Below are 57,671 nucleotides of genomic sequence, written 5' to 3'. Positions count from 1 at the left end.
AAAGGTAGTATTGCAGTAAACGATTTTCCTTTTTTGAGTTTTAATTTGCTAAATGATGCTACATGTGTTCAGATGTATTCCTGTTTTTTGAGCAAAAAACAATATCATTTCTTAAGATCTTGTCGGGTAGTTATTTATGAATGAAATTGCTTTATTTTGATTTCTTAGTCATGTTTCCACCTGGATTTAATCTTGAGCAGCGTATGGTTGTGTGTTTTGGTAAGCTCGAAAAAACAGAACAATCCTATACTTCTATTAGTTCATTATTTAGAAAATTTAAAATTTTTAAATGCGATATCCTCTAGAATAAATTTGTGTTAAATAGGGCTCAATTATAAATATTTCTACTTATATCAATACTAAAAAAGCACAGCTTAAAACTGTGCTTTGCTGGATTTTCCTCAGAAATTAAGATTGATGGCCATACATTTCGTTATACAGTTTTAGGTATCTTTCTTTTACTGCTTTTCTTTTCAGTTTTAAAGTAGGAGTGAGCAGACCCAATTCGATCGACCAAACTTCTGGGGTGAGTTCGAATTTTTTAATCTGTTCCCAATTTCCTAATTTGGTGTTGAGGTAGGCGATTTCTTTTCCGATTCTTTCTTTTAATTCCGGACTTTTTACCATTTCCGCTGGCGTTTCTCCGATTTTTAATTCTTTTCTTTCGGCCCAATTTTTAATGAAATTGAAATCGGGTTGAACGAAGGCGCATGGCATTTTTTCACCGTCACCGACCACCATAATTTGTTCAATAAACTTGGAGGCTTTCGCTAGATTTTCAATAACCTGCGGTGCAATGTATTTACCACCCGAGGTTTTAAACATTTCTTTTTTGCGATCGGTGATGTGCAAATATCCTTCTTCATCAAAATGTCCGATATCTCCTGTTTTAAAAAATCCATCAGCAGTAAAGGCTTCTTTGGTCATTTCTTCATTTTTGAAATACCCTTTAAAAACAGAAGGGCCTTTTACCGTAATCTCGCCATCTTCCTGAATTTTTACTTCCAGATTATCCAAAGGATGACCTACGGTTCCTACTTTAATTTTACCAAAACTATTTACCGAAATCACCGGTGAAGTTTCCGTCAAACCATAACCTTCCAAAATTGGGATCCCTGCATTTTGGAACATTTTATTCAGTCGTGCTGACAAAGCCGCCGACCCAGAAACCAAGGTGATGATATTTCCGCCTAAACCTTCTCTCCATTTCGAAAAGACCAGTTTATCAGCAATAATTTCCTGTAAACCAGATGGTTTTCCTAATTTTTCTTTGGCTTTATTTACGCCTAGAGCCCACAAGAATATTTTGCTTTTCAATCCACCAGCGCTTGTTCCTTTGTCATAAATTTTATCATAAACTTTTTCAATGAGTCTTGGGACAACCGACATAATATGGGGTTGTACTTCCTTGATATTGTCGCCCATTTTTTCAATGCTTTCTGCAAAATATATCGCGTACCCATTATATTGATAAAGATAGAAAAGCATGCGTTCGAAAATATGGCAAATAGGCAAGAAACTCAGAATTTTAATATCACTGAAATCCATTCCTTTGATTTCAGGAATTCTTGGATTAGAACCCAATACATTCGATACAATATTCTGGTGCGTAAGCATCACCCCTTTTGGTCTACCAGTGGTCCCCGATGTATAAATAATCGTAGCTAAATCTTCGGTATTGATCGATTTAGAAATATCTTCAACTTCACCTTGCGTTGCATCATCTGCACCCAAATCAAGCACTTCTCGCCAGTTTGGTGCTCCATTTATTTCGTCAAAACTGAAAACACCCTGCAAAGTGGCAACATTATCTCTGATTTTCATGACTTTATCATATAAATCAACATCCGATACAAAACAGTACTTTACATCTGCATTATTAAAGATGAAATCATAATCTTCGGGTGAAATGCTTGGATAAACAGGTACGGAAATTGCTCCAATTTGCGAGATTCCCAATTCCATTACAGCCCATTCCGTGCGGGTTGCAGTGGTAATCAGTACAATTTTATCGCCGGGTTTTATTCCTAACTTTAGTAAACCACGTGACACTTTATTCCCTAAGGCAATAAATTCACTGGTCGATGTTTTTTCCCAATGACCATCGTATTTGGTGACGAACATATCCGCTCTCGAATATTTTTCTAACGCATTATGCGCAAAATCAAAAGTCCTTTTTATTGACATATCATAGTTTTATTTAATGAATAACATAACTTAATTCATATTTAATTCTGAATTAATGTAAAAATATCATTTTTATTTAAACCCGCAATAACTATTTTAAACTATGTTTTAAATAAATTTTTTAAGTTTTAGAATTATTGTATTTTTACCACCAAACAATTTTTAAACTTTATGAATTTTAATTTATCTGAAGAACAGTTGATGATTCAGCAGGCAGCAAGAGATTTTGCACAAGCTGAACTTTTACCAGGAGTTATAGAAAGAGACAACGCACAGAAGTTTCCGCACGAACAGGTAAAAAAGATGGGAGAATTAGGATTGCTCGGAATGATGGTGGATCCTAAATATGGCGGAGCCGGTATGGACAGTATTTCCTATGTTCTTGCTATGGAAGAAATCGCAAAAGTAGATGCCTCTGCTGCCGTAGTAATGTCGGTTAACAACTCATTGGTTTGCGCTGGATTAGAAAAATATTGCAACGAAGAGCAAAAGATGAAATACCTAAAACCGCTAGCAAGTGGCGAAGTAATTGGTGCATTCGCTTTATCTGAACCAGAAGCTGGGTCAGATGCAACTTCACAACAAACCACAGCCGTTGACAAAGGTGATCATTATATCTTAAATGGTACAAAAAACTGGATTACCAACGGAGGGAATGCAACATACTATATCGTGATTGCTCAAACGGATCCAGAAAAAAAGCACAAAGGGATCAACGCTTTTATTGTTGAAAAAGGATGGGCAGGTTTTCAAATCGGACCTAAAGAAGATAAATTAGGAATTCGCGGATCCGACACGCATTCTTTACTGTTCACAGATGTAAAAGTGCCTAAAGAAAACCGAATCGGAGAAGATGGTTTTGGATTTAATTTCGCGATGGCCGTTTTAAACGGGGGTAGAATTGGAATCGCTTCGCAAGCCTTAGGAATTGCCTCTGGTGCCTATGAATTGGCCTTGAAATATGCAAAAACCAGAAAAGCTTTCCGAACAGAAATCATCAATCACCAAGCGATTGCATTTAAATTAGCCGATATGGCAACCTCGATTATGGCGGCTAGAATGTTATGTTATAAAGCAGCGGTAGAAAAAGACGAAGGAAAAGATATTTCTGAAATAGGAGCGATGGCCAAATTGTATTCCTCACAGGTAGCGATGGATACGACCATTGAAGCAGTGCAAATTCACGGAGGTTACGGTTATGTGAAAGAATATCACGTAGAAAGAATGATGCGTGATGCCAAAATTACGCAGATTTATGAGGGAACCTCAGAAATTCAGAGAATTGTAATTTCGAGAAGTATCGCTAAAAATAGTTAATAAAATAAATAAACCATGAAAAAAGTTGGGATCATTGTACTCGCTGTATTGCTCGTATTGGGCGTTTTTGTCTGGTATAAATATTTTTTTGTTTTTGCGGAAGGAGTAAAGTCTGGTTATCTTAACTACGCAAACAAGAAAGGATATATTTTTAAAACCTACGAAGGAAAACTCATTCAAGAAGGTTTTGGACGCGGTAAAACCGGTGGACTTACCAGCTATGAATTTGAATTTTCAGTTGAAAATGAAGCAGTCTTTAAACAACTAGAAGAAAACAGTGGTAAGCAATTCGATTTGCATTATAAAGAATACAATGGAGCCATCCCATGGCGTGGTAATACAAAATATGTAGTTGATAAAGTAGTCAACATGAAATAAATAAGAAATCCTTTCAGCAATCTGAAAGGATTTCTTATTTTTAGAACATGAAAGAATATATATTACAAAAGGAAAGAATTTTTCACTTTTTATCACTCGCCTTAATTGCTGGGTCAATGTTTATTGAAGAACCCATGCACAAACTCATTGTTTTAGTCACGGGAATTTTAGGACTATTGGTTTTATCTGCCTTAAAAAAGCAAAGAATATTGGTGATTATATATTTGGTGTTGTTTTTCGGTGCCGGAATTTTCTACTATTTATTAACGACTGGAAAATTGAATTATTAAGAACATCAAAATGAAGAAACTTTTTTCAATTGCAGTCTTTGTTGGTTTTGCTGTAAACGCTCAACTCGTTCCAAAATTCACAGATGATATGGCTGCTAAATTGGCCGAGAAACCACTAAAATGCATTCATCAAGAATATCCCAATAAAACAGCTCATATCATTAATAATGAAAAAGAAGCTACCTTAACTCCCGTAGAATTGCATCCAAGTTTTTATGGTTGTTTTGATTGGCATTCTTCTGTGCATGGCCATTGGATGTTGGTTCGACTATTAAAATCGAAACCAAAATTGGCCAATGAAAAGGAAGTTTTAGACTTATTAGAAGCGTCTTTCAACCCGGAAAAAATAAAAGAAGAAGCCGCTTATTTTACAAAATATGCAATCTCTGCCAACTTTGAGCGAACCTACGGTTGGGCGTGGTTATTGAAATTAGATGAGGAACTCATGACTTGGAATCATCCGAAAGCGAAAATCTGGCATCAGAACTTAAAACCTTTAACCGGTGAAATCCTGAGGCTTTGGAAAACTTATTTACCCAAACAAACCTATCCTAACCGAACCGGAGTTCACCCAAATTCTGCTTTTGCCATGGCATTTGCGATTGATTGGGCCCGAAAATCGAATGATCATATTTTCGAAAATCAATTGGTAGAAAAAGCAAAATACTTTTATTTAAAAGATCAAAAAACGCCCGCCTATCTTGAACCAGATGGAAGTGATTTCTTTTCTCCAAGTCTTGAAATTGCAGATTTAATGCGTAGAATTTTGCCGCAAAAAGAATTTGCAAAATGGTTTAATCAATTTTACGAGAAACGAAGTATTGCGAATATTTCGCAAATTCCGATCATCAGCGATATTAATGATTTCCAAACCGTTCATTTGGTCGGACTATCGTTTAGCAGAGCATGGACGATGAAAGGGATTTCGAAATCTTTACCCGAAAATCACCCGCTTAAAAAGCAGCTTTCCACGACCGCAGATCAATTTCTAGCCAATGCCTTGCCTTTGCTTTTTCAAGGGAATTATGGCGGTGATCATTGGCTCGCAAGCTTTGCTGTGTATGCTTTAAGTGAAGAGTAATTTGCTAGCTAAAAATGAATTAATCTAAAAATAAGAACGGGCTTTGGCCCGTTTTTTTGTGTTAAAACCAAAACGCTTTAGCTAAAACGAAGGCAAAATTTCCTATTTTTTTGGTAAATATTTTGAATAATCTGGTTCTCCCGAATCTTCATCATTTTCTTCTGGACTTCTAATTTCTGTTTGTTGAGCTGAATTTGTAAATTGATTTTCCAGAGCTTTCAACTCTTTATTTTTCTTGCTTTTGCGTACAAAATAGAAAACCAATCCAGCGATAATAAAGACCGGCCAAAAGGGTAGGATTACAAGCATAAAATCACCCAATATTTTAAATCCACTCATAAAAGCCGATGAAAATTTTGCGCTAAACGAATCAGATTCTCCAATTGTATCATCGGTAACTAATTGATTTGATGTAAGGTTTTCTTTTTTAACTAAAGTAATTTCGAGGTCACACATTTGGCCGGAAACATAATCTATTCCTTCACTTTCTGTGCTTTTAGATTTCACTGCTCCAAGTTCATTGGCAAGGCTAGAAACCAATTGATCAAAATTATAGAGCGGAACTTTCGCCGTCAAATATTCACGTTCAAATCCTTCTTTTTGGCTGAAATTTTCAGAAACCAAATCGGCATTATTTTCCCTAATTTTTTGTTTTAAAATCGCTTTTGCTTGGTTGATATCTGCAACTTCAATTTCTAATACCGCTGTTTTGACAATGGGACTCTTCTCGATAACTGGTAGTGCAATTACCGGATTGTTTTGCATTTTTGGGTTAGATTCTTCTTTGGGAATATTTTGAGGCTGTGTTTTGGCACGTGTTTGATTTAGAATTTTATCAGCAGTTTTACTTAAAACTGAAATCACATTTTCGCCTTTTTGTAAAGCTTGATTAGCAGAGTCTAATGTTGACGCAACCTCTGTTCCGACTTTTATGTTCTTCGTAATTTCTGCAATATCTTTATTAATGGAATCTATTTTCCAACTACCTGATTTCAAGGTGCTGTCGATTTTTTTGCTTTGTTTTTCGATTTCCGGAAGGACTACTTTTCTCGCAATTCCATTGGAATCATTCACTCGTTTAGAAATAGAATCCAAGGTTTTTAAACCATCATTGGCTTTCATAAAAAGACTGTCGGCTTTTTTTATAGAATTCGTTGCCTCGGAAAATTCCTGTTTGCTGCAAGAATTTAAAACAGAGATCAGCATGAGCGTGGCAAATATTTTTTTCATTTTGATTTTTAAATTTTAATCGGTGCAAGATAATCAAATAGCATTCCCTTAAAAATAAAAAAAGACCTTTACAATATGTAAAAGTCTCTTTATCTGTATTTTGCAAATCAATTTACAAAAACTTTACAAATTAATCTTGCTTAAATTCACTGATGAAATGCAATTTTACATTTGGAAACTTCTCTTGTGTCATGTGGATTGTAAATGAAGAATCAGCCAAAAATACCAGCTGTCCGTATTTATCTCTCGCCATAAATCGCTGTTTTAAACGGGCAAATTCTTTGAATTCTTCGGACTTTTCATCGGCTTCAATCCAACAAGCTTTATGTATGGAAAGTGGTTCATAGGTACATTTTGCACCATATTCATGTTCCAAACGGTATTGAATAACTTCGTATTGAAGCGCTCCAACTGTTCCAATAATTTTTCTATTGTTCATTTCCAGCGTAAATAATTGCGCCACACCTTCATCCATTAATTGATCGATTCCTTTGGCTAATTGTTTCGCTTTTAGCGGATCATCATTATTAATGTATCTGAAATGTTCCGGTGAGAAATTCGGAATTCCTTTGAAACTCAATTTTTCACCACCCGTTAATGTATCACCAATTCTGAAATTTCCTGTATCGTGGAGTCCAACGATATCACCTGGAAAACTTTCATCAACCACTTCTTTTTTATCGGCAAAGAAAGCGTTTGGTGATGAAAATTTCATTTTCTTATTTTCTCTAACCAATAAATAGTTTTCATTTCTTTTGAAAGTTCCCGAAACGATTTTCACGAAAGCCAATCGGTCGCGGTGTTTCGGATCCATATTGGCATGGATTTTAAAAACAAATCCTGTAAAATCTTTTTCTTCTGGATAGACCATTCGCGTATCACTTTCCTTTGGTTGTGGATTTGGCGCGATTTCGATGAATGCATCAAGCAACTCGCGCACCCCGAAATTATTTAAGGCAGAACCGAAGAAAACCGGTTGTAAATCGCCGTTCATATAATCTTCCCGATTAAATTTAGGATACACTTCCTGAATCAACTCCAGTTCCTCACGCAAGGTAGCTGCAGCTTTTTCACCGATTGCTTCATCAATTTTGGGATCCTTGATATCATCAAACTTAATTGCCTCGCCAACCCTTTGTTTTTTCTCTTCTAAAAATAACTGAATATTATCTTCCCAAATATTATAAATTCCTTGAAAATCTCCGCCCATACCAATCGGTAGGGAAAGTGGCACAACGGTTAATCCTAGTTTTTGCTCCACTTCATCCAATAAATCGAAAGCGTCTTTTCCTTCACGGTCTAATTTATTGATGAAAACAATCATCGGAATATTTCGCATTCTACATACCTGAACCAATTTTTCAGTTTGTTCCTCAACTCCTTTTGCAACATCTACAACCACGATTACTGAATCTACCGCCGTTAGAGTTCGATAGGTATCTTCGGCAAAATCTTTGTGACCTGGCGTATCTAAAATATTGATTTTATGACCTTTGTATTCAAACGCCAAAACAGAAGTTGCCACAGAAATTCCACGCTGTCTTTCAATTTCCATGAAATCGGAAGTCGCTCCTTTCTTAATTTTATTCGATTTTACGGCACCAGCTTCTTGAATTGCACCTCCAAAAAGCAAAAGCTTTTCTGTAAGCGTCGTTTTTCCAGCATCAGGGTGGGCGATAATTCCGAAGGTTTTTCTTTTTCCTATTTCTTTGAGTAGATCTGACATAATTAAATTTGAGACTGCAAAAATCGTTTTTTTTTACCGAAAATGAAAACGGTTGTTTGGTGGGCTAAATTAATCGCTTTTTTTAATCCATTTTAAAATAAGCAAAGAAAAAAAATTTAATTAAAAATAAATTATAAATTTACTTCTGAAAAATTCATTCTCTTTAAAATTAAATAACCTTTACAAATGAAAAAATTTATAATTCTATCCGTCTTAATGTTTTCCAATTTATTGTTATTTTCTCAAATTGCTTATAAAATGCAAGTTGGTGATCAACTCGTGTATCAAGTTGAAGCGGGCAATATGGAATATGATTTCATCGTAATGCCTACAAAATTAAGTGCCACAGGAGTTACATTTGAGTATAAAATGACAGAACCGATCAACAAAACAGGTACTATTGCCATTACTGCTGATGCGCTGAAAAATTCTTTTGCAATGTACAATCGATTTTCTGGTGGAAAAATAGATTTAACGAACCAAACTTCTGTTTTCGCCAGTAAAAAAATGATGGATGCTGCGGAAAAAGGAAGTGCTGATTTTTTATTGAAAGGCGTAAATTCTCCGGCAGAAAATTTTACAACTTTGGAAGGTGATACCAGTCCGAAAAATAATTCAACGTATATAAGATGGATTAAAAATATCAACGGAACTGCTTATTTCTTAGATGGTTCAATAATGGAAAATAGTGATGGTTCTAAAGCAATTCGTTTTACTGATGGAGGAGGTTTCCCTTTTATTACCTACATGCAACTTGATTTTAAAATTTATCTGAAAGAAATTCTTCGTAAATAATACTTTTTAGGTGGAAATGAACTTTGCATTTTTACTTACGCCAAATTTCGAGTTGTTTCATCAAAACTATCTTCAATTTTAATTTATCTTTGTTGAAATTTATTTCGAATGGAGAAAAAAAACCAATTTAAATTGGATGGCAAAGGCATATCAGTTTTAGTATTTTCATTTTTATTTATTGCACTTTTATTGGGATTGGTTGTAGATTTTTCATTAAAATATTTTAATGAAGATTTAACAGCCAATATGTTTTTTAATTTATTGTCTTATCCTGTCATCTTTGTTTTTCCTATATTTTGTTTTGAGTTTTTCAAACTAAAACCCGAGAATAAAAAACTATTTTTTAATCTCTCCCCAAAAGATTTTCAAACCTATGTTTTGATTTTTCCCATGATGTTTGGGATGATGTTGGTTTCCGAGTTTTTCACAAGTTTAGTTCCAATAGAGGGAAAGTATTTGGGGGATCTTTATCAGAAATTTAGTCTACAAATGAATTTTCTGATTTCAGATCAATTTGCAACCATCGTTTTAACAGTTTTATTTGCACCCATCATTGAAGAAATTATATTCCGTGGAATTATTCAAAAAGGGTTGCTTAATAAAGGCGTAAAACCTTGGAAAGCAATCTTAATTTCTGCTTTCTTTTTTGGACTCGTTCATGGAAATCCTTGGCAATTTATAGGTGCGGTTTTACTGGGTTCAGTTTTGGGGTTGGTTTATTACAAAACGAAATCCTTGCTTTTGCCAATTCTACTGCATGCTTTTAACAATCTGGTCTCTTCTCTTTTAATTTTCTATGTGAGTACCGATAGTTTCGGTACTACCTTTAAAATTTCTGAAATTCAAATATTAGGAGTGGGAGTTGTGCTTTTTGCTGTTTTTTTTATCTTGTTTTTAAAGAAATATCCGGAAAGGTTAACTCAAATTTAACTTCTCTTTGTTCAATTTTCAGACTTTAATAAAGTTTAATTTAATCTGAATAAAAAATGAAATTATTATCTGAACTCTTATTTGCAGAATTCTTTGCCAGTCGTTTAGTTCATAAAGTTGCTGGATTAAAAATTGCGAAAATTGAGGGTTTAGAAATTCAAACAGAATATGATGTAAATTCAGATTTCAAGCATTTTTTGGATAATGCTTATAAAGAATATTTAGGTGAACCAGAAGAATTAGAAGAAATCATCACACGATATTTAAATACTTCAAATTCCCTCTACTTTAAATCAGATGAGAACATCAATATTAATGATATTTTGCCTGTTATAAAAGATTATAGATTTGTAGCGCATTTAAAAGAAATAAATCCAGATTTTGAACAGCATATTATATTTGAAAAATACAACGAAGAACTTTTTATTTTCTATGTTGAAGATTCAGAAACCAATATTAGTTATTTAAATAAAGAAGATTTAGCCACTTTAAACATTAGTTTCACCGATTTAAAATCAAAAGCGATTGAAAATTTAGAAAATTCAATCAATATAGAAAGACATGGTGAGGAAGATTATTTTATGTTGACCATTGATGGGAATTACGAAACGAGTTTGATTTTATTGGATATATGGTCGAAAGATAATTTTCCTGTAAAAGGAAATTTAATCATCGGAATTCCCGCCCGCGATGTTATTTTAATTACCGGAAGTGAAGATGAAGAAAATCTACTACTAATAAGAGAAAGAATTAACCATATTTTCCAAACGGGAGATCATTTGGTTTCAGATAAAATTTTCGAATTTGTAAATCGTAAATTTGAAATATTGTAAAAATAGAATTTAAATACACAACTCAATTACTCCATACTGCTTACCCATTACTTATGAAAAAGGAAATTCTTATCGCTACGCATAACGCACATAAAAAAGAAGAAATTCAGCAAATTTTAGGGGAGAAATTCAAGGTTACTTCTCTCACAGACTATGATATTCATGATGAAATTGTAGAAGATGGCCATACTTTTCACGCCAACGCCTTGATCAAAGCACAATATTGTTTTAATAAAACGGGTAAGCCAAGTTTGGGCGATGATTCTGGTTTGGTCGTTGACGCACTAGACGGACGACCGGGAATTTATTCTGCTCGCTACGCTGGAAATCATGATTTTAGCAAAAATATGGCGAAAGTTTTAGCGGAATTGAAAGATCAGCAAAACCGAAAGGCCTATTTCGTGACGGTAATGTGTTTGGTTGACGAATCCGGCGAAAATTATTTTGAAGGCCGCGTTTATGGTGATTTAACCCAAGAAATTCGGGGAGAACAAGGATTTGGATATGACCCCATCTTTGTTCCCGATCATTACCAAATGACCTTTGCCGAAATGAAAGCCGAAGACAAAAATAAAATCAGCCATCGGAAAAAAGCCATCGAAAAATTTTTAGATTTTATGAAATAATTTTTCGCAACAAATACCTGAATTTACTGGCAAAGACTTTACAAAGTTCTTTAAAACTTCGTAGTTATGTTTCAAATTTTAGAATAAATCGGTGTGCTTTTTCTAGCACAAATTTTGCAATTTAATCATTATACGTTCATCCGCGGTTTCTTCATTTTCCACAACAAAATTTTAGTCATAGCGTGTTAAAAATATTTCATTGAAAAATCGTATTTTTGCATCCAATTATATTTAAAGAAATGTTAGAAAAGATTGAGGAATTATTGATTGAAGTAGGAAATTTCAGTTCGACAAGTAAAGAAGAGATTGAACAATTCCGCATTAAATTCAGTGGTAAAAAAGGGTTGATTAATGATGTTTTGGCGCAGTTTAAAGAAGTTCCAAACGAGCAGAAAAAAGAATTCGGACAAAAAATTAATACACTGAAACAAGCGGTAGAAGCGAAATTAGAGGTTTTAAAAAACGCCAACATTGCTACGATCTTCGTTGAAAAAGATGATTTGACCAAACCAGGTTTTCCCTCAGAATTAGGAACCCGCCATCCCATTAATTTGGTAAAAAACAGAATTATCGAAATCTTTAAATCCATTGGTTTTGCAGTGGCAGACGGACCAGAGATTGAAGATGATTGGCATAATTTTACCGCCTTAAATCTTCCAGAATATCATCCCGCACGTGATATGCAGGATACTTTTTTCATTGAAACGAATCCTGATTTGTTATTGCGAACACATACCTCTTCCGTTCAGATTCGATATATGGAAGAAAATCAACCGCCAATGAGAATTTTATCGCCCGGAAGAGTCTTCAGAAATGAAGCGATTTCTTCACGTTCGCACTGTATTTTTCATCAAATTGAAGGGTTATATATTGATCAAAATGTGAGTTTTGCCGATTTAAAGCAAACCATTCAGTTTTTTACAACTGAACTTTTCGGAAAGTCTAAAATTAGATTAAGACCTTCATATTTCCCTTTTACAGAACCAAGTGCAGAAGTCGACGTGTATTGGGGTTTAAATTCAGAAACCGATTACAGAATTACCAAAGGAACGGGATGGTTAGAAATTATGGGTTGTGGTATGGTAGATCCTGCTGTTTTAACCAATGTTAATATTGATCCAGACAAATACTCCGGGTATGCCTTCGGAATGGGAATCGAAAGAATCGCTATGCTGATGTACCAAATGAGCGACATCAGAATGTTTTTTGAAAATGATAAAAGAATGTTGGACCAGTTTAAATCGCTGTAAACATTGATGTAAATTATAAAAAGACCGTTTCAATTTTATTTGAAGCGGTTTTTTTGCTTTAATCTAACCTTCTTAATTCTTTTTTTTAAACCAATGTTTCGCCTGATTATAATCGATGTAATAGGTTAGTTTTAGAGAAATATTATTCACCATCGGCTCTTGAAAAAGACGGTCAAAATTATTTTTAAGACCAATTTTCGACTCATTGAGATAGTTGCCTACTGCATTTCGATAGAGTAGTGTCAACTGACTTCCCGGCGCAAACCACCAAGAATAACGCAAATCAACATTCCAGGAATTGAAAGTTCCATCTCTGTTTTCGCTGAAAAGGTGAGTGTCAGTCGTGCCGCCATCCCTATTTAAAGTTGAGAAATCTTTGTAAGTAACTTCCGAGAAATAATGTCGGAAAGATAAATTCAAAGCCATTTTATTGTTAAAAGTATATTGTGATGTGATGGCGTTTTCTACCGTAAAACGGTTTCGCTTGCCCATAAAAATATCACCTTCTATTTTCCCAACAAAGCCTTTATCATTGTTTTCATAATTGATATTTGCATTATAATAAAACCGAAGATGATCAGAAAATTTGTAACTGGGATTAAAATTATAATCCAACTCGTATCGTCCTTTTTCATCAAAAGCGTAATAGTCGATATAGGTGTTTATTCGAAATTTCTTGCGACTGTCGGTATTAATAAAAATCCATGAATTTATCATGGCAGGAACTTTTAAGAATCTACCATCTGTTCGAGGTTCAAAAATGTCATTTTTTCCGATCGGCCAAATCATCAAGCCTCCACCGAAATTAAAATATTTTTTCGTTTGCATTTCAATACTGTTATGAAGTATCAGCTCGGTAAACAGATCGTTATCTAATCTTCTGGTATGTGTGATCGTTAAATTATAATTCAAAATATTTAAATCTCCTTTTGGCTGTAAAAATCGGTAAGAATACTTCGCATTCAGACGATGAAAATTAGTTTGATTCAGATATCCTAAATCATTGATGTCAAACTCTTTAGTGCGTATAAAATAGTTGGCGCCAAACCGATTTTCGCCCGAAACCTTGTTAAAACCCAGTGCGCTTTCGTTCCCTGATTTTGTGCCATCTTGCAGCACAAAACTCGCTTTTGAGGATCCATAATAATTGTAGGTGTTTTTCTTGTTATTAATATCAAAAAGTAATGCTGTAACATTAGCATCGCGGAACTCCCCATTTCTGGTCACATTTGTATTAACAAATGATACCGAAGAATTTCCGCTAAATCTTTGATCCAAAACAAAGACATTATAATTCGCCCACGGCTCGGTGGTTTCTTTTCTTATTTCACCCGTAATCCCATTTTTAATCACCGCTTCTGTTTTTTCTGTAACGGCATTAAAGAAACCAACTCCAAGTCCTTTATTGGTTCTTCCGGAGATTTTTAGTGCATTGAATAATTTTACTTTATCGGGATTTTCTAAAATAGTTTCGTCCGCATTTACCTCGGGATCTCTGGATGGATTTCCACCAACCCGTCTAGAATAGAACAAATCGCCCTTGCTAAACAGTTCTGTTCCTTCGGTAAAGAACGAGCGTTGTTCCTCAAATTGCTGCTCGAAGGGGGAAAGATTCAGTTCAGATCGGTCGAAAGATGCCTGTCCGAAATCTGGAATTAAAGTGAGATCCAATGTAAAAGCATCATTAATTCCATATTTCACATCCATTCCACCATTTAAATTGGCGGTTGTTTTCCCCTCATAATTATTCAAATAAGTAGAGAAATAGGGTAAAAAGGAAAGTCTTGTTGGAGGATTAATATTTTCAATTCCTTCTAAAACGCCGTCATACAGCATGTAAGATCCTTTTTTATTGTCCACAAAATTCCAATCATACATGGTGCTTGTCCTGTTGACATGTCTTAAGAAGTTAATTCCCCATTGCTGAATGTTTTTATTGGGGAATCGCAATTCTGAATAGGGGATTTTCATCTCTACAATCCAGCCATTATCGGTGATTTTGGCTGCGGAATACCAAACCGCGTTCCAGCTCATATCTTCACCCACATCGTTGGTGATTTTAGCATCGATTTGAACGCCATTCGGTAAGACCAAAAACTCTAAACTTTGTTGATGGTCGTTATAGCCATTAATGGTTACTCCAAAAATATCGTCCATTTCAATTTGGTCTCTTTCCGTTAATTCATGAGCAATCTTTGCTGGATTTTCATCAAATAAGATGGCACCGAAATAAACGCCCGTATCGTCATACAACACCTTCACTTCGGTTCTGAAAGAATTTGAAATAGGAACTCCGTTTTGAGGTCGTCGCTCAATAAAATTAGTGGCAATCATTGCATTTTGCCAAACCTCTTCATCTAAAATACCATCAATTTTCGGAGCTTGTGTAATTTTAACAGCCGCTATTTTTTTACGGGTAATGCTGTCATTTTCTGTGACCTGAGTGTAGAAAAGTTGATTGGTAATCATCAATATCAAAATAACAGCGTAAAATTTCATGGAATATTTTTAAATAAGACAAAGCTTTGTATGGTTTTGTTACATTTTTATATTTTTTTTATAAAAAAAAACGAACCGTAGTCCGTTTTATAGTGAATTTATCTTTTGATTTTTTACATTTTATTTTGAAAACGCTAGAGGATATTTTACGTTCGAATACGAATCAATATCAGCTTTCAAGGAACCAACAGCCAACTCCGCTTTGATGGCAATTGGAACGTGGTTTTTATCATTACTTACCCACAGGGTAACCCCTTCTTTATCTTTAAAAACTCTTCCGCTCAATACCTGAGGAACAATTTTAAGGGTATTGATGTAACCAAATCTCGTTTTCACATTCTCAATTCCCACCACTTTTAATTGAAAAGGAAACATTTCATCATCGATCCAAATATTTAATTTTTTTATGCTTCCAACTTTCAACTCGCTGTTATCCAAACTTCTTAAGTAATAAAAAGCAGACAACATGTCCTGAATTCCTGCGACTGAATTAACGGATTTCGTAGTGTTCTTTTCTTTATCTGTCAATAAAAGCGTTTGATTACCATGGTTAAAAACGGTTTCGAAATGTTGTGTGTACGATCCTTCTCGTACATTTCTCACATAAAAACTAGGTAATCCCGTGTTATAATTTATAAAACTTTCATAATGATCTTCTACTTTAAAAAATGCACGAACCGCTCCGGTGGTCTTACCATAGCCTTTTACATAATAATGGGGTTGTCCCTTATACGTGGTTTTTAACGTTGTCAAATTGGCGATACCTGCATTTAAAAGTCCATAATGAATGCGGTAACTTAGTTTCTCACCTGATTGGATGTTTTGGAGTTTCTGGGCTTTTCCAAAAGTTACCGATAATAGGATAAGTAATAATAAAATCTTTTTCATGCGTATGCTTTTGCAAATAATTTGCCACAAATATAAAACATTCGTTTAAACTGTTAATCTTATGATATAAATCACAAAACTGCTCTGCTCGATTCTTTTAATTTTTGTAAATTTGTAAGATTATTTCCAAAAATTTAGATTAATGATTACGACAGATATATTGATTATTGGAGCCGGCCCAACCGGACTTTTTGCTGTTTTTGAAGCAGGTTTATTAAAATTAAAATGTCATCTCATCGATGCTCTTCCGCAACCAGGCGGTCAATTAACAGAGCTGTATCCAAAGAAACCTATTTTTGATATTCCAGGATTTCCCTCCATCAATGCGGGGGATTTGGTTGATAATTTAATGGAGCAAATTAAACAGTTTCAACCGGGATTTACCTTGGGAGAAACGGCCCAAACTTTAACCAAATTAGAAGACGGAACATTTGAAGTAATTACGAATAAAGGAACAATCCACCGTGCCAAAGCAGTTGCAATTGCGGGAGGATTGGGAACTTTTGAACCAAGAAAACCCCTGCTGGAAAACCTGGCAGATTATGAAGAAAAAGGGGTGGAATATTTCATTAAAGAACCAGAACATTTTAGAAATAAAAAAGTGGTAATCGCTGGAGGTGGTGATTCTGCTTTGGATTGGAGTATTTTTCTCGCAGAAATTGCAAGCGAAGTTACTTTAATTCACCGTCGAAATGAATTCCGAGGTGCACTTGATTCTGTAGAAAAAGTTCAGGCTTTAAAAGATCATGGAAAAATTCAGATGATGACGCCTGCCGAAGTAATTGGCTTAAAAGGCGACGGGAAATTGAATGCCATTACCGTTGTAAAAGAAGGAGAAACTTTTGATATTGAAACCGACTACTTTATTCCACTTTTTGGTTTAACGCCAAAATTAGGAGATTTAGGAAATTGGGGATTGCAAATCGAGAAAAACGCCATCGTTGTGAATAATGCCCTAGACTATCAAACCAATATTCCGGGGGTCTATGCGATTGGTGATATTAATACCTATCCTGGAAAATTAAAATTGATTTTATGTGGCTTCCACGAAGCTACATTGATGTGTCAAAGTATTTACAACATGCTGAATCCTGGTAAAAAATTCGTCTTGAAATATACGACTGTTAGCGGAATTGACGGTTTCGATGGAAGCCGTAAAGAAGCCGAGAAAGCAGTGGTAATGAAAATCGATTAAATAAAACCCTTAAAAAAAGTACTTAGAATAAGACCATGCAGGATATTAATCTTAAAATTACAGCTCGAAACGGTGATGTGCACGAAGTGGTTGCACCCACTGATATGTCGATGAATTTGATGGAAGTAATTCGTTCGTACGAGTTAGCAGAAGAAGGAACCATCGGGGTTTGTGGTGGAATGGCGATGTGTGCATCGTGTCAAGTTTATGTGCTGAAAGGTTCAGATAAGCTCACCGAAATGGGTGCAGAAGAAGATGCAATGTTAAGCGAAGCTTTTCATGTTTTAGAAAATAGCCGACTTGGCTGCCAGATTCACATCACCTCCGAAATTGATGGCTTGGAAGTGGTTATAGCGCCTTACCCTTAATACCTCTTATATTTTTACCCAATCTAAAAAACCAAAACTACAAATATGAAAAAAGTAATTAGCGCAGTAATTGTTATCGGTTCATGGTGGACCGTTCACGGACAAATTAATCTTGGTAAAATGACAAAAGCTGCCTCAAAAGGGATTACAGCCTTATCATTTTCAAATGCAGATGCTCAAAAATTAGCAAAAGAAGGAGTCGATTGGATGGATGCGAATAATAAAGTTGCAAGCACCAAAGATCCGTATACCGTTCGGTTGAACAAATTATTTGCAAAACACAAAAATGAAGACGGGTTACCCTTAAATTACAAAGTTTATTTAGTTACCGACATCAATGCCTTTGCCGCGGCAGATGGTAGTGTACGCGTCTTTTCTTCATTAATGGATATTATGAATGATGATGAACTATTAGCAATTATCGGCCATGAAATTGGTCATGTAAAGAATGAGGATTCCAAAGATGCGGTAAAAAATGCTTACCTCCGCGCAGCAGCTGTTGACGCTGCTTCTGCTTCTTCTAATACGGTTCAGACCTTAAATGAGAGTCAATTAGGAGAATTTGCGAATGATTTGTTGAATGCAAAACACAGCAAAAAACAGGAAAGCCAAGCTGATGATTATTCCTATGATTTTATGAAAAAACACGGCTATAATGTTGTAGGCGCCTATACCGCTTTTAAAAAACTAGCTTTACTAGGAAGTGGTGAAAAAGCAAGTTCCTATCAAAAAATGATGAGTTCCCATCCAGATAGTGAACAACGTGCAAAAATAATTATGAAAAGAGCAGAAAAAGATGGGGTTTGGGTTGATCCAGGCGAGGTTACCTTACCAAAAACAAAGTTAACAAAGTAATTTTTTTAAAAAGAAATAATTCCTTCATTCAATTTGAAGGATTTTTTTTTTCAATACTCTTAGGTCAAAATAGTTTTTGAATCTCTTCTACCAGGTAGGTTTTTCGTTTTATTTTAGGAGCCACGTATTCCACGATTTCAAGCCCATTCCATTCTTTTTTCTGATAGACGGAGGCAGATGATTTCCATATTTTTTGTTCAATTAATTCCACCGATGCTTTAGAAAATTCTTTAATCAATTGAAGCAAGTCTTTTATTTTTGCTAAAGGGATATTCTTGACCTCATTTTCTGGGTGAATTTTACTTAAAAACAAAACTTCATTCCGAATTATATTTCCCAAACCTGGAAAAGCATCTTGATTTAAGAGAACATCGCCAATTTTTTTATCAGCATATTTTTCGAGTAAAATTCTTTGTGTTTTATCCAATTGATACTGTTCGGAGAATACATTTAATCCCTGATCAAATTCATGGTCTTTGTCGAGTTTTTTAATCCTAACCACATAGAAATTAATAAATTCATCATCGAAAAAAAGAGCAAAACTAGCATTGACTTTCTTTGTGTCATTAATCAAAAAACGACCGAATAAACCAAAATGAACGGTGATCAAAAAATCTTCGAAATAGAGGAGAAGATACTTTCCATAGGAATCGACTTCGAGTAATTTTTTGCCGGTTATTTCTTCTGCAAACGGATTATTATAGCCGCTACTTTCAGTAACTATTTTTCCTTGAAATGAATCTATTTTTTTTTTAAATACTACGAGTGTTGGTCCTTCTGGCATCTTTACTGTTTTTCATTTTTTAATATTTTCATCACGACCAGTTCTTCTTTTGTTAAACCTGATTTACCGTCATCTACCTCAATTTCATCTAACTCGCTTAAATATTTTTTGATAGAATCATTTTCATAAAGATTTATAACAAGCGGATGAATATAGTATTTGCGACAAACGGTACTGGTGTTTCCCAATTCACAAGCGACCAATTCTATGGCATTTTTTATTTTAGTTTTTTTATTCTCTTGCGTCTTTTGGGTTTCGATTTCTTTAAAAGCGATTAAAGCATTTACAGTTCCTGACCATGTTCTGAAATCCTTAGCCGTAAAATTCTCACCACTTATTTCTTTAATATAGTCATTGACCATCCCACTTTCTATCGGATGGCGCTTTCCGTACGCATCATAATATTGAAAGAGCTCTTTCCCTGGAATATCACGACAGTTTTTTACCGCTTTTGCTAGCTTTTTATGCTTTATATCAATGTCATGATAAATCCCTTTTTTACCTTTAAAAGAAAATTTTATCTTTTGACCTTTGATGTCTACATGACGATCCTTCAAAGTGGTTAAACCAAAAGAACCATATAATTTTTCATAAATCGAGTTGCCAATTCTAATGTTGGTTCGTTCCATTAAACTCACTACCAACGCCAGAACCTTACGTTTATCCAAGTTGTCATGGGATAAATCTTGTTCTAATTGCATGCGGATCTTGGGCAATATTTCACCAAACTGCAACATGCGGTAAAATTTAATGTGCTTTCTCAAAGCGGTCCACAGCGGATGATAGCGGATGATAGCGGTATTGCTTGCGCTTTTTGGCATCTAAACCTGTGGCTTGTAAATGGCCGTTTTGCAATGCACAAATCCAGACCTTTTCCCAAGCGGGAGGAATTGCCAATTCGTTTATTCGCTTAATTTCGTTTTTGTCTATAACTCTTTGCTGACCCGAGAAATAGGAAAATGATTTCCCGCTTTTTTTACGGATAATTCCTTCAGTATCGTTATCATTGGTATATACCAAATTGACCGCAGATGCAGATTTTTCTGGATCCTTCATTATTTTTAAAATTTTAGAAGGACTTATTTTGGTGATTATATCTAAAGAAGAGCTTTCCGATTTCATACAGTCTCTGTTATTTTTTTCCGCGGGTCAACAACCATAAAATTACGGCGATTACGGCACCAACCAAAAAGAACGCCCACCACATTCCTGCTTTAAATATCGTTCCGATGGCATCGCAACCAGTTAAACTCAATAAAGCAAAAACTGCTAGGGTAAGAATTGCATACTTTTTCATAATTTTTATTTTTAAAGTTATTAAATGTTTCATGTTATTTTTTATATTCGATGATGATCCGGTTTCCACCGGGAAATCGACTTTTTAATTTCGTCGCCAGATATTTTTTGTTCGAGAGCTTTGGTCAGTAAAGTTTTGAACTCGTCGTCATAAGCAAAACGCAAAGCCGCCAATTGTCCGAAAGAAAGTTGCGCTTCTACTTCATCTGATCTATTTCCGTATAGTTCAAAATACCTTAATTTAAATTCTAAACGTACAATCCGATTTTGATTTCCCAGGGCGTAATGCTGTCTTAACATGAGCGCTAAATAAATAAAGAGAAAGATTACCACCGAAAATAAAGTCCAAACTAATTGGTGGGGTTCATCATTAAAAACCTTCCAAATTCCCAATACTTGTAAAATAAAAAGAAGCGGAAGATAAACGAAATGATGGGGTGCGTAAAATTTTTTGTGGTTGATATAGTTTTGATTTTTCATAAATAATTCTTATCAAAAAGTTAACCATTCTAAACTTCAGTAAATGAAAAAACCTTATGATTGAGCACTTTACCATTTTTATTAAAAAGAAAAGCCGGCAAAATCTTCACGCCAAGCGCTTAGAAATTACCGACTTTTATGAATAATTGCTTTTTTTAAAAGTACAACATCAGCTTAATCAAAACCACCTTTTCGGGTTGGTTCTTTTACTTCTGGCCATTTCATTGGTTCGCCAGTTCTTGGGTTATTTGGCATTTTTATTCTTTCAGCGGATGCCTTTTCAGGATCTTCACTCGCCATATAAGTTAAGATGGCAATTGTTGCCACGTTGCTTTTTACATCATCGAAAATAATTTTATCGTAGGTGTCTCTGTTGGTATGCCACGTATAATTGCCATAACTCCAGCTTAAAGAACTCAGCATAAAAGCGGGTGCTCCAGCAGCAATAAATGAGGCATGATCAGATCCGCCACCACCTGGGTAACCAGGGAAAGAGGTTTCAATTCCTTTGGTTAATTCCTTTGGTACTGCACTTAACCATCTGCCGACATAATCATAAGAATGCAAAAATCCTTGTCCGCTAATATTTGCGATTCTGCCCGTTCCGTTGTCTTGATTAAATACGGCCTGTACCTTGGGCATTTTTTCTTTATGTGCCCAAACGTAGCCACGCGAGCCATTCAAACCTTGTTCCTCGCTTCCCCAAAGTCCAACAACGATCGTTCTTTTAGGATTAGGATAATATTTTTTTAGAATTCGTGCAACTTCCATCATGGTGATTACGCCGGTTCCGTTATCGGTTGCACCAGTTCCGCCATCCCAAGAATCGAAGTGTGCCGAAAGAATCACGTATTCATCTGGTTTTTGAGAACCTTTGATGACCGCAACGGTGTTGAAAGTAGGAGCGGTTCCTTTATCTTTTGACTGCACGTTTATTCTTAATTTAGGTGTTTTTCCGTGCTGAATCATCCGGTATAATTGCCCGTAATCTTCCAAAGAAATATCGACGACAGGAATCGTATTGGTTCCAGCAGAGAATATTTTATTTACACCAAATCCTCTCGACCAATAGGAAGAAACGATTCCAGCCGCACCGGCTTTTTCCAATTTTAAATTTAAAGTCCGGGATGATTCACCAATGGCAGTGATAGAATTTCGCCATTCCTCGGAAGCGGCTGCGGATTCTTTTTTCATTTTTTCAAAAGACTCGGGAGTTGCAAATTCTTTCCAATTATATTCTGGCCTTCCGCTCGGTTGGTATTGCGAAACCATCACTAATTTTCCTTTTACTTTTGGAAGCCAGGTATTAAATTCTTCTTTGTTTTTAAAAAGTGGCAGCATGACCACCTCAGCGGTGAGTCCTTTGGTTGAAGTTGCTGGGCTGAAAGCCAATTGTGTTCCTTCAATTGATTTGGCATAAGGTAAAATCATTTCGATGGTAGAGGGACCTCTTTCCCAAGATTTCCATTCGCCCCATTTTTCATTTTCAGCCTCGATTCCCCAATTCTGAAAGCGTTTTACCGCCCAATTATGTGCTTGTTGCATTTTTGGACTTCCAACCAAACGTGGGCCGATATCATCCATTAATTCAAAAGCAAGGGTTTCCAATTGAGAGTTTTGATAGGTTTCATCCATGATGGATTTAACCATTTGATCTTTGGTTTGTGCGTTTACGCTTACGGCAAAAACCGTAGAAACCATCAATAATTTAGCATAGTTCTTCATTGAATATAATTTTTGCGATGAAGATAATAAAATTTATTCGAAGCAACTTCGCGTTCATGGGCAAATATAAAAGGCGATAAGTTCTTGCGGAGTCACTTTAATTTTTTAATTTTATAAAAAAATAGATTATGAATTTAATTATCCGATTATTGGTGACTGCAATTGTCGCTTTCTTTTTAACCAAAATTTTGAGTGGCGTTCATATTGACGGCTTTGGTTCAGCGGTTATTTTCGCTTTGATCTTAGGCATTTTAAACTTGATTGTCACACCGATTTTAAAAATCTTGGGACTGCCTTTGACGATTCTTACTTTAGGGTTTTTCTCTTTGGTAATTAATGCTTTGGTCATTTTATTGGCCGCAAAATTTGTAGACGGAATGGCGATTGATGGATTTTGGTGGGCTTTTATTTTCAGTATTGCCTTGTCACTGGTTACCTCATTAATTAACGGAGTTATTGCGCCTTCAGAATAATTCAAGTCAATTATAATGGGGCGGTTTATGCTATTTAAATCGCTTTTGTATTTAAATGAACGCAATAAATCGCGTAAAATCTAGCTCAAATTAATGAATATGAAAGAATTCAGTACCGCTAAAATGGACGGAAGGACCAAAACTATAACGATTATTGTTTTGTTATTTCTCATCGTATTTCCCATCGCTTCACTTTTCTTTATTCCGCCAAAGCCTGCGGTTTCGATACCCAGTTTTATTTTGCTGTATGGCGTTATTTTTATTTCGTATGGTTTTATTCCTAAACGAATTGCGGTCTCTGACGATCAAATTTTAATTAAAAACTTATTCGGTTCTGTTATTATTAATATCAATGAAATCGAAACAATCGATAAAATTGAAAAAACAGGATTGAACCTAAGAACATTTGGTGTTGGAGGTGTGTTCGGATATTTCGGCTATTTTAATGGGCGAGACGTTTGGTATGTGACGAATATTCATAAAAAAGTAAAAATTACTGTAGACTCGGGTAAGATTTATATGATCAGTCCCGAAAATCCTGCCGATTTCGAAAACGTGATTTCGCAAAGAAAAGAGGCTCTTGACTAGAGAAAAGTCTTTTTTTTAATTTCTATATTTGTAGCACTCTAAAATTCTAAATTAATTTTAATGAAAATCAAACATACTTTAGTCGCTTTTGCAGCGCCTTTCCTTATGAATGCTCAAAATGTGATGATGCCAGAAACGCTTTGGACCCTAAATAAGATAGGAGTGTCGGCCGTTTCACCCGATCAGAATTCCCTTATTTACAGCGTGGGAAAAACCGATTTGAAAACCGAAAAAACCAACAAAAAGAACTTTTTATTTACGATCAAAAATGCCGAGGCAACGGCTTTGGATTTAGGAAAAAAATCTTTAATTCAATGGGATGCCAACGGGATATACGCGCAAGAGGGTGAGCAGATTTATCTTTCTAAAGATGCCGGAAAAACCTGGTCAGATTTTTACACCGTGGGAAAAGTTGACAATATCGTCATTGCTCCTGATGGAAAAAAAATCGCTTTCAGCAAAGAAGTTTTGGTCGAAAAACTATTGGGAAAAGAAAAATACGCTGATACACCAAAATCTACGGCGCATATTTATACGGACCTAAACCACCGTCATTGGGATTACTTCAATGAAGGCAAATACAATCATGTTTTTGTGGTTGATGTTTCTAAAACAGTTGACCTTGCCAAAGATTTATTAGAAGGAAAACCGTGGGATTCCCCGCAAAGACCTTTTGGTGGAACCGAGGATTTTATTTGGACTCCAGATTCTAAGCAGTTACTGTATGTGACCAAACCTTTGAGTGGTTCCGAATATGCCCATTCAACCAATACCGATATTTTCGCTTATGATTTGCAGACAGGAACCTTAAAAAATCTGACAGAAAGTAACAAAGGATATGATGTTTCTCCTAATTTTTCACCAGATGGAAAATACCTTTACTGGATGTCGATGGAGAGAGATGGTTATGAAGCCGATAAAAATGACCTAAAAATCATGGATTGGAAATCCGGTAAAACAACAAATTTGACGAAAAGTTGGGACGAAAGTATTACCGGCTCTGTATTCTGGACACCAGATGCGAAAACCATTTACTTTACCACGGCATTTAGAGGAACCAAACACCTATTTTCCTTGAATCCCAAAAACGCTAAAATTCAACAAATTACCAAAGGCGATTTTGATGTTAATGATATCTACGCACTCCAAAACAACGCGTTGTTGGTTTCTAGAAACGATATGAATCACAATGCTGATTTATTTACCGTGGATTTGAAAAATGGCACAATGAAGCAGGTAACAGCAGTGAATAAGAAAATTTATGAAAGTATTAAACCGTCCAAAACAGAACTTAAAATGGTGAAAACCACTGACGGAAAAGAAATGGGAGTTTGGTTTATTTATCCCCCTAATTTTGATCCGGCAAAAAAATACCCAACTTTATTATATTGTCAGGGTGGGCCACAATCCGCTTTAACCCAGTTTTTCAGCGTTCGTTGGAATTTTGCATTGATGGCTGCAAATGACTATATCGTAGTTGCACCAAACCGACGTGGTATGCCAGGTTGGGGAACGAAATGGAATGAAGATATTTCTAAAGATTGGGGTGGCCAAGTCATGCAGGATTACTTAGCTGCGGCGGATTATGCCAAAACTTTAGCGTATGTAGATGGTGACAGAATGGGCGTGGTAGGAGCCAGCTACGGAGGTTATAGTGCAATGATGTTGGCAGGCATTCATGAAAACCGTTTCAAAACGTTTATCGCACACGATGGACTTTTCGATATGAAATCCTGGTATTTGACCACTGAAGAATTGTTCTTCGCAAAATGGGATTTAGGGGGTTCGCCGTACGATGAACCGACACCCAAATCGTATACCGAGTTTAATCCATCAAACTATGTGAACAAATGGAATAAGCCAATGATGATCATTCAAGGTGGAATTGATTACAGAGTTCCTTACGAACAAGGTCAGGAAGCTTTCCAGGCAGCGAAACTGCAAGGTTTAAAAGCGAAGTTCCTTTATTTCCCGAACGAAAACCACTGGGTTTTACACCCACAAAACGGTTTGGTTTGGCAGCGAGAATTTTTCGATTGGCTGAAAGAAACTTTATAGATTAGAGAAGTTCAGAGAAATCTGAACTTCTTTTTTTTTGAGATAATAGAAAAACGATTCCTCTGCAAACTAAGGAACGAGTTTTGAAGATTCAAATAAAAAGAACCAGATGAGTCAATCGTCGCTGCTCGGTCGCGTTTTAGATGAAAAATGATTTATAAAAATAATTATAACTTTTTTAAAAAAAATAATATATTTGTTTAATCTACAAGAACATAAATGCTGTTTTCCCTTAAATAAGAAAGAAAAAATTAAACCATCTTTTTATGAAAAAAATTTCTACTTTAATTCTTATAACTTTTTTCAGTTTCGCATTTTCTCAAACTTATCATTTTGATTTTCTTACCAAATATTCAAGTACCAATTTTAAAACAAAGAACATACGTGAAATAGTATCCTACAATAATTCTGATGATTTTTCTTACTATTTACGACTGAATAAGACCAAAGAGGATTTCACTGCAAGTTTGTACGATCATGAAAAAAATGTGGAGCATTATTTTTCTGTAAAAGAAACAAAAATAAATGGCGAAATTAGATTTCAGTTTACATACATCAATACTGCAAAATTGCTTACCTCTACTTTAATGAAGAATTATAGATATGAATTTTCGGAGATTTCTGCAAATAGTCCTAAAGTTGTTTCCTTGAAAATTTATCCATCCAAAAGAGCAAAGAAACCGATCAATGAAAAAGAATTTACTTTACAAAAAGCCAATAAAAATTTAATTGGATTATACCGTTCAGAATGGTTGCATGAATATTCAGATGATGGCGAGTTACAAAAAGTAGGAAATTATTTTGTTTCAAAAGCAATCGAAAAATATAAAACGGTTACCTGTGAAGTGGTTTTGAAAGAATACAAAAATGTGGAATTGCAAATCGTCGTTCCTGAAAAATTAAAAATGTAAATCTTTGTTTTCAATACTTATTTTGAACGCTAAAGTAACCTCGTTTCACCGCTAATATTTCTACTTTTAAAACTTGTATTCAGCCGGAATATTATTAAAGAGGGCAATTACTTGACTTTGCCTTTTCAATGTCGTATATTTGCACTCCGAAAATTCTCATTTTTCGGATCTAATTTTTAAACCGTAATTTAAAAAGATGAAAACATCACATTTTAATTTTGACTTGCCAGAAGAGCTTTTGGCAGAACACCCCGCAGAACACAGAGATGATGCAAAACTCATGGTTCTAAACCGTGCGACCCAAACCATTGAACACAAACAATTCAAAGATGTTGTAGATTATTTCGACGAGAAAGATCTTTTCATCTTCAATAATACCAAAGTTTTCCCGGCCAGACTGTACGGAAATAAAGAAAAAACAGGGGCGAAAATCGAAGTTTTCTTATTAAGAGAGTTGGATAAAGAAACCCGCGTATGGGATGTATTGGTAGATCCAGCGCGTAAAATAAGAATCGGTAACAAATTATTCTTTACAGAAGACGAAGGTTTAGTGGCCGAAGTTATTGACAATACCACGTCCAGAGGAAGAACTTTGCGATTTTTATACGATGGTTCTTACGAAGAATTCCGCACGAAATTAAAAGAATTGGGCGAAACTCCACTTCCAAAATATATCAAAAGAGACGTAGAACCAGAAGACGCAGAACGGTACCAAACGATATATGCAAAACATGAAGGTGCGGTAGCCGCACCAACAGCAGGGCTGCATTTCTCCAGACATTTGATGAAGCGATTAGAAATCAAGGGAATTGATTTTGCTGAAATTACCCTACACGTTGGTTTAGGAACTTTTAACCCCATCGAAGTTGAAGATTTATCCAAGCATAAAATGGAGTCGGAAGAAGCCATTATTACGCAGGAAAACGCTGATATCATCAACAAAGCAGTTGAAGAGGGTAGACGAGTTTGTGCCATTGGAACTACCACCATGAGAACGATTGAGACTTCCGTTTCTTCAAATAGAAAAATCGGACCTTACCATGGTTGGACCAATAAATTTATTTTCCCACCACATGATTTCGGTGTAGCAAACTGTATGATTACCAATTTCCATACGCCAAAATCTACCCTAATGATGATGGTAGCAGCATTTGCAGGAAAAGATTTCTTAATGCACGCCTACGAAGAAGCTGTAAAACATAAATATAAATTCTATTCTTACGGTGATGCCATGTTAATCATCTAAAGAAGTATTTTAAAAGAGCCTAGTAAAAAGTAAAAAGTACCAAGTGAAATGCCTGGTACTTTATTTAATTAGAAAGGTTAACTTTAGTAAATCGAAATTTTTTATTATGAAAAAGAATGATTTACTAGAGAGAACTTTTTGGTTTGGAATTCATTGTCTGAAGTTTCTAAGGAAGCTTCCAAATGATCCCGAATCTAGATTAATCCGATACCAATTGGGAAAGTCTTCAACTTCACTTGGTGCTAACTACGAAGAATCCCAAGCAGGATCTTCAATAGCAGATTTTAAAAATAAGGTTAAAATTTCTTTACGAGAAACAAGGGAATCCAATTATTGGCTAAGAGTTATTAAAGCACTCGATGAAAAGGAGAATGAAGAATTGGATCAATTACTTGCTAAAAGTTTAGAATTAAAAAACATTTTTGGAGCGATAGTAAATAACACAAAGTTGTAAAAACTTTGCTCTTTTTACTTTTTACTTGGCTCTTATTCATATTATGAAGGATATCCGCACTTTATCACTCGAACAATTACAGGAATATTTCGTCTCTTTAGGCGAAAAACCTTTTCGAGCAAAGCAAGTTTATGATTGGCTTTGGAGTAAAAATATGCATTCGATTGATGAAATGACGAATCTTTCTAAGGCGTTAAGAGACCGCATTTCTAAAGAGTACATTATCAATCCCATCTCGGTAGACCAACTTCAAAGGTCGAAAGACGGAACCATAAAAAACGGCGTAAAATTACACGACGGACTTTTGGTAGAATCCGTTTTAATTCCGACCGAAACGCGAACAACCGCTTGCGTTTCTTCCCAAGTTGGTTGCTCACTAAACTGTGAGTTTTGCGCAACAGCACGCCTTAAAAGAATGCGAAATCTGGAAGTCGCAGAAATTGTAGACCAAGTAGCCCTAATCGATCAGCAAAGTAAATTATACTTCGACCGACCGCTCTCAAACATTGTGTTTATGGGCATGGGTGAACCAATGATGAATTATAAAAATGTTGTAGAATCCATCAAAAAAATTACTGAACCTTCAGGTTTAGGAATGTCGCCCAGACGAATCACCGTGTCAACCTCCGGAATCCCGAAGATGATTAAAATGTTGGCTGATGAAGAAATCAAGGTAAATTTGGCCTTGTCTTTACATTCTGCCATTGAGAAAAAGAGAAATGAAATCATGCCTTTTTCTGATAAATTTCCCTTAACTGATATTATGGATTCCCTGAAATATTGGTACGAGAAAACAGGAAATATCATCACTTTTGAATATTGCGTTTGGAAAGGAATTAACGATCAGGATGAAGACATCAAAGCTTTAATCCGATACTGTAAACAGATTCCAAGCAAAGTGAATTTAATTCAGTACAATTCGATTGGCGACGGGAAATACGATCAATGCAACAAATCCGCAGAAGAAAATTACGTGCGACAATTAGAAAAAGCAGGAATTACGGTGATGATTCGCAGAAGCCGTGGCGGCGATATCGATGCTGCTTGTGGACAATTGGCCAACAAAAGCAGTGAGTAATGTTTTCGCACATCGGCAAAACCAGAACACCCAGCCATAACCTTGCAATCGCTTCATTGTTGTCTTTTGTAGCGGGTTTGGTGAATGTTGTTGGCTTTTTTTCGGTCCAAAAACTAACCACCAACGTCACCGGACATTTCGCCTTTTTCGTCGACGAAGTTTTTAAACTTAATTTCAACAATGCTTTTCATCTGGCGCTGTTTGTATTTTACTTTTTCTTAGGCGCTTTTTTCGCCAATTTCACGGTCGAAACTTATTCCAGAATCAAGGAAAACGAAACCTATGTTTTTCCCATCATTACCGAAGCTATAATCCTTGCTATTATCGCAATCACGGGCAATTATCTCATCAAAGTAAATCCAGATGTCATCGCTTACAGTTTACTTTTTGCCATGGGCATGCAAAACTCATTGGTCACCAGTATTTCGAAATCAATTGTTAGAACCACCCACCTCACTGGACTTTTCACCGATATGGGTATCGAATTTTCGCAGCTTTTTTTTTACAAAGACAAATTCCACAAACGCAGATTACTCAAATCCATAAAATTACGCCTCACCATCATCACCATGTTTTTCTTTGGTGGCGTCACTGGTGGCATCTTATTTGAGCATTTTGGCATCAAATCTTTAATACTCGGCTCTGCTATTTTGTTGGGCGGATTATCGTACGATTTTATCAAAATCAAACTCCTTCTCCTAAAACGCCGACGTGGATGAATATAAATAGTCTTAATTTGGGCGACTATTTCCGTCTTCCATTCCCGCTTTTTTTACTCCACCTTGTTTCGTAAAAAAGAGCTTCATTCAAGCCGAGTCGCAGGGTAGGATTTCTCATTAAAGGTCAGTCAATTTTTTAAAAATAAACAATGAAGCAGTTTTTTCTCTTATTTTCAGTATTCTTTTCCCTGAGTTTTTCTGCTCAGCAAGATTATGAGTGGTTCAAAATCAATAAATACCGCAATGCAGTTTTAAACGACTCCATCAACGAAAATTCGGGCTTAGATTTTTTCAACAATCGCCTATTCACCCTAAACGACAGTGGAAACAGTTCCGAAATTTTTGAAATCAGTAAAGAAACAGGAAAGATTGAAAACGTTTTTAAAACCAATTTAGTCAATATAGATTGGGAAGCCATTACTTCAGATTCTAGCAATTTATACGTGGGAGATTTCGGAAATAATCTGGGCACACGCAAGGATTTGGTGGTCCATAAAATTCCGTTTACCGATTCTTTAATGATAACCAAAATCAGCCAGCATCCTTTCTATTACCCCGAACAAGTCGATTTCAGTCCCAGAAATTTAAACCAAAATTTCGATGCTGAAGCCATGATTTTCCTCAATGAAAAAATTCATATTTTCACCAAAGAATGGGCCGCTAAATCAACGACTCATTATACGATTGATCCAACGATTTCCACCAATCAAGCGGCACAGAAAATAGAATCCTATTCCACAGGTTATGTCGTTACAGATGCTGCTTATTATAACCAAAAATTATATTTGGTAGGGTATACCAAAAACGCCGAAGTCTATCTGTCCATTTTCAAAGAATCCGAACCTGGAATTTTCTTTAATGAAAAGCCCAATAAATATTATCTCGGCAGTTCTTTAAACCTTGGACAAATTGAAGGAATTACAGTTGATGCCAAAGGCATCTACATTTCCGGAGAGCAATTTATATTGCCAATTGTGAAAGCAAAACCCTATCTGTATTTTATCCCGTTTGAAAAAATGAAATAAATCAAGTTCAAAACACGAATTAATTCAACATATTCTTTATTTATAATTATCTTTGTAGCTATTCATCTATTCTAATTTATTATCATTCATTCGTGGCGAACATCGTAGAAGAAATTAAAAAACCGATCAATGCAGAGATGAAACTTTTCGAGCAGAAGTTTTACGAATCAATGCAGAGCAATGTTGCACTTTTGGACAAGGTTACGCGATTTATCGTTACCACAAAAGGGAAACAAATGCGCCCGATGTTTGTATTTCTTTGTGCTAAACTCGTGGGCGAGGTGAACGAAAAATCCTTTCGTGGCGCATCAATGATAGAATTGATTCACACCGCAACTTTGGTTCATGATGATGTGGTCGATGAAAGTTTTAAGCGCCGAAATTTCTTCTCTATCAATGCCTTATGGAAAAATAAAATTGCCGTTCTGGTTGGCGATTACTTGTTGTCTAAAGCTGTTTTATTATCTACCGATCACAAAGATTACGATTTACTTTCTGTAATCTCACGAACGATTCGCGAAATGGCCGAAGGAGAATTACTGCAACTCGAGAAAGCTCGAAAATTAGATATTACCGAAGACATTTACTACGAAATTATCCGGCAGAAAACAGCGACTTTAATCGCTGCGTGTTGCGAAATCGGCGTACTTTCTACCAGTGACGATATTTCATTGGCCAAGAAAATGATGGAATTTGGTACTTATACCGGAATGGCGTTCCAAATCAAAGATGATTTATTCGATTATTTGACCACGACGATTATTGGTAAACCGGTGGGAATTGACATCAAAGAACAGAAAATGACTTTGCCGTTGATTCACGCATTAACAACAGCAAACGAAAAAGACCGTAAATATTTCTTCAATTCAATAAAGCGCTACAACAACGATCAGAAGAGAGTTAAAGAACTCATCGAATTTGTAAAAAATTCAGGTGGCTTGGATTATGCGGTTGACAAGATGAAATCATATCAACAGCAAGCTAAAGGTATTCTCGATGATTTTCCCGATTCAGAAGCGAAAAAATCCCTTCAATTAATGCTTGATTACGTTATTGAAAGGAAATTCTAATTCCTTCAAAAAAGATGAGCGGAAATTGAACCATTAAGTTTTCAATTAAGAAGTTAAGATGATTAAGATTTTCTACGCAAATTATTAGGCGCAATAGTGGTCTAAACTTTATATTTCATTGCACTTATCTCCAAAATTCACTTACAAAACTTTAAATATTAAGATTTTATAGAAATCTTCCTTTGCTGATTGAAACGCCCTTGCGTCCGTAATTTTAAACACTATATTTCTCAAAAATATTTGCGCCTTTGCGTTAAAAGATTTCTGCCTTAAGAAAGTCTTCAGCAAAAAAACTCGTGCCTAAAAAACATTACTTGATTTTTAAATCAACTCCATTTAATCTTAATGAATTTAAAATCACCGAGACCGAACTGAAACTCATTGCCGCCGCTGCAATCATCGGACTCATCAAGATTCCGAAAATAGGGTAGAGCAATCCTGCTGCCACGGGTATTCCTAAAGTATTGTAGATAAATGCAAAGAATAGATTTTCTTTAATATTTTTCAATAATTTTTCACTTAGAATTTTGGCTTTTGCTACGCCCAAAATATCGCCCTTTAGTAAGGTGATTTCGGCACTTTCAATAGCCACATCAGTTCCTGTTCCCATGGCGATTCCCACGTTGGACTGCGCTAAAGCCGGAGCGTCATTGATCCCATCTCCCGTCATTGCAACGATTTTTCCTTCGGCCTGAAGTCGCTTGATTTCGGCTAACTTATCCTGTGGTAGGCAGTTTGCGAAATACGTTTTGATACCCAATTCATCCGAAACCGCTTTGGCTGTTTGTTCATTATCCCCCGTCATCATAATGACCTCTACATTTTGCGCCTGTAAAAATGCAATTGCTTTTTTAGAACTGGCTTTGATATTATCTGAAAAAGTAAGCATCCCCAAAACCTCTTTTTCATTGGCTAGAAACGAAATGGTTTTTGCCTGGGTGGTGTTTTTTTCAATAATACTTCTAAAATAAACGGGAATTTCTAAGTTGAATTGTTTTAAAAGTGATTCATTACCCAATAAAACAGTATCGCCTCCAATCAATCCTTTGACTCCTTTACCGGAAATATTTTCGAAGTTTTCAACTTTTTCAAACGCTTTTTCTTCTTTTCTAAATTCCGTTAACACCGCACTCGAAAGTGGATGTTCTGAATTTTGATTCAAAGAAGCTGCTAATTTTAAAACCAATGTTTGTGCACTGTTTTCATTCGCAATTACCTCATCTAATTTGGGTTTTCCTTCTGTTAATGTTCCTGTTTTATCAGTGATGAGCACATTTACTTTATGCATTTGCTCCAGAGCTTCTGCATTTTTAATAAGGATTCCGTTATTCGCACCTTTGGCGATTCCAACGGTTAAAGACATCGGTGTAGCCAAACCAAGCGCACATGGGCAAGCGACAATTAAAACTGCAACAGCATTGACGAAGGCGAAAATCAAGGCATTTTCTCCCCCGAAAATTCTCCAGACGATAAAGGTGATTATGGAAATTGCGATAACGACTGGCACAAATATTTTCGATATTTGATCCGCTAATTTTTGAATCGGTGCTTTACTTCGCGTCGCCTCATTTACCATTTTTATAATTTGGGAAAGCAAAGTTTGGTCGCCCACTTTTTCGGCGGTCATCAAAAAAGTTCCGTTTCCATTAATCGTCCCCGAAGTTATCTTCATTCCTACATTTTTTTCTACAGGAATGGGTTCGCCGGTAATCATACTTTCATCTACATTAGAGTTTCCCTCGGTAATCTTTCCGTCCACCGGTATTTTTTCTCCCGGTTTTACTCTTAAAATATTCCCAATTTGAACTTCGGAAAGCGGTACTTTCTTTTCAATATTATCCACGATTAGATTGGCTTCATCAGGCGAAAGGTTCATCAATTCCTCAATCGCCTTGCCGGTTTTTTGATGGGCTCTGGCTTCAAGCATTTGTCCCATAATAACCAAAGTTAAAATTACCGCAACCGATTCAAAATAGAGTGGTATTTTTCCGCCGTGGGTAATTTCATGCGGTAAAATATCGGGGTATAACAACGCAATGATGCTGAACAGAAAAGCGGCGACAGCGCCTAAGGCAATCAATGAAAACATATTCAGATTCCAGGTTTTAAAGGAAACCCAGCCGCGTTTTAATAAAAACCAACCAGCATAGAATATGACGGGAATTGAAAAAATTAATTCTAGTATTCCCTGAACTTTATTTGAAAAAGGAAAATCAAACCACATTCCGCCCATCGATAAAATAAAGACGGGAATGGTGAAAACCAACGCAATGAGAAACTTTTTTTGCAATAATTTATACGTGTCGTCTCCGGCAGATTGTTCGCCTTTTTCTGGAATCTTAACCAGATCCATGCCGCATACGGGGCAACCAACATTAGAATCATATACTTTGTCGCCTTCGCAAAACATCGGGCAATAATATTTTCCGGCGTTGCTATCCTGGTCAATGACTGGTTCACCTTTTTTCTCCACCGCATGATGGTGGTGATGATGCGCTGAAGCATGAAGCAATTCTGGTGTAATTTCCTCTAGATGCATATGACAAACAGGACAACCAACATCAGAAGGGTAGGTTTTATCGCTTTCGCAAAACATAGGGCAGAAATATTCACCCACTTTATCTTGGAAAGTTTCTGGTAAATTGGTTTTTGAAAAAGTTTGTGGTTTGTTTTTATAATCCGCTCTTTCTTCAATGGGGACCAAAAACATGTTGCAGGTTGGGCAACGCTGGCCCGGTGTGAAATAAACTTTTTCGCCTTCGCATTCCATAGGACAGTAATAAACGGAACTTGGCGAGATTCTCTCAGACGGTGGTATATTGGGTGTAGACATTGTATATATTTTAATTACAAATTACCAGCTTTTTCTTTTAAAGCTGTTATAAAGATAAGGAAGTTTGTTGTAAAATTTAGAATGAGCCTGTTCGGCTCGATCTTCCTAAATTAAATCTGATCGAGGGCAATTCGATTTTTAGATTTTAATTTTTTAAATGAAGTAGGATTGAAGCCGGTAGAATTTTTGAACTGAGCAGAAAGATGTTGTACACTTTTATAGCCCAACTGCTGGGAAATTTCCGTTAGGGTAAATTCATTGTATAAAAGAAGTTCTTTTGCTTTTTCTATTTTTTGCAGAATGAAATAATGCTCTAGAGTTACGCGTTCATGCGTAGAAAATGTTTTAGAAAGGATGCTGTAATCCTTTGCAAATTGGTCACTGATAAATGTTGATAAGATAAAATCTTCCGCAATATCCAACGTGCTGATTTTTAGAATAATGGCTTTTTTAATTTGCTCAATTTGGGTGTTTACCGCATCTTCCAGGATTTGAAAGCCCAGTTTTTTCAAGTGATTGTTAAGCCTATTTAATTCAGAATCATCCAGCGGTTTTATGGTTTCTGCTTCGCCCAAATGCAGGGTAGAAATTTCGATCTTTAAATCTTTAAAAATAGTTTGAACCGCCGAGATACAGCGGTCGCAAACCATATTTTTAATATTGATTTTCATCTTGTTTTTTTAAGCGATCGGCAATAAATTCAATTTTTGTTTTACCATGTTTGGTGGGTTTTCCTTCCATATCAACCCCAACGAAAATTATTTTATCAATGGTAATGATGGTTTGGCGGGTCATCATATTCCGAACCTCACAACGTAAGGTGATGCTTGTATTTCCGAAGTCGATGGCTTCTATGCCAATCTCGATAATATCGCCTTGTTTGGCAGAACTGATAAAGTTGATTTCTGAGATAAATTTGGTGACGCATCTGGGTGTTTCTAATTGAATAATCGCGTACAGTGCTGATTCCTCATCAATCCACTGCAATAAACGGCCGCCGAATAAGGTTTGGTTGGGATTTAGATCTTCTGGTTTAATCCATTTTCTGGTATGATAATTCATTTTTTCTTTATTATAATTAAATACACGTTTTTTAAGGTAAAACTTCTTTTGTTTTATCTGGTGAACACCAATTTTGATTCTGTGGAAAGTTTTTCGTCGATGCGGTAATTTTCCAGGTTAAAACCTTTTACTTCATCTAATGTTTGCACGCTGTTCTGTGCGCAATATCGAGCGACCAATCCACGCGCATGTTTGGTGTAGACCACAATGGTTTTAAGTTTTCCTTCTTTGTATTCGTAGAAATCGAAATCGATAATGGGTGCTTTCAGTTTCTTTTTATCAATGACTTTAAAATATTCTTTACTCGCTAAATTGAGCACCAAATCTTTTGTTTTCAGTTCGCTGTTGAGTTGGGCGGTTACTTTTTCAGTCCAGAATTCGTATAGATTTTGATGTCCCTCGAAGTTAAATTTTCGGCCCATTTCCAGGCGGTACAGCATCACTTTATCGGAAGGTTTAAGCCAACCGTACAAGCCCGACAGGATTCGGTAGTTTTTCTGTAAATAGTGAACCGCTTTTTCATCCAATGATTGGGCATCTAAGCCACGATAAACTTCACCGCTAAAAGCCATCAAGGCGGTGGTAGATTCTTTGGTTGAAGGTTTGGCTTTCCAGTTTTGGTTTCTTTCCCAGTTTTCATCTGCCAGTTTGGTAGAAATTTCCATTAACTCAGAGAGGTATTTGGGAGATTTGTGTTTTAAAGTGGATTGTATGAAGTTTGCTTCTTCGATGAAATGAGGATGGCTGGGTTTTAAAAAACCGGTGGTGTTTTCTATATTCATCAATTTTGCGGGCGATGATATGATTTTCATGTATGTAGTAATTAAAATAGAATGGTTGAACGATTGGTGATGAGGGTAACTGCACTGCGTCCCGACTTGAGTGGAGCTCTTTTTATAGGACTGGCGGAGCGTAGCGGAAGCCAGTCCTATAAAAAAGCGGGAACGGAGGGCGGATGAAGACGCCCAAAATGCATTTAAAAAATTCCTTTTCCTTGTCGCAAAATTTCGGGTTGGCCGCTGGTGAGATCGACGATGGTAGAGGCTACATTTTCGCCATAACCGGAGTCGATTACGATATCGACCAGATGATCGTATTTCTCGGCAATCAATTCGGGGTCGGTGGAGTATTCGATCACCTCATCATCGTCTTTGATCGAGGTGGAGGCGATCGGATGTCCTAATTTTTCGACAATCATTTGGGGGATGATGTGGTCTGGCACCCGGATTCCGACGGTTTTATTTCCTTTGTAGGCCAGGGGCAAATTTTTGTTGGCTTCTAAAATAAAGGTAAAGGGGCCGGGTACATTATTCTTTAAATATCGGAAAGTGCTGGTGTCAATCGGTCGCGAAAATTCGGAAAGGTGACTTAAATCGTTACAAATTATTGAAAATTGGGCTTTTTCTAACTTGATTTTTTTGATTTGTGCGAGTTTTTCCATGGCTCGAATATCAAAAATATTGCAGCCCAAAGCATAAACGGTATCGGAGGGATAGATAATTAATCCACCGTTGTTGAGTACCTTAACTACTTCTGCAATTAGGTTTTCCTGTGGATTGTCGGGATAGATTTTAAGAATTTTTGCCATATACAAATTTAGTAAAAATAGCTGAATAAATATTTTTTAGAAATAATTTGGAAGTTTAGATAATAGTTGTATATTTGCACCACAATAACGCGGGGTAGAGCAGTAGGTAGCTCGTCGGGCTCATAACCCGGAGGTCGCACGTTCGAGTCGTGTCTCCGCTACTAAGTAAAGAGAATCAAGAAATTGGTTCTCTTTTTTTGTGGGGTTGAGTCTCTGTTTTTTGTGAATTTTCTTGGAGTTTTTAATTTTAAAGATTCTTCGTTCGTCAGAATGACAGAGTAATCCTAAATAAACACCTCAAAAAATTATTAAAAATTTTCTTTAAAATATCTTTCTGTTGTGAATTTTAAATAATCTTGATCGTCTTTTATATAGTCACAAATCTTTTTTAACGATTTCAAAACAGAAAAATACTGCTCTTTATCAAATTTAAATTGCACTTCTGGATGAAATATTTCTCCAAAACTGCTTTGGAAACTATGCATTTTCACAGTATTGTTTTCAGTATCGCAGTCTAATTTCATTTTTATATGAGAACATCCTGTACTTCCGCAAGTATGAACCAAACAGATGTTGCTTTCTTCTAATGTGTAATCTGATAAGTCATCTTTTAAATCATTTAATTCTTTCTCGGTTAAACCGATTTCATTGGATTTTAAAAAAGGTTGAGATAAAATGACCAATGTTTCATAAGGTGAAAATCCAACCATTTCATGTTTGAAATCTACATGCATCAGATTTTTTGGGAAATTGTAATAAAATAGCATTTCTTCGGTTAAATCTTCTTGAGGATAAATTTCAAAATTATAAGATGCTGGGATAAAATTCTTCTTTTCTACATCATTAGCAAAACCCAACGCTGCATGTTTGCAGATAATATAATCGTACAGTGGAATATTATTAACTAAAATGGTAGCAATAATTGCAGAATCTGATTGTTGTAAACAAAAATTGAGTTGATCGAGGTTTTCCATAGTTTCACAATTTTCATTTCTTTTCACGAATCCTTTTCTACGATTCGGATTTGTTCAAAATTTTTATTGATTTTCATTTGTTTTCAAGAATTCTCTACAATCCCAATTTGTTCAAAAATTTTATTGATTTTCATTTGTTTTCACGAATCCTTCTCTACAATCAGGATCTCCTCCTCACTCAACCCATAAAGTTCATAAACCATTTGATCTATTTCTTGATCTGTACTCTCAATTTTAGATTGAATTTCTAATGCTTTGCTTTTTTCTTGGTCAAAATAGTCTGCCCATTCTGCTTCTTCGGAAAGGGAGCGTTTTATTTTTTGTTTGCTTAATTCTTTGATGAAATCTGCATAAGAGAGATTGTACCAATCTTGCAGTTTTTTGGTTAAGTTTAAATTCTCAAATTTCCTTTCGCAGGTTCTTTGGAATTTTGCGGAAATTTCTTGGAGCGCTTTGTTGAGAGAGAGCATTTGATCTGCTTTTTCGATGAACGGTTCTTGCTCTGAAAGTGAAATTTCTTTGATTGGCAATTTCTTAATATTAACAATTTTAACTTCCGAAAATGCTTTCCCAATTTCAGGAACTATAATTTGATATAAAAAATTCAAAAACTTTGAATTGACTAAAACTAGAATATATTTTAAATTAATGTTTTTATCTTCAGTAAAAAGCAAATGTGTTGTGTCCATTGTATAATTTTGGTTATTATCAAAAGAAGCAACCAAATGATCGGAAGTTTGCCTAAATATAATTTTATTTTCTACTTCAAACATTTTTTCGTTCGTATTACTCCATAATTCCTCTTTTCTGAATAATACATAAATTACATTTTTTATAGGTGTGTATTTATAAAAATCTCTTCCTCTAACTATTGGCTTATATTCATCACTAATTTTAATTTCAGAAAGAAACTTTTTATTATCTCCAGTTTTAACACCATTATAAAATTTGAATTTTTCATTTGATAAATAAATTGAATTTTTGTAGGATTTTTTCCAGATACTAATTTTTGAAAGATTAAATATTATTTTATTTTGCGGTAATTCTAAAAATTCTAATTGATTCAGAATGTCAAATTGTTTAGTAATTATTTCTTCAAAATTATCGTAATTAATTATTTTTGAAAACTGATTTGGATGAAGATGGTTTTGTATTACCATAATTGAAGCGCCTCCTGTTACAGCATCTTGGAAAATCTCAAAACTAAAATTACAAATCAAATTCAAATAATAATTTTTAATTAAATTTTCTCTAAAATCTTCATAAAAATAATTCAAATAAATAGTATTAGGAATAATAAATGATAATATGCCATTTTTTTTAATTAAAGCTAATGCTCTTTCTAAAAAAATTAAATATGTATTTACTTTATAAACTGATGATTTTGGATAGTTTTTTTTATAAAAATCAATCACTTTTTCTTCAGATTCTTGATTTTTCCCAAGTGCAGTTGTGACATACGGCGGATTTCCAATCACCACATCAAACCCAGATTGCTTCGTTCCTCGCAATGACGTGTTGAAAACCTGTGGAAACTCTTTCTCCCAATTAAATGCTTTTTCTCCGGCAACTTCAGGATCATCTATTAAAGAATTTCCACACTTGATGTTGTTGTTCAAACTGTTCAGTTTTCGGTTGGGTTCTGCAGTTCGCAACCAAAGTGAAAGTTTTGCAATTTCTACAGATTCTTCGTTCAAATCAACTCCAAAAAGATTATGTTCTAAAATACTTTCGCTGTGATAAGAAAATATAATAGGTACATTTCGCAGTTTTGCTTCCAGTTCATCAATATATTGGTGTTCATTAATTAAAAAATTCAAGGCTTCATTCAGAAATGCTCCAGAACCACACGCAGGATCTACAATGGTAATTTGCAACAACCACGCTCTGTAATTATCTAATTTTTCGAGCAGATTTTTACTTGTTTTCTGTTGTCTTTTTTTATCGGTTGAATATTCTTCTTCTACAATTTCGAATTCGGTTTTCTTTTCTTCACATAATTTTCCTACCGTATTTTCTACAATGTATTTGGTAATGTATTTTGGCGTGTAGAAAACGCCGTCTTTCTTGCGTTTCGATTTAGATTTGTCTATTTCCTGACCTTCTAATTCGGCTTTTATTTCATCAATTTCATTCAAAGAATTTTCGAAAATATGACCGAGAATATTTACATCTACTTCACTTGCAAAATCATATTGAGAGAGTTTGTAAGTGTGTTCATATAAGATTTTGTCATCAATTTTGATGTGATCCAGAACTTCATCTTCTTTAAACAAACCACCATTATAAGCATAAACTTCTGGATTTTTGCCTGAATTCAAATACTCGAAATTTTGTTTGTATCTGTCATAAAGCGGAAAGTAAGCATCTAAATCTTTCAACTTATTCCAATCTCCAATTATTTTCCTGATGTAGTTTGGTGGCAATAAACCTCTATCTTCTCCAAAGAATAGAAAAAGCAAACGATCCAATAATTTTTGCGATTTCTGAAAAAGTATTAGTGGATCATATTCCGGATTAAGTTGTGTTAAATTTTGAAATAATTCCCTTTTGAAAACCGAATAATCTTTGTACAATTTTTTGGTAATGATATCTTCCTGGTTGAGCGATTCATCTTTCAGTTTTTTTGGAATATCATTTTTAATATTTTCAAAAGCCAAAATCAGGTACATCAAATTAAACTGTTCTTGCGATAATTCAAAGAGATTAAACGTAATATTTTCTATGGCATTATCCACATAAAACCTCAATTTCTCAAAGTTGGAAGTTATCACATATTTGCAATTTTCCTGATTGTTTTTGTAGCCAAAAGCTTGATCTTCAATTTTGGATAAATCGGTGGTATTGGTTCCTTTCAACTCAATGATCGCAGTAACTTTATCATTGATGATAATGGCTCCGTCTGCTTTTTTGCTGTCTTTTACATTTTTATATTCTGTGGTAATATTGAAGTTTGGCGTTGGATTTTTCGTGTACCCTAAAACATTGACAAAAAGATCAATTAAAAATTCACCTTGATATTGTTCTTCTTTAGAATTTCTAATATTTTGCTGGATGGTAGGATTGTGAAAATGCGCCCGAAACAAATCCCACTTTTCCAGAAGAATTGCAGGATTTTGCGATTGAAGATATTTAGAGATTACCGTTTTCTGAAACAGAGCCATAGTGCGTTTGAGTTTTTAAAAAAAATAATAGTCTACCTCACAAAACGAAAAAAAATTACATTGGGTAGTTTTCTCAGGTACCAAACAAAAATAGTTAATTTTATTCGTTAAATACTTCAAAAAAAAGAATTAAATCGCCGCGTCTTCACCAATCGTTTCTTGCTGCCAAAGTCTTGCAGAATAAGACTGACCTCACCCGCTAAAAGAATCATGGCATCGCTTATAAGAAATAGGCCATAACTCGTGGGAAATACGCCAGCAAAATGATTAAAATGAAACGGTAAATTGCGTGTTCAAGTTGAACTCAGAACCTATCGCGTGGTGTTTTTTAATTTATTTAAAGTTCCTTCGCTTCATATTCACTTTCATTTCCTAAGCGATCAACGGTTTTTAGCGCCACGGTAGTCAGTTTTCTGCCATTCTTTAACAACGGATAATTTTTAGCGACAATTCCTTTTTCAAAAATTAAGGTTTCCCATGTATCGCCATATTTAAGGAATAAAACCCATTGAAAAACCTGTTGATGATCCAAAGAATTCCACTTCAACTGAATGGTGTTGCCACTATTTTCTGCAAATAAAATGGGTTTCTCTAAAGCCTTTGCTTTAATCCACGGTGATTTTGGAATCAGTGCTTTTTCTTTATAACTATTTTTAATCGCTTCATACATGGCTGGGTTTTTAGATAATCCATCTACGCTGTAATGAATTTCACCTGCGCCATTTTTCAGGATTTTTCGGGTCGTATTGATTTGATTCACAATCTCGGTTGGGCGATCGGCGACCTCTTTAATCCCGATGGTGTTTAAACCTGGCCAAAGATGGCGTTTCTCTGTGTTTTCGCTTTCCCACCATTGCAACAAAGCGGTGTAACTTTGTGGCCCCTCATTTTTCCAATAAAGCTGCGGCGAAAAATAATCCAACCACCCTTGATTCAACCATAATTTGGCATCTGCGTAAAGTTCATCATATTGCGAAGTGCCTTTGATGCCCTCCGGAAAACCGGGTTTCCAGATTCCAAACGGACTAATTCCGAATTTTACATAACTTTTTTCTTCTTTAATTTCATCGTGAATCCTTTTGATGAATTTATTCACATTCGCTCTTCGCCAATCTGCTTTAGAAAGATTGCCACCACGCTTCAAGTACCCGTTCCAGGTTCTGGAATCTGGGAAATCTTTGCCACCGTTGTATTCTCGGTACGGATAAAAATAATCATCAATATGAATAGCGTCAATATCATATCTTTTGACCAAATCTTTAATCACTTTTGCGGTATGATCCTGGGTTTTCTCATCAGAGGGATCCATCCAATACATTCCGTTGCGGAGTTTAATAATTTGCTCGGGCATTTTTTTCACCATTGATTCAGCAGTAATCGGTCCGCCTGTTGTATGGTGCGCACGATAGGGATTTAGCCACACATGCAATTCCATTCCACGTTGATGTGCTTCTGTAATCCAAAACTCCAAAGGATCATAAAATGGAGTAGGAGCCTTGCCTATGGAACCGGTCAGAAAATAAGACCACGGTTCGATATCACTTTTATACATCGCATCTGCCGAGGGTCTTGCCTGAAAAATAACTGCATTAAAATGGGCTTCTTTTAGTAAATCGAGGATTCTAATGGCTTCCTCTTTTTGTTGCTGCGTTGAAAGGTTATTTTTCGATGGCCAGTTGATATTCGCCACCGTTGCAATCCAGGCTGCACGAAATTCGCGCGGAACTTCCGGCAAATTAAGTTTGGCTTCCGGTTTTGGAACAATCGTTTTCGATGGAGTAGGTTTGGTAGTTTCTGTTGATTTCTTCGTCTCTTTTGCAACTGGTTGTTTGGTGGCACAAGAAGTAATGAAAAGGGAAAGAATGAGTAATAATATGGTCGATGCTTTTGCAAAAGAATATTTCATAAATAAGTTTTAAAGGAAAAATAATTAACGTCCTCATTTTATTAAAATTGTTTGTTTCAGGTGAAGAAAATTCAATTTAATAATTTGAAAAATGACAGTCGCAAATATATAAAAAGCAATGTTGTTAATGGTTTAGATTTAAAAACAAAAAACTTTAAAATAGTTTAATTTTAAAGTTCAAAAATTGTTTCTTTTTTATGAAAGCTTTATAACAACGACTTATAGAATAAACTTTTATTATAATCGTGTATTTTTACAATCTTCTAAGTAAGTCTCTTGCACCATGATGTATTAGAATAATATGAATTTCATTTTTAGAAATTGTTCTGTAGATTATTCTATAATCACCTTCAAAAAGTTCTCGTACGTTTTCATTATTAATTTCAAAGACTTTTTTACCAATAATAGTTCCTTCTTTTAAAATTTCTGTTTTCTTTTGAATTTTTTTACTTGATATTGAGCATATCTTTTAGAATCCAAAGCAATGAATTCATAAATTTCTTTTAAATCTAATTTGGCAGATTTTAACCATTTTATTCGAACCATGTTTCCATTTCATTTTTTAGGTCTTCTTCAGAAATGGTTTCATTTTGATCGGATTCTTTGATTCTAATTTCCAATTTTTCGATGACAATTAATCTTTCGATGACTTCATCGATACTAATCTCGTCGGGAAACGTTTCAATCTGTTTTATTAATCGCTCTTTTGTAATGGTCATGACTTGATTTTTAATAATGCTAAATTAGAAAATAAAAAACAAAGAGTCCTATATTAATTTGAAACTCCTTATACATCAGTGTTGTACTTTTTTTTAAAATTCTACTATATAGAACAACTGATGAAATCGCTCGAACATGATCGAAAAGTAAAAGTTTACGTACGTACAAAATTATTCCATTAACCATATATTAATTTCTTCAAATGTTTTTTCTGACTGTTCAATCCAGGGAAAATGACCAGATTTATCAAGTAAAAGTAATTTAGAATGTGGTAAATTTCTGTGTAATTTTTCTGCAAATTCTGGTGGATTATTGGTGTCAAATCTGCCATTAATAATTAAAACTTTTGTTCCTAGATTTTTAAATTTTTTCTGAATATCTAAATATTTTTGTCTTTCAGCAGGTGTTTCAAAATAGGCCTTACCACCAATAGGTTTTCTTCTTCCATTTTGAGAAATTAACTTTGTAATTGGAATTACTTTTTGAGAACTTTCTTCGTTATAACACCACCATTTGATTGGTGAATCGGCTAAATCTCTTCCGTTTTTGTCAATTTCAGTTTTGTGGTCGTACATGTAATCCCAATCATTGATAATTTGTGCAAACCATTCAGACTCAGTTTTCCTTTTACTCTCGGATTGTTTTCTCCGCTTGATGGTTTCATCCAGATCGCCAATAAAACTTGTTCCAGTCAATATTAAACCTGAAACATTTTGAGGATGCTCAACTGCATACTGCAAGGCGATTGCACTTTGATCAGAATGACCGAAAATCCAAATTTTATCGGCACCTATTTTTTTGCGTAAGAAATCGAGTTCCCGGGTTAAATGCTCATTATTGTAAGCTAGCAATTTTTTTGGAGCTTCAGATTTACCAGTTCCGCGAGGATCATAATAAACCACCGTGAATTGATCTTCAAGTGGTTTTAAAGTAAGTTCGTAACCGACTTTTCCGGAGTTAGGATGTCCCACAAAAAGAAAAGGACCGTTTCCTTTTACTGTATAATTTAAAAAAATTCCATCTATCTTTTCGTAGAAATCGCCTTGCTCAATTTTGGATGTTGAGGTGCAGGAATTCAATAATGAAAAGAGGAAAATTGATAAAGCTGGGAAATAACTTTTCATAATGTAGTTGAAATATTATCTGTTAATTAATAGAAAAGCAATTTAGACATAAAAAACAAAGAGTCCCAAATTAATCTGGAACTCTTTTATTCAGTTGGCAAAAGCCATTTTATGGTAATGATCTCGAAAGATTAACCTTTCGCACCTCTTTCAATCCGTTTTCTTTCGTTTTCAGAAAGTACTTTTTTACGCATTCTGATGAAGTTAGGCGTTACCTCAATCGCTTCATCACCTTGGATGTATTCCATACATTCTTCCAAAGAGAAAAGGATTTTCGGAGCAATACTACCGTCTTTATCTTTACCAGAGGCACGCATATTGTTCAATTGTTTGGCTTCAACAATATTTACCACCATGTCGCCCGGTTTGTTTTGTTCTCCGATAATCATTCCTTCGTAAATTTCTTCACCCGGATCTACAAAGAACTTGCCTCTATCCTGTAATTTAGCAATAGAATATTCCGTAGCTGGACCTTGGGTTTTACTGATTAAAACACCAACCAATCTTCCAGGAATCGCACCTTTGAAGGGTTTGTAATCTGTAAAACGGTGGGCCATAATTGCTTCACCAGCAGTTGCGGTTAGCATTTGAGAACGCAATCCGATCAAACCTCGGGACGGAATTTCGAATTCCAAGTGTTGCATTTCACCTTTGGTTTCCATGATATGCAAATCTCCTTTACGTTGCGTTGCCAAGTCGATTACACGGGAAGCATATTCTTCTGGTACATCCACAACCATTGATTCATAAGGTTCACATTTTACACCATCAATCTCTCTTAAGATTACTTGTGGCTGACCAATGGTCATTTCATAACCTTCTCTTCTCATCGTTTCGATCAAAACAGAAAGGTGAAGAATTCCACGTCCGAATACCAAGAAGGTATTGGCATCTTCCGTAGGCTCAACCTTCAAAGCTAAATTTTTCTCTAACTCTTTCATCAACCTTTCTTTCAGGTGATTAGAAGTTACATATTTACCATCTTTTCCGAAGAAAGGAGAGTTGTTAATAGAGAATGTCATGTTCAAAGTGGGCTCATCAATTGCCGTTCTTGGCAATGGATCTGGGTTTTCAAGATCAACGAATGAATCTCCGATCTGAAATTTGTCGAATCCTACGATGGCACAAATATCTCCTGCTTTTACTTCTTGAACTTTCTTTTTACCAAGACCTTCAAAAACATAAAGTTCTTTTACTTTTCCTTTAACAATCGTACCATCTGCCTGAGCTAGACCAATCCATTCGGATTCTTTTACAGTACCTTGGTTGATTTTTCCAATTGCAATTCTTCCTAAAAATGAAGAGAAATCCAAAGATACAATCTGCATTCTTAGCGGACCTTCTTTAGCTTCTGGAGCGGGGACATGCTCTAAAATTCCATCTAATAATGGGAAAATATTTTCTGCAGGCTCTAAGGACGTGTTAAACCAACCTTGTTTAGAGGAACCGTAGAACGTGGGGAAATCCAATTGCTCTTCTGTTGCATCTAAGTTAAAAAACAAATCGAAAACCTGATCATGAACTTCATCCGGACGACAGTTTGGCTTATCAACTTTGTTGATCACCACCACTGGTCTTAATCCTAATTCCAAAGCTTTTTGCAGGACGAAACGCGTTTGTGGCATTGGCCCTTCAAAAGCATCTACTAAAAGAAGTACACCGTCTGCCATTTTCAAAACCCGTTCTACTTCACCACCGAAATCGGCGTGACCAGGGGTATCAATTACATTAATTTTGGTGTCTTTATAGGTTACCGAGATGTTTTTTGATAAAATGGTAATTCCTCGCTCACGTTCCAGATCGTTATTATCCATAATAAGATCTCCCGATTCTTGATTTTCTCGGAAAACACTGGTAGCGTGGATGATTTTGTCAACCAAAGTTGTTTTACCGTGGTCAACGTGCGCAATAATTGCGATATTTCTAATGTTTTGCATAATCATTTTTTGACGGTGCAAAAGTAATCTTTTTTCGTGAAAAACGAACCCATCTATTTGAATTTACTAAAATTTTATCCTAAAAATTAAAGAAAATTTAATATTGACCTTCTCTTTACCAATCAACTACGCTGAAAAAGAGTGCCGCTTCATCAAAAAAAAGCGATCTATAAGACCGCTTCAGAAATGAAATTTTTAAACGAAATGTTTTATTTCATTAAATAGGAATAAAGATCATCTTTTAAATGAACTCTTTTTTTTCGTAAATCCGTTAAGTGTTCATCAGTCGTATGATTTTGGTCGCCTTCTTCGTAATGCTGAATGAGTGCATTGATTTCTTCGTAATTCACATACATTTTTTTGAAAACGTCGTCATTCAATTTAAAGGTGTTGATTTTTTCTGCCAGTTCAGGGAATTCGTTGGTGAGATTGTGATTTTCCATGACGATACTTTTTAATTATTTAATACCTTAAAGTTAAGAAAAATCCAGTCTAAAGAATGATGAATATTATCAGTAATTTTAGAAAACCGCGATCATCGGTAAAATCATTATTCTAAAGACTACTTTATCCAGAATTGTCCTTTTTTTATTTAAAACCCAATCAAAATCTTTATCTTTGCCCATTCTTAATAATAAGGTATAAAGCCTTCAATTTTAAACTTTGAACTCAAGATATGAAATGTGGAATCGTAGGTTTACCCAATGTAGGCAAATCAACCCTTTTTAACTGTTTAAGCAACGCCAAAGCGCAATCTGCTAACTATCCTTTCTGTACCATAGAACCCAATATCGGGACGGTCTCTGTACCAGATGAACGTTTGTTTGAACTGGAAAAATTAGTACAACCTGAAAGAGTTTTACCTGCAGTGGTAGAAATCGTAGATATTGCAGGATTGGTAAAAGGAGCCAGTAAAGGAGAAGGTTTAGGAAATAAATTCCTGGCTAATATTAGAGAATGTGAAGCGATTATTCATGTGCTAAGATGTTTCGAAAACGGAAATATTGTTCATGTGGAAGGTTCAGTAGATCCAATGCGCGATAAAGAAATTATCGATATCGAACTTCAATTAAAAGATATTGAAACCCTGGCAAAAGCAGTTGAAAAGGCAAAAAAATTCATTAAATCTGGGAAGAAAGATGATGTGATGACTTATGAAACGCTCCTTAATTTACAGAAATTTGTAGAAGAAGGCAAAAATGCACGCGAATTTCCAACCGATGATTTTTCGAAAGCTATTATTGCCGATGTGCAGTTATTGACCAACAAACCGGTTCTTTATGTTTGTAATGTAGATGAGAATTCCATTAAAAATGGAAATGAGTGGATCGCTAAAATAGAAGAAATGGCTGCCCTGGAAAATGCTGAAGTGGTAGTTCTTGCAGCACAAATCGAAGCCGACATTAATGAGCTGGAAACCTTTGAAGAAAGACAAATGTTTCTGGAAGAACTGGGTTTAGCTGAACCTGGAGTGAACCGATTGATCCGTAAAGCATACGACTTACTACATTTACAAACCTATTTTACAGCCGGGGTAAAAGAAGTTCGTGCCTGGACCATTGGAAAAGGTTGGACTGCTCCGCAAGCAGCGGGCGTGATTCATACCGATTTCGAAAAAGGTTTTATCCGTGCAGAAGTTATTAAATATGAAGATTTTTTAAAATTTGGTTCAGAAGCCAAAGTAAAAGAAGCCGGAAAATTATCGGTGGAAGGAAAAGAATACATTGTTCAAGATGGCGATATGATGAACTTCCGCTTCAACGTATAATTTCATTTTACATAATATAGATCGTAAAGTGGGCTCCTGAGCTCGCTTTTTTCTGTCTAATCAAAAATATCAGGCATTTTCAGTAATATGCTATCAGATTAAATTGCGATTTGTATATTTGAAATAAATTGATATTATGACAAAAAATTTATTAGTGCTCTCAATGCTGACTTTTGGGATTTTGGGATTTTCGCAAACGGTAGTTTTTGAAGACAATTTTAATGATCCTGTAAAAGTGGCGTTATGGGAAAATACGGATCGTGATGGAGATGGTCAAAAATGGGAATTTTATAATGCAGAAGAAGATGATATGCCTGCATTCACAGGTGATTTTGCAACCTCTTGGTCTTGGTATTTTGAAGCGTTCACGCCCGATAACACCTTAACAAGTCCCGTATTTACTTTGCCAAATAGTTCCGGGCAGCTCACTCTTCGATTTAAAGTTGGCGCTTTTGATGAAGAAATATTTGAGGAACATTATGCCGTCTACGTCATTTCAGAAAACGCAACATTCACCGGAACAGAAACTCCGGTTTTTGAAGAAACTTTAGATGCAGGTTACACGCAAGTTGCGAAAAATATTTCTGTAGATATTTCAGCTTATACGGGCCAAAAAGTGAAATTGGTGTTCCGTCATTACAACTGTACAGATATTGCCTTCATTGGTTTAGATGATGTACAAGTGGTTTTCCAAGAAAATATGGGTGTTGCGGCTATAAACAAAATCCAATTATCAATTTATCCAAATCCAACTTCTGACTTTCTGAACATTCAAAATGTAAAAGGATTACAAAATGTACGTATTTTTGACATGACTGGGAAAAAAGTAAAGGAAACTTCTTCCGCTACTGTTGATGTTAAAGATCTTTCCAACGGGCAATATATTCTTAATGTTTATTATGGAAATGAAGTAATTTCAAGGAAGTTTATTAAAAATTAAAATCAAATACAAATTTTAGCGAAGTGAAGAGTAATTCTTTTACTTTTTTAAGGAAATGATATTAAAATTATGTTAAAAATAATTTGGAATCGAAATGTAAGAACGAGTATTCGTATCTTGAGTTCAAATTAAAAATATGGAAAAGAAAATCACCGTTTTAGTCGGAAGTTTACGTAAAGAATCATTCAACAGAAAAATCGCCATGGAGCTGATTCGTTTAGCACCTAAATCTTTAAATATGGAGCTTGTAGAAATTGGGGATTTGCCATTTTACAATGAAGATTTAGAGGAAAATCCACCAAAACAATGGACTGATTTTCGGGAAACAATTAAAAATTCGGATGGCGTACTTTTCGTTTCGCCAGAATACAACCGCACCATTCCCGCCGTGCTGAAAAATGCCATTGATGTGGCTTCTCGACCGGGTGGAAAAAGTGTTTGGAAAGGAAAACCGGGTTCGGTGGTAACTGCTTCTCCAAGTGGTATTGGTGGCTTCGGAGCTAACCATAACATCCGTCAGGCCGTGGTTTTTCTTGATGTTCCCATGATGCAACAACCGGAAATGTACCTTGGCAAAGTTCACGAATTATTCCAAGAAGATGGAAAAACTGTCATCGAAAGAACCGAAAAATTCCTAAAAACCTACATTGATGCTTATGCAAATTGGGTTTACAAATTCTAAAAATCCAACTATTTTCAAAAACCTTTTCTAACGAAAGGTTTTTTTTATGGATTAATTCATCCTTTAATCCTCATGAAAATACCTTTTAATAAAAGAATTATCCTTAAATTTCAACTTCATTTTATGTACCCTTATTTTTAAATATAATCTCACGATGTGGTTTACAAAATCGATAAAAGACACTTTAAAAGAACTTAAAGTTAACCCCGAAACAGGACTCTCTTCCGAAGAAGTTCATCAAAGAAAACTGAAATACGGTCCGAATCAATTAGAGGCTAAAAAAAAGAAAACAGTTTTTCAGATTTTTCTTTCTCAATTGAATGACTGGCTGATTTTTGTATTGTTAGCAGCCGTAGTCATCACTTTTTTTATGAGGGAATACGTGGATTCCATAATCATTATTTTAGTAATTCTCATCAATGCTGGGATTGGTGTTTATCAAGAAGTTCAGGCGGGAAAAGCCATCGAAGCACTGATGAAAATGTCCTCTCCAAAAGCATTGGTAAAGAGAGATTCTCATACCACTGAAATTGACAGTGCTGAACTTGTACCCGGCGATATTGTTATATTGGAAGCGGGTAGAATTGTGCCAGCAGATTTACGCCTCATCGAAGCCGCCAACCTCCAGAGTGAAGAATCTGCCCTGACCGGGGAATCTGTTCCGCAAAATAAGATGACCGAACCGATTTTCGAAGCGGTGAAAATTCCTTTGGGTGAAAAGAAGAATCAGGCTTTTATGTCTTCCATTATCACCGCCGGACGAGGGCTTGGTGTGGTTGTAGAAACAGGGATGAAAACCGAGATGGGCAAAATTGCGCATCTAATTGATCATGAAGAAAACAGTAAAACGCCGCTCGAAAAACGCCTAAATCAACTGGGAAAAATGCTGGGCAAAATCGCCGTTGCAATTTGTATTTTTATTTTTATCATTTCTTGGTTTCAAGGAAGAGATTTAGCGGAAATGTTTCTGATCTCGGTTTCGTTGGCAGTGGCTTCTATTCCTGAAGGTTTGGCAGCGATTGTTGCAGTCGTCCTTTCCATAGGAGTTACTTCAATGTCAAAGAAAAATGCCATTATCAGACAACTTCCGGCGGTGGAAACTTTAGGTTCTGTAAATGTAATTTGTTCGGATAAAACGGGAACATTAACGATGAATAAAATGACCGTTACCCAGGTTTATACCGCCGATGGACTTATCGATATTGAGCTTACACAGAAAAATAACCTTCCGCATTCTGTCCGGTTTTTAACGAAAGGAATGATTCTTTGTTCAGACGCCACTCTTGAAAAGGGTGACTCAACGGGCGATCCCACAGAAGTTGCACTTTTAGCACTCGGCGATACCATTGGGCTTAACCGCGAATTTCTAAAAATTAATACAAAAAGAATCGATGAACAGTCATTCGACAGCGATAGAAAAATGATGTCGGTTCTGATGAGAGAAGAAGATGGCGACTACAAGATTTTTACAAAAGGTGCCTTGGGAAGCCTCAATAAAATTAGCACCAGAATTTTTGCAGATGGTGAAATTCGGCCTATTACCGAGCTCGATTTAAAAAACTTTAGCAAAGCCGCCCGAGAAATGTCCGATCAAGCATTGCGCACTTTGGCTTTGGCTTATAAACCAGCATCACAGGAAACAAAACCTGAAGAAATGGAGGAGGATTTGGTTTTGCTCGGTTTGGTAGGAATGATCGATCCTGCTAGAGATGAAGTAAAACCTGCCATAAAACGAGCAAAAGAGGCCGGGATAAAAACCATCATGATTACCGGTGATCACAAAAATACCGCCTTTGCCATTGCAAAAGATTTGAACATTGCAGCACACCTGAGTGAAGTTCTTACAGGTCCTGAGCTCGATGACTTCAGTGACGAAGAATTACGAAAGAACGTAGACAATTATTTGGTCTATGCCAGAGTATCACCCGAACATAAGGTAAAAATCGTACGTGCTTTAAAGGCCAATGGAAACGTGGTTTCTATGACCGGCGATGGCGTAAATGATGCGCCTTCTCTTAACGCGGCCGACATCGGTGTTGCTATGGGAATTACCGGAACTGATGTTGCCAAAGGCGCAGCCGATATGATTTTGACGGATGATAATTTTTCAACCATTATCAAAGCGATTGAATTGGGCAGAAATATCTATAACAATATTAAAAAATCAGTCCTATTTCTACTTACTTGCAATCTGGGTGAAGTGATTCTGATGTTTATTGCTTTACTCATCGGTTGGGCTTCACCACTGATTGCGACACAACTTTTGTGGATTAACTTAATTACCGATTCCTTACCTGCCATTGCCTTGGGGATGGATAATGATGACCCTGATGTGATGAAAGAAAAACCCCGTGAAACCACAGAGAATTTCTTTTCTCATGGTGCTGGCCTGCAAGCGGTTTTGGGCGGAATTTTTATTGGCTTAATCAGCATCTTTGCGTTTTGGTACGGCTTTTATGAACTCGGCTATTCCCCTATGGATAAAAACATTCCCGATGAAGTTTTGAAAAATGCACGAACTTTGGCTTTCATGGTTTTAGTCTTTGCACAGCTTTTCTATTCTTTAGGCTTGCGAAACAGCAAGAAACCACTATATGTTATCGGACTATTCAGCAATAGATATTTAATTGGATCCATTATTCTGGGGATTTTACTACAGGTTTTGGTGCTTTCACTCCCAATATTACGCGACGCATTTAAGCTTCACATGTTGGATCAAAAAGGCTGGCTCATGGCGTTCTTTTTGGGACTGCTACCATTAACGGTTATAGAATTGTATAAAATACTATGGAGATTTAAAAAATAAAAATTTATCCCGTTTTCATCAAACTTAATTAAGTAATGTTTTATACATTTGATTGTAAATTAATGAAGTATGCAAAAACTTTTTGAGAAAATAAATGTTCAGAAAGCCCTTCTATTTATTGCGCTTCTGCTCATTCTGATTATTTTAATTGAATTAAACTATTTTGTCTCCGGCTTATTAGGCGCCATTACTTTGTATGTGCTAACAAGAAAATTTTATTTAAAACTGATCGAAATAAAAAAATACAACAAAAACCTATCAATTTCCCTGATTATTTTTTTAATCATCATCACCTTTGCGATACCATTGTGGATTATTCTTGAAATACTGGTGCCGAAAATCAATGAACTCATCAGCAACAGAGAAGTTATTGTAGAAAAATTCAATGCCGTTCGTATCTTACTTGAAAATAATGAATTTTTGCAGCGGTTTGATTTCAGTGTGACACATTCCCAAGTTTTACAATTGGTCAATAAAGTGGCCTCCTATATTCCTTCAACAGTGCAATGGGTGGGACAAACTTTTGCGAATATTTTCGTCGCTCTTTTTATTCTTTATTTTATGCTTTTAAAGGCCCGAAGTATGGAAGCGATTTTGAAAGAACTTCTACCACTATCTAAAGCAAGTAAGCGATTTTTAATTCAGGAAAATATTGCGCTTATTAAATCCAATGCATACGGAATTCCGATTTTAGGTTTCAGTCAGGGGGTCATCGCTATCATCGGTTATTCCATCTTTGGGGTCGACAATGCGATTTTTTGGGGGTTGCTCACGGGCGCAGCATCCATTGTTCCTGTTTTGGGAACCATGTTTGTTTATATTCCGGTTTGTATCTACCAAATTGCCAGCGGCGATGTTAGTGGCGGCTTAATTCTAACGGGGTACTGTTTAATTTTCGTGGGCGGCATCGATAATGTTCTGAGATTTACACTGATGAAAGAGATGGCCGATATACATCCACTGATCACCGTTTTTGGAGTTGTTTTAGGCTTAAAGATTTTTGGAGTGATGGGATTGGTTTTCGGTCCAGTAATGCTCTCTTTACCCGGAATTCTTTATAGAATTTATAAAATTGAAAAAAGTATTCTTGACCAAGAATCTGCCAACCACCAATCATTGCCACAAACATAAATCTACTTGAATTAAGGTTTATAGAAAATGAATCAATTCAAGCTTGAGTTCCATATTTTAAAACTTTAAAATTATTTCTCCCCAAAATTTTTAAAATTGGTTTGCTTTCCCTATTTTTGTGAGTTACTGATTTTATAAAACAGTCCCATCAAAATATGAGCGAAAACACTATTGTGAACTATTCCGAAGATAATATTAGAACCCTCGATTGGCAAGAGCATATCCGACTTCGACCGGGAATGTACATCGGCAAGTTGGGTGATGGTTCTTCGGCGGACGATGGAATTTATATCTTGCTCAAAGAAATTATCGATAACTCCATCGATGAATTCGTTATGAAATCTGGAAAAAGAATCGAAATAAAAATTGACGATGGCCAAGCAACCATTCGTGATTATGGTCGTGGTATTCCTTTAGGCAAAGTAGTCGATGCGGTTTCTAAAATGAATACCGGTGGAAAATATGATTCCAAAGCCTTTAAAAAATCCGTGGGATTAAATGGAGTAGGATCGAAAGCGGTAAATGCCCTTTCAGAATTTTTCAAAGTAAAATCAATTCGCGATGGAAAAATGAAAATCGCTGAATTCTCTCAAGGTCTCATTACCAAAGAGTTTAAAGAGGCAGAGTCCACCGATAGAAACGGTACGGAAATCACGTTTATTCCTGACACCACGATATTCACCCATTTCAAATTTAGAAAAGAGTATATCGAGAAAATGCTCAAAAATTATTGCTACCTCAATCCTGGCCTGAAAATAATTTTTAATGGCGAAACCTACTTCTCTGAAAATGGATTGAAAGATTTGCTGCAAGAAGAAATTGAAGGTGAAATTTTATATCCGATCGTTCATTTAAAAGATGAAGATATAGAAGTCGCAATTACGCATTCCGATAAGTCACAGTCGGAGACCTATTTCTCTTTTGTTAACGGGCAAAACACCACGCAAGGTGGAACGCACTTAAACGCATTTCGGGAAGCCTATGTAAAAACCATTCGGGAATATTTTAACAAAAATTTCGAGGCAGCCGATATTCGCAAATCAATCATTGCGGCGGTGGCGATTAAAGTAATTGAACCGGTGTTCGAATCGCAAACCAAAACAAAATTGGGATCCAACGAAATTGAACCTGGCAAAGAAACAGTCAGAACCTTTATTACCAATTTCCTAAAAAATAAACTCGATAATTTCTTGCACCAAAATCAGGATATTGCAGAAGCCATTCACCGGAAAATTATTATTTCTGAACGAGAAAGAAAAGAACTTTCTGGAATTCAGAAATTAGCCCGCGAAAGAGCCAAGAAAGTTTCTTTGCACAATAAAAAATTGCGTGATTGCCGACAACATTACAACGATCAAAAAGCTTTAAGAAAAGCAGAAACCATGATTTTTATCACCGAGGGTGATTCTGCTTCTGGTTCAATTACCAAATCTCGGGATGTGGAAACTCAGGCAGTGTTTTCGTTAAAAGGAAAACCTTTGAATTGTTATGGTCTGACCAAAAGAGTCGTGTATGAAAATGAGGAATTTAACATGCTTCAAGCTGCTTTAAATATTGAAGATTCACTGGAAGACTTGCGGTATAATCATGTGATAATCGCCACTGATGCGGATGTTGACGGAATGCACATCCGACTATTGATGATCACTTTCTTTCTGCAATTTTTTCCTGACTTAATTAAAAACGGACATTTATATATCCTGCAAACGCCGTTGTTTAGGGTTCGAAATAAAAAAGAAACCCGATATTGCTATTCTGAAATAGAACGGATAAAAGCCTTAGATGAATTAGGAAAAAACCCCGAAATCACGCGATTTAAAGGATTGGGAGAAATTTCCCCTGATGAATTTAAACATTTTATTGGCAAGGATATTCGCCTAGAACCTGTTGTTATCGGAAAAGATCAGACCATTGACCAATTATTAGAATTTTACATGGGTAAAAATACGCCGGATCGCCAGTTATTTATCCTCGACAATTTGGTTGTTGAAGATCCAGATATTGATAAAAAAGAAATCGCCGTAGAAATTGATTCAGTTGAAAATAACTAGCAGAATACCTTCCTAAATGAGACTTAATAATAAAAACAAAGCCGACTACTTTAATTTCTTGAGTACTTTGGTGATTGTGGTTTGGGTTTTTGGTTTAACCGCCTTTTTGTTTGAATATTTTATTTATGATTACTTCGGTTGGTCACAATGGTTACTCCTTATAATCCCGCTGCTTTTGATGGGAATATTTTTTTTCAGAGGCAGGCAAATTTTTGAATATGACAGCGATGGTGAAGCCTTAAACTTTAAGAATAGAAACGTAATTTCATTTTTAGATAAAAACCTTAATGATGAATTTCCGAAGTATAAATTATTACATTATGAAGTAATAAATGGCCTTGTTTTGAAAAGGTTATACCTTACGATTGCCAGTAAAAGAAGCAATTCACTAATATTAAGATATGATATTTCCTATCTTTCAAAAAAAGAACTCAATGACTTAAAATTTTCGCTCAGCAAAGTCATTAAAAATAACAAAGAAAAAAAGAGCACGCAGATTAGTTGATGGAAGAGCAAGAAAATCACAAAGAAGAATCCCTAAGAAAAGTTTCAGGTCTGTATAAAGACTGGTTCTTAGATTACGCCTCATATGTAATTTTAGACCGCGCCATTCCTTCTATTTTTGATGGG

At 35.6% G+C, this 57,671-nt stretch carries 55 protein-coding genes and 1 tRNA gene (2 of these 56 running past the window's edge); 32 read left to right on the top strand and 24 right to left on the bottom strand.

Annotated elements, in window-relative coordinates:
* Positions 1-8: the end of a sensor histidine kinase gene (locus QWY78_RS09175; protein WP_290219037.1), read on the top strand. It extends 1,414 nt beyond the left edge of the window; the window shows 8 of its 1,422 coding nt (coding positions 1,415-1,422); its start codon lies beyond the left edge, outside the window; it ends in the stop codon at positions 6-8.
* Positions 9-408: 400 nt separating this feature from the next.
* On the opposite strand, the gene QWY78_RS09170 is transcribed toward QWY78_RS09175, so the two are convergent.
* On the bottom strand, positions 409-2,187 hold the full coding sequence (locus QWY78_RS09170; protein WP_290219034.1) for an AMP-dependent synthetase/ligase: 1,779 nt from the start codon (positions 2,185-2,187) through the stop codon (positions 409-411).
* A 171-nt stretch (positions 2,188-2,358) separates the two neighbouring features.
* On the opposite strand from QWY78_RS09170, the gene QWY78_RS09165 reads away from it, so the two are divergent.
* The 4 genes from QWY78_RS09165 to QWY78_RS09150 are packed head-to-tail and all read left to right on the top strand — an operon-like array spanning position 2,359 to position 5,253.
* On the top strand, positions 2,359-3,504 hold the full coding sequence (locus tag QWY78_RS09165; RefSeq protein ID WP_290219032.1) for an acyl-CoA dehydrogenase: 1,146 nt from the start codon (positions 2,359-2,361) through the stop codon (positions 3,502-3,504).
* 15 nt (positions 3,505-3,519) lie between these two features.
* Positions 3,520-3,882, top strand: coding sequence for a hypothetical protein (locus QWY78_RS09160; protein WP_290219030.1), 363 nt, complete (start codon positions 3,520-3,522; stop codon positions 3,880-3,882).
* A 47-nt stretch (positions 3,883-3,929) separates the two neighbouring features.
* Complete coding sequence (locus tag QWY78_RS09155) at positions 3,930-4,172, top strand: hypothetical protein (RefSeq protein ID WP_290219027.1); 243 nt, start codon at positions 3,930-3,932, stop codon at positions 4,170-4,172.
* Positions 4,173-4,182: 10 nt separating this feature from the next.
* Positions 4,183-5,253, top strand: coding sequence for a DUF2891 domain-containing protein (locus QWY78_RS09150; RefSeq protein ID WP_290219025.1), 1,071 nt, complete (start codon positions 4,183-4,185; stop codon positions 5,251-5,253).
* Between the two features lie 102 nt (positions 5,254-5,355).
* Here QWY78_RS09150 and QWY78_RS09145 read toward each other — a convergent pair whose 3' ends face one another.
* Together QWY78_RS09145 and QWY78_RS09140 are read right to left on the bottom strand one after the other, a co-directional pair.
* Positions 5,356-6,483, bottom strand: coding sequence for a DUF4349 domain-containing protein (locus QWY78_RS09145; RefSeq protein ID WP_290219022.1), 1,128 nt, complete (start codon positions 6,481-6,483; stop codon positions 5,356-5,358).
* Between the two features lie 130 nt (positions 6,484-6,613).
* On the bottom strand, positions 6,614-8,209 hold the full coding sequence (locus tag QWY78_RS09140) for a peptide chain release factor 3 (protein ID WP_290219019.1): 1,596 nt from the start codon (positions 8,207-8,209) through the stop codon (positions 6,614-6,616).
* 186 nt (positions 8,210-8,395) lie between these two features.
* Between QWY78_RS09140 and QWY78_RS09135 the strand changes: the two genes are divergently transcribed.
* The 5 genes from QWY78_RS09135 to pheS all read left to right on the top strand — a co-directional run bounded on the left by QWY78_RS09135 (position 8,396) and on the right by pheS (position 12,643).
* Positions 8,396-9,004 (top strand): hypothetical protein, encoded by a 609-nt coding sequence (locus QWY78_RS09135; RefSeq protein WP_290219018.1) that lies wholly within the window; start codon positions 8,396-8,398, stop codon positions 9,002-9,004.
* 108 nt (positions 9,005-9,112) lie between these two features.
* Positions 9,113-9,934: a CPBP family intramembrane glutamic endopeptidase gene (locus tag QWY78_RS09130; protein ID WP_290219015.1), complete on the top strand. Its 822-nt coding sequence runs from the start codon at positions 9,113-9,115 to the stop codon at positions 9,932-9,934.
* A gap of 56 nt (positions 9,935-9,990) precedes the next feature.
* On the top strand, positions 9,991-10,767 hold the full coding sequence (locus QWY78_RS09125; protein ID WP_290219012.1) for a DUF1444 family protein: 777 nt from the start codon (positions 9,991-9,993) through the stop codon (positions 10,765-10,767).
* A gap of 53 nt (positions 10,768-10,820) precedes the next feature.
* Positions 10,821-11,393 (top strand): RdgB/HAM1 family non-canonical purine NTP pyrophosphatase, encoded by a 573-nt coding sequence (gene rdgB / locus QWY78_RS09120; RefSeq protein WP_290219011.1) that lies wholly within the window; start codon positions 10,821-10,823, stop codon positions 11,391-11,393.
* Between the two features lie 239 nt (positions 11,394-11,632).
* Entirely contained in the window at positions 11,633-12,643 is a 1,011-nt protein-coding gene (gene pheS / locus QWY78_RS09115) for a phenylalanine--tRNA ligase subunit alpha (protein ID WP_290219008.1), read from the top strand.
* A gap of 72 nt (positions 12,644-12,715) precedes the next feature.
* Here pheS and QWY78_RS09110 read toward each other — a convergent pair whose 3' ends face one another.
* Together QWY78_RS09110 and QWY78_RS09105 are read right to left on the bottom strand one after the other, a co-directional pair.
* Complete coding sequence (locus tag QWY78_RS09110) at positions 12,716-15,142, bottom strand: DUF5916 domain-containing protein (RefSeq protein ID WP_290219006.1); 2,427 nt, start codon at positions 15,140-15,142, stop codon at positions 12,716-12,718.
* 120 nt (positions 15,143-15,262) lie between these two features.
* Complete coding sequence (locus QWY78_RS09105; protein ID WP_290219004.1) at positions 15,263-16,030, bottom strand: DUF3108 domain-containing protein; 768 nt, start codon at positions 16,028-16,030, stop codon at positions 15,263-15,265.
* A 142-nt stretch (positions 16,031-16,172) separates the two neighbouring features.
* On the opposite strand from QWY78_RS09105, the gene QWY78_RS09100 reads away from it, so the two are divergent.
* Genes QWY78_RS09100 through QWY78_RS09090 form a run of 3 tightly spaced genes read left to right on the top strand, consistent with a single transcriptional unit; the run spans position 16,173 to position 18,448 of the window.
* Positions 16,173-17,225 carry an NAD(P)/FAD-dependent oxidoreductase gene (locus QWY78_RS09100; protein WP_290219002.1) on the top strand — a complete coding sequence of 351 codons (1,053 nt, stop codon included), beginning with the start codon at positions 16,173-16,175 and terminating at the stop codon, positions 17,223-17,225.
* Between the two features lie 35 nt (positions 17,226-17,260).
* Complete coding sequence (locus QWY78_RS09095; RefSeq protein ID WP_290219000.1) at positions 17,261-17,593, top strand: 2Fe-2S iron-sulfur cluster-binding family protein; 333 nt, start codon at positions 17,261-17,263, stop codon at positions 17,591-17,593.
* Positions 17,594-17,638: 45 nt separating this feature from the next.
* Positions 17,639-18,448, top strand: coding sequence for a M48 family metallopeptidase (locus QWY78_RS09090; RefSeq protein ID WP_290218997.1), 810 nt, complete (start codon positions 17,639-17,641; stop codon positions 18,446-18,448).
* A gap of 64 nt (positions 18,449-18,512) precedes the next feature.
* Here QWY78_RS09090 and QWY78_RS09085 read toward each other — a convergent pair whose 3' ends face one another.
* The 6 genes from QWY78_RS09085 to QWY78_RS09060 form a co-directional block, all read right to left on the bottom strand.
* On the bottom strand, positions 18,513-19,232 hold the full coding sequence (locus QWY78_RS09085; RefSeq protein WP_290218995.1) for a DNA-formamidopyrimidine glycosylase family protein: 720 nt from the start codon (positions 19,230-19,232) through the stop codon (positions 18,513-18,515).
* Between the two features lie 2 nt (positions 19,233-19,234).
* On the bottom strand, positions 19,235-19,969 hold the full coding sequence (locus QWY78_RS09080; RefSeq protein ID WP_290218994.1) for a DNA topoisomerase IB: 735 nt from the start codon (positions 19,967-19,969) through the stop codon (positions 19,235-19,237).
* Positions 19,970-19,979: 10 nt separating this feature from the next.
* Positions 19,980-20,288 (bottom strand): hypothetical protein, encoded by a 309-nt coding sequence (locus QWY78_RS09075; RefSeq protein WP_290218992.1) that lies wholly within the window; start codon positions 20,286-20,288, stop codon positions 19,980-19,982.
* Positions 20,289-20,364: 76 nt separating this feature from the next.
* Positions 20,365-20,529, bottom strand: a complete 165-nt coding sequence (locus QWY78_RS09070) for a phosphatidate cytidylyltransferase (RefSeq protein ID WP_290218990.1) — start codon at positions 20,527-20,529, stop codon at positions 20,365-20,367.
* Positions 20,530-20,570: 41 nt separating this feature from the next.
* Positions 20,571-21,008 (bottom strand): DUF6526 family protein, encoded by a 438-nt coding sequence (locus QWY78_RS09065; RefSeq protein ID WP_290218988.1) that lies wholly within the window; start codon positions 21,006-21,008, stop codon positions 20,571-20,573.
* Between the two features lie 174 nt (positions 21,009-21,182).
* On the bottom strand, positions 21,183-22,733 hold the full coding sequence (locus tag QWY78_RS09060) for a M20/M25/M40 family metallo-hydrolase (protein ID WP_290218986.1): 1,551 nt from the start codon (positions 22,731-22,733) through the stop codon (positions 21,183-21,185).
* Positions 22,734-22,861: 128 nt separating this feature from the next.
* Here QWY78_RS09060 and QWY78_RS09055 point away from each other — a divergent pair, with 128 nt between their 5' ends.
* The 10 genes from QWY78_RS09055 to QWY78_RS09010 all read left to right on the top strand — a co-directional run bounded on the left by QWY78_RS09055 (position 22,862) and on the right by QWY78_RS09010 (position 32,355).
* Positions 22,862-23,206 carry a phage holin family protein gene (locus tag QWY78_RS09055; RefSeq protein WP_290218984.1) on the top strand — a complete coding sequence of 115 codons (345 nt, stop codon included), beginning with the start codon at positions 22,862-22,864 and terminating at the stop codon, positions 23,204-23,206.
* 99 nt (positions 23,207-23,305) lie between these two features.
* Positions 23,306-23,794 (top strand): PH domain-containing protein, encoded by a 489-nt coding sequence (locus QWY78_RS09050; RefSeq protein WP_290218982.1) that lies wholly within the window; start codon positions 23,306-23,308, stop codon positions 23,792-23,794.
* Positions 23,795-23,854: 60 nt separating this feature from the next.
* On the top strand, positions 23,855-25,852 hold the full coding sequence (locus tag QWY78_RS09045) for a S9 family peptidase (protein WP_290218959.1): 1,998 nt from the start codon (positions 23,855-23,857) through the stop codon (positions 25,850-25,852).
* A gap of 266 nt (positions 25,853-26,118) precedes the next feature.
* Positions 26,119-26,763: a hypothetical protein gene (locus QWY78_RS09040; protein ID WP_290218957.1), complete on the top strand. Its 645-nt coding sequence runs from the start codon at positions 26,119-26,121 to the stop codon at positions 26,761-26,763.
* Positions 26,764-26,959: 196 nt separating this feature from the next.
* Positions 26,960-28,009: a tRNA preQ1(34) S-adenosylmethionine ribosyltransferase-isomerase QueA gene (queA, locus tag QWY78_RS09035; protein ID WP_290218954.1), complete on the top strand. Its 1,050-nt coding sequence runs from the start codon at positions 26,960-26,962 to the stop codon at positions 28,007-28,009.
* Between the two features lie 106 nt (positions 28,010-28,115).
* Entirely contained in the window at positions 28,116-28,463 is a 348-nt protein-coding gene (locus tag QWY78_RS09030; RefSeq protein WP_290218951.1) for a four helix bundle protein, read from the top strand.
* 43 nt (positions 28,464-28,506) lie between these two features.
* On the top strand, positions 28,507-29,541 hold the full coding sequence (gene rlmN, locus QWY78_RS09025; protein ID WP_290218950.1) for a dual-specificity RNA methyltransferase RlmN: 1,035 nt from the start codon (positions 28,507-28,509) through the stop codon (positions 29,539-29,541).
* A complete protein-coding gene (locus QWY78_RS09020) occupies positions 29,541-30,260 on the top strand; it encodes a YoaK family protein (protein ID WP_290218948.1) in 720 nt (239 codons plus the stop codon). The genes rlmN and QWY78_RS09020 overlap by 1 nt, the downstream gene beginning before the upstream one ends.
* Positions 30,261-30,409: 149 nt before the next feature.
* Positions 30,410-31,285, top strand: a complete 876-nt coding sequence (locus QWY78_RS09015) for a hypothetical protein (RefSeq protein ID WP_290218946.1) — start codon at positions 30,410-30,412, stop codon at positions 31,283-31,285.
* Between the two features lie 92 nt (positions 31,286-31,377).
* Complete coding sequence (locus QWY78_RS09010) at positions 31,378-32,355, top strand: polyprenyl synthetase family protein (protein WP_290218944.1); 978 nt, start codon at positions 31,378-31,380, stop codon at positions 32,353-32,355.
* A 310-nt stretch (positions 32,356-32,665) separates the two neighbouring features.
* Here the strand turns inward: QWY78_RS09010 and QWY78_RS09005 are convergent, their stop codons facing one another.
* The 5 genes from QWY78_RS09005 to QWY78_RS08985 form a co-directional block, all read right to left on the bottom strand.
* Positions 32,666-35,188, bottom strand: coding sequence for a copper-transporting P-type ATPase (locus QWY78_RS09005; protein WP_290218942.1), 2,523 nt, complete (start codon positions 35,186-35,188; stop codon positions 32,666-32,668).
* Between the two features lie 110 nt (positions 35,189-35,298).
* On the bottom strand, positions 35,299-35,859 hold the full coding sequence (locus QWY78_RS09000) for a helix-turn-helix domain-containing protein (RefSeq protein ID WP_290218940.1): 561 nt from the start codon (positions 35,857-35,859) through the stop codon (positions 35,299-35,301).
* On the bottom strand, positions 35,843-36,250 hold the full coding sequence (locus QWY78_RS08995; protein WP_290218938.1) for an acyl-CoA thioesterase: 408 nt from the start codon (positions 36,248-36,250) through the stop codon (positions 35,843-35,845). Before QWY78_RS08995 ends, QWY78_RS09000 begins: the two co-directional genes overlap by 17 nt.
* Before the next feature lie 53 nt (positions 36,251-36,303).
* Positions 36,304-37,062: a peroxide stress protein YaaA gene (gene yaaA, locus QWY78_RS08990; protein ID WP_290218936.1), complete on the bottom strand. Its 759-nt coding sequence runs from the start codon at positions 37,060-37,062 to the stop codon at positions 36,304-36,306.
* A gap of 164 nt (positions 37,063-37,226) precedes the next feature.
* A complete protein-coding gene (locus QWY78_RS08985) occupies positions 37,227-37,838 on the bottom strand; it encodes an L-threonylcarbamoyladenylate synthase (protein ID WP_290218934.1) in 612 nt (203 codons plus the stop codon).
* 88 nt (positions 37,839-37,926) lie between these two features.
* Between QWY78_RS08985 and QWY78_RS08980 the strand changes: the two genes are divergently transcribed.
* A tRNA-Met gene (locus QWY78_RS08980) sits at positions 37,927-37,999 on the top strand.
* Between the two features lie 147 nt (positions 38,000-38,146).
* Here the strand turns inward: QWY78_RS08980 and QWY78_RS08975 are convergent.
* The 8 genes from QWY78_RS08975 to QWY78_RS08945 all read right to left on the bottom strand — a co-directional run bounded on the left by QWY78_RS08975 (position 38,147) and on the right by QWY78_RS08945 (position 48,106).
* Positions 38,147-38,812 carry a hypothetical protein gene (locus QWY78_RS08975; RefSeq protein ID WP_290218931.1) on the bottom strand — a complete coding sequence of 222 codons (666 nt, stop codon included), beginning with the start codon at positions 38,810-38,812 and terminating at the stop codon, positions 38,147-38,149.
* Between the two features lie 140 nt (positions 38,813-38,952).
* Complete coding sequence (locus tag QWY78_RS08970; RefSeq protein ID WP_290218929.1) at positions 38,953-41,976, bottom strand: Eco57I restriction-modification methylase domain-containing protein; 3,024 nt, start codon at positions 41,974-41,976, stop codon at positions 38,953-38,955.
* Between the two features lie 337 nt (positions 41,977-42,313).
* The gene (locus QWY78_RS08965) at positions 42,314-43,882 is read right to left on the bottom strand and encodes a glycoside hydrolase family 10-like protein (RefSeq protein ID WP_290218926.1); all 1,569 of its coding nucleotides are present in this window, start codon (positions 43,880-43,882) and stop codon (positions 42,314-42,316) included.
* 253 nt (positions 43,883-44,135) lie between these two features.
* Positions 44,136-44,324 (bottom strand): type II toxin-antitoxin system RelE/ParE family toxin, encoded by a 189-nt coding sequence (locus QWY78_RS14860; protein ID WP_353960525.1) that lies wholly within the window; start codon positions 44,322-44,324, stop codon positions 44,136-44,138.
* 91 nt (positions 44,325-44,415) lie between these two features.
* Positions 44,416-44,601, bottom strand: coding sequence for a hypothetical protein (locus QWY78_RS08960; RefSeq protein WP_290218925.1), 186 nt, complete (start codon positions 44,599-44,601; stop codon positions 44,416-44,418).
* 171 nt (positions 44,602-44,772) lie between these two features.
* Positions 44,773-45,726 (bottom strand): alpha/beta fold hydrolase, encoded by a 954-nt coding sequence (locus tag QWY78_RS08955; protein ID WP_290218924.1) that lies wholly within the window; start codon positions 45,724-45,726, stop codon positions 44,773-44,775.
* A gap of 131 nt (positions 45,727-45,857) precedes the next feature.
* Entirely contained in the window at positions 45,858-47,663 is a 1,806-nt protein-coding gene (gene typA, locus QWY78_RS08950; RefSeq protein WP_290218922.1) for a translational GTPase TypA, read from the bottom strand.
* Positions 47,664-47,872: 209 nt separating this feature from the next.
* Complete coding sequence (locus QWY78_RS08945) at positions 47,873-48,106, bottom strand: HP1242/YdcH family protein (RefSeq protein ID WP_290218920.1); 234 nt, start codon at positions 48,104-48,106, stop codon at positions 47,873-47,875.
* Positions 48,107-48,339: 233 nt separating this feature from the next.
* Here QWY78_RS08945 and ychF point away from each other — a divergent pair, with 233 nt between their 5' ends.
* The 8 genes from ychF to QWY78_RS08905 all read left to right on the top strand — a co-directional run.
* Entirely contained in the window at positions 48,340-49,431 is a 1,092-nt protein-coding gene (gene ychF, locus QWY78_RS08940) for a redox-regulated ATPase YchF (protein WP_290218917.1), read from the top strand.
* A gap of 136 nt (positions 49,432-49,567) precedes the next feature.
* Entirely contained in the window at positions 49,568-50,371 is an 804-nt protein-coding gene (locus QWY78_RS08935; protein WP_290218915.1) for a T9SS-dependent choice-of-anchor J family protein, read from the top strand.
* A 136-nt stretch (positions 50,372-50,507) separates the two neighbouring features.
* On the top strand, positions 50,508-51,053 hold the full coding sequence (locus tag QWY78_RS08930) for an NADPH-dependent FMN reductase (RefSeq protein ID WP_290218913.1): 546 nt from the start codon (positions 50,508-50,510) through the stop codon (positions 51,051-51,053).
* Between the two features lie 154 nt (positions 51,054-51,207).
* Positions 51,208-53,859 (top strand): cation-translocating P-type ATPase, encoded by a 2,652-nt coding sequence (locus QWY78_RS08925; protein WP_290218911.1) that lies wholly within the window; start codon positions 51,208-51,210, stop codon positions 53,857-53,859.
* A 69-nt stretch (positions 53,860-53,928) separates the two neighbouring features.
* A complete protein-coding gene (locus QWY78_RS08920) occupies positions 53,929-54,990 on the top strand; it encodes an AI-2E family transporter (protein ID WP_290218909.1) in 1,062 nt (353 codons plus the stop codon).
* 155 nt (positions 54,991-55,145) lie between these two features.
* A complete protein-coding gene (locus tag QWY78_RS08915) occupies positions 55,146-57,041 on the top strand; it encodes a DNA topoisomerase IV subunit B (RefSeq protein WP_290218907.1) in 1,896 nt (631 codons plus the stop codon).
* A 16-nt stretch (positions 57,042-57,057) separates the two neighbouring features.
* Complete coding sequence (locus QWY78_RS08910) at positions 57,058-57,546, top strand: hypothetical protein (protein WP_290218905.1); 489 nt, start codon at positions 57,058-57,060, stop codon at positions 57,544-57,546.
* Positions 57,546-57,671: the 5' portion of a DNA gyrase/topoisomerase IV subunit A gene (locus QWY78_RS08905; protein ID WP_290218903.1), read on the top strand. The gene runs 2,487 nt beyond the window's last position; only the first 126 of its 2,613 coding nucleotides appear in the window; it begins with the start codon at positions 57,546-57,548; its stop codon lies beyond the right edge, outside the window. Before QWY78_RS08910 ends, QWY78_RS08905 begins: the two co-directional genes overlap by 1 nt.

It is taken from the genome of Kaistella yonginensis (genome assembly GCF_030409525.1).
Classification (GTDB): domain Bacteria; phylum Bacteroidota; class Bacteroidia; order Flavobacteriales; family Weeksellaceae; genus Kaistella; species Kaistella yonginensis.
The sequence above is the reverse complement of the archived record's forward strand: the minus strand, read 5'-3'. Positions and strand labels throughout refer to the sequence as shown.

What these genes read in the sequence shown, in the direction of transcription:
- rdgB (WP_290219011.1), top strand. Translation starts at nt 10,821, where the DNA reads ATGAAAAAGGAAATTCTTATCGCTACGCATAACGCACATAAAAAAGAA.
- QWY78_RS09155 (WP_290219027.1), top strand. Translation starts at nt 3,930, where the DNA reads ATGAAAGAATATATATTACAAAAGGAAAGAATTTTTCACTTTTTATCA.
- QWY78_RS08915 (WP_290218907.1), top strand. Translation starts at nt 55,146, where the DNA reads ATGAGCGAAAACACTATTGTGAACTATTCCGAAGATAATATTAGAACC.
- QWY78_RS09125 (WP_290219012.1), top strand. Translation starts at nt 9,991, where the DNA reads ATGAAATTATTATCTGAACTCTTATTTGCAGAATTCTTTGCCAGTCGT.
- QWY78_RS08960 (WP_290218925.1), bottom strand. Translation starts at nt 44,601, where the DNA reads ATGACCATTACAAAAGAGCGATTAATAAAACAGATTGAAACGTTTCCC.
- QWY78_RS09080 (WP_290218994.1), bottom strand. Translation starts at nt 19,969, where the DNA reads ATGTTGCAGTTTGGTGAAATATTGCCCAAGATCCGCATGCAATTAGAA.
- queA (WP_290218954.1), top strand. Translation starts at nt 26,960, where the DNA reads ATGAAAACATCACATTTTAATTTTGACTTGCCAGAAGAGCTTTTGGCA.
- QWY78_RS09165 (WP_290219032.1), top strand. Translation starts at nt 2,359, where the DNA reads ATGAATTTTAATTTATCTGAAGAACAGTTGATGATTCAGCAGGCAGCA.
- QWY78_RS08985 (WP_290218934.1), bottom strand. Translation starts at nt 37,838, where the DNA reads ATGGCAAAAATTCTTAAAATCTATCCCGACAATCCACAGGAAAACCTA.
- ychF (WP_290218917.1), top strand. Translation starts at nt 48,340, where the DNA reads ATGAAATGTGGAATCGTAGGTTTACCCAATGTAGGCAAATCAACCCTT.
- QWY78_RS08965 (WP_290218926.1), bottom strand. Translation starts at nt 43,882, where the DNA reads ATGAAATATTCTTTTGCAAAAGCATCGACCATATTATTACTCATTCTT.
- QWY78_RS09060 (WP_290218986.1), bottom strand. Translation starts at nt 22,733, where the DNA reads ATGAAGAACTATGCTAAATTATTGATGGTTTCTACGGTTTTTGCCGTA.
- QWY78_RS09075 (WP_290218992.1), bottom strand. Translation starts at nt 20,288, where the DNA reads ATGAAGGATCCAGAAAAATCTGCATCTGCGGTCAATTTGGTATATACC.
- QWY78_RS08935 (WP_290218915.1), top strand. Translation starts at nt 49,568, where the DNA reads ATGACAAAAAATTTATTAGTGCTCTCAATGCTGACTTTTGGGATTTTG.
- QWY78_RS08925 (WP_290218911.1), top strand. Translation starts at nt 51,208, where the DNA reads ATGTGGTTTACAAAATCGATAAAAGACACTTTAAAAGAACTTAAAGTT.
- QWY78_RS09135 (WP_290219018.1), top strand. Translation starts at nt 8,396, where the DNA reads ATGAAAAAATTTATAATTCTATCCGTCTTAATGTTTTCCAATTTATTG.
- QWY78_RS09105 (WP_290219004.1), bottom strand. Translation starts at nt 16,030, where the DNA reads ATGAAAAAGATTTTATTATTACTTATCCTATTATCGGTAACTTTTGGA.
- QWY78_RS09000 (WP_290218940.1), bottom strand. Translation starts at nt 35,859, where the DNA reads ATGAAAATCAATATTAAAAATATGGTTTGCGACCGCTGTATCTCGGCG.
- QWY78_RS09130 (WP_290219015.1), top strand. Translation starts at nt 9,113, where the DNA reads ATGGAGAAAAAAAACCAATTTAAATTGGATGGCAAAGGCATATCAGTT.
- typA (WP_290218922.1), bottom strand. Translation starts at nt 47,663, where the DNA reads ATGCAAAACATTAGAAATATCGCAATTATTGCGCACGTTGACCACGGT.
- QWY78_RS09030 (WP_290218951.1), top strand. Translation starts at nt 28,116, where the DNA reads ATGAAAAAGAATGATTTACTAGAGAGAACTTTTTGGTTTGGAATTCAT.
- QWY78_RS09005 (WP_290218942.1), bottom strand. Translation starts at nt 35,188, where the DNA reads ATGTCTACACCCAATATACCACCGTCTGAGAGAATCTCGCCAAGTTCC.
- QWY78_RS09150 (WP_290219025.1), top strand. Translation starts at nt 4,183, where the DNA reads ATGAAGAAACTTTTTTCAATTGCAGTCTTTGTTGGTTTTGCTGTAAAC.
- QWY78_RS08910 (WP_290218905.1), top strand. Translation starts at nt 57,058, where the DNA reads ATGAGACTTAATAATAAAAACAAAGCCGACTACTTTAATTTCTTGAGT.
- QWY78_RS09110 (WP_290219006.1), bottom strand. Translation starts at nt 15,142, where the DNA reads ATGAAATTTTACGCTGTTATTTTGATATTGATGATTACCAATCAACTT.
- QWY78_RS08955 (WP_290218924.1), bottom strand. Translation starts at nt 45,726, where the DNA reads ATGAAAAGTTATTTCCCAGCTTTATCAATTTTCCTCTTTTCATTATTG.
- QWY78_RS09055 (WP_290218984.1), top strand. Translation starts at nt 22,862, where the DNA reads ATGAATTTAATTATCCGATTATTGGTGACTGCAATTGTCGCTTTCTTT.
- yaaA (WP_290218936.1), bottom strand. Translation starts at nt 37,062, where the DNA reads ATGAAAATCATATCATCGCCCGCAAAATTGATGAATATAGAAAACACC.
- QWY78_RS09050 (WP_290218982.1), top strand. Translation starts at nt 23,306, where the DNA reads ATGAAAGAATTCAGTACCGCTAAAATGGACGGAAGGACCAAAACTATA.
- QWY78_RS08920 (WP_290218909.1), top strand. Translation starts at nt 53,929, where the DNA reads ATGCAAAAACTTTTTGAGAAAATAAATGTTCAGAAAGCCCTTCTATTT.
- QWY78_RS09040 (WP_290218957.1), top strand. Translation starts at nt 26,119, where the DNA reads ATGAAAAAAATTTCTACTTTAATTCTTATAACTTTTTTCAGTTTCGCA.
- QWY78_RS09015 (WP_290218946.1), top strand. Translation starts at nt 30,410, where the DNA reads ATGAAGCAGTTTTTTCTCTTATTTTCAGTATTCTTTTCCCTGAGTTTT.
- QWY78_RS09070 (WP_290218990.1), bottom strand. Translation starts at nt 20,529, where the DNA reads ATGAAAAAGTATGCAATTCTTACCCTAGCAGTTTTTGCTTTATTGAGT.
- QWY78_RS09085 (WP_290218995.1), bottom strand. Translation starts at nt 19,232, where the DNA reads ATGCCAGAAGGACCAACACTCGTAGTATTTAAAAAAAAAATAGATTCA.
- QWY78_RS09095 (WP_290219000.1), top strand. Translation starts at nt 17,261, where the DNA reads ATGCAGGATATTAATCTTAAAATTACAGCTCGAAACGGTGATGTGCAC.
- QWY78_RS09160 (WP_290219030.1), top strand. Translation starts at nt 3,520, where the DNA reads ATGAAAAAAGTTGGGATCATTGTACTCGCTGTATTGCTCGTATTGGGC.
- QWY78_RS09140 (WP_290219019.1), bottom strand. Translation starts at nt 8,209, where the DNA reads ATGTCAGATCTACTCAAAGAAATAGGAAAAAGAAAAACCTTCGGAATT.
- QWY78_RS09045 (WP_290218959.1), top strand. Translation starts at nt 23,855, where the DNA reads ATGAAAATCAAACATACTTTAGTCGCTTTTGCAGCGCCTTTCCTTATG.
- QWY78_RS08975 (WP_290218931.1), bottom strand. Translation starts at nt 38,812, where the DNA reads ATGGAAAACCTCGATCAACTCAATTTTTGTTTACAACAATCAGATTCT.
- QWY78_RS09090 (WP_290218997.1), top strand. Translation starts at nt 17,639, where the DNA reads ATGAAAAAAGTAATTAGCGCAGTAATTGTTATCGGTTCATGGTGGACC.
- QWY78_RS09100 (WP_290219002.1), top strand. Translation starts at nt 16,173, where the DNA reads ATGATTACGACAGATATATTGATTATTGGAGCCGGCCCAACCGGACTT.
- QWY78_RS08945 (WP_290218920.1), bottom strand. Translation starts at nt 48,106, where the DNA reads ATGGAAAATCACAATCTCACCAACGAATTCCCTGAACTGGCAGAAAAA.
- QWY78_RS09145 (WP_290219022.1), bottom strand. Translation starts at nt 6,483, where the DNA reads ATGAAAAAAATATTTGCCACGCTCATGCTGATCTCTGTTTTAAATTCT.
- QWY78_RS08995 (WP_290218938.1), bottom strand. Translation starts at nt 36,250, where the DNA reads ATGAATTATCATACCAGAAAATGGATTAAACCAGAAGATCTAAATCCC.
- QWY78_RS08970 (WP_290218929.1), bottom strand. Translation starts at nt 41,976, where the DNA reads ATGGCTCTGTTTCAGAAAACGGTAATCTCTAAATATCTTCAATCGCAA.
- QWY78_RS09170 (WP_290219034.1), bottom strand. Translation starts at nt 2,187, where the DNA reads ATGTCAATAAAAAGGACTTTTGATTTTGCGCATAATGCGTTAGAAAAA.
- QWY78_RS09020 (WP_290218948.1), top strand. Translation starts at nt 29,541, where the DNA reads ATGTTTTCGCACATCGGCAAAACCAGAACACCCAGCCATAACCTTGCA.
- QWY78_RS09065 (WP_290218988.1), bottom strand. Translation starts at nt 21,008, where the DNA reads ATGAAAAATCAAAACTATATCAACCACAAAAAATTTTACGCACCCCAT.
- QWY78_RS08930 (WP_290218913.1), top strand. Translation starts at nt 50,508, where the DNA reads ATGGAAAAGAAAATCACCGTTTTAGTCGGAAGTTTACGTAAAGAATCA.
- pheS (WP_290219008.1), top strand. Translation starts at nt 11,633, where the DNA reads ATGTTAGAAAAGATTGAGGAATTATTGATTGAAGTAGGAAATTTCAGT.
- rlmN (WP_290218950.1), top strand. Translation starts at nt 28,507, where the DNA reads ATGAAGGATATCCGCACTTTATCACTCGAACAATTACAGGAATATTTC.